We start from the raw sequence: 57,671 nt of genomic DNA, 5'->3' as shown, positions 1-57,671 counted from the left end.
TTGGCCATATCGCCCCTAACGCTGCTCACCGACGATGCCTTGACTGCACAGGTTATCGAGGTAAAATCCGACGAACTTACCAGCCACGAACTCGAAACGCTACGCCTGACGGTGGAGAAACAACAGTTTGAACTGGACAAACTTCGCCTGGAAGCCGACTATTGGAAGCGTAAATACGACGACCGGATTGCGATGGAAGTCCTTCGCTCGATGGGCATGGAGCAAAAACGGGAGCGGATCGGGTTTTGATTTTTTATCTTTGATTTACCTTTGAATAAACAAATGAGCCAGACTACACCGATAAAAAATCATTATTAATTACTTCATTTGTCACCTACACGATTGTACAATAATAGATTACATAATGAACGAACACAGTAAGAACTTCCTGTATCAGTATCTCAACAATGCCTCCCCTACGGGCTTTGAATCGTCGGGACAGCAGATTTGGCTCGATTACCTAAAGCCCTATACCGATGAATACATTGTCGACACCTATGGCACCGCCGTTGGGGTGATTGGGCCGGGCAAAGATTATAAAGTCGTTATTGAAGCCCACTCCGACGAGATTTCGTGGTTTGTCAATTACATTTCCGACGATGGCTATCTGTTTGTCCGGCGTAATGGTGGGTCCGATGCGCTCATCGCTCCGTCGATGCGGGTAAACCTCCACACCAAGAAGGGCGTCGTTGAGGGTGTTTTTGGCTGGCCTGCCATTCACGTTCGTGATCTGGCTAAAGATACAGCCCCTAAAGTAACCGACCTGTTCATTGATGTAGGTGCAGCCACCAAGCAGGAAGTACTGGATATGGGCATTCATGTCGGCACGGTTTGCACGTTTGTCGATGGTCTGATGGAGTTGAACGAACGGTTTTATGTCGGTCGGGCGCTGGACAACCGTATGGGTGGTTTCATGATTGCCGAAGTAGCCCGCCTTTTGAAAGAGAACAACATTACGCTGCCCTTTACGCTGTACATCGTCAACGCCGTGCAGGAAGAAATTGGCCTGCGCGGAGCCGAAATGATTGCCCGCCGACTCAAGCCAGACCTCGCCATTTGCACCGATGTAACGCACGATACGCAATCGCCGAAGTACGACAAAAAAGAACAGGGCGATCTGAAATGTGGCGATGGACCAGTATTGTGTTATGGACCAGCCGTTCAGAACAATGTACTCGACTTTCTGATTGGTGTGGCTGAGCAGCAGAATATCGCGTTCCAGCGCCAGGCAGTTAGCCGCTCAACAGGTACCGATACCGATGCATTCGCCTACGCCACCGAAGGGATTGCATCAGCCCTGATTTCGCTTCCGCTCAAATACATGCACACAACGGTGGAGACAGTTCACATGAATGATGTGCAGAACGTTATTAAACTTATGTACGAAACACTGCTGGCGCTGAAGGGTGGCGAGGATTTCCGATACATCAAGTAGCGTTTAGCACATCTGTTTGCTTACAGTTACGGCCAGGCCGTACGTTCACAACCCGACTCAAATTGCCAGCTTCATTGGGTGCCCGTTTTAAAAAAACAGGCACCCATTTTTTTAGTAGCAAGGCCCGTACAAGTAACAAAATACTTACAAATACTTGGCTAGTAAATTTACTCAGCAATTAAACAATGGCAATAATTTTATCTTACTCAGCTACAGATTGTTAAAATAAAAACAGTCAGAATTAAGTTGAAATCAAGTCAAAACTGCTACTTATTTTCTACTAAAGTTCTTTTATTTACACTAAGTACATACAACTACATACCTCATATAAGATCAAGATTATCAAACAGTTATATTATAAATTTTTAAATCTTTTTTTAATTTTTATACTAGTTATCTCTATTACTTTAGCGCATTAGGCTCAGTAGAATTATCCTTTTTTATAAAGCCGGATCAACATAGCCTTCTCCATTAAACCCATCCTCTAAAATTTTTACTCAACGTTTCGTATGAAATTAATAAGCTACCTATCCGGGCTGCTATTGCTGTTCTTTCTAATCTCCTGTAGCACAAGCCACACTACCCAAAACAACCAAAAACAATCGTTAACGGATGAAACCAAAGTTGATTTGCCGCTATCGGAGGGTATAAATAATAATTATAGGGATTTCAATAAAATTGGCTACCAGAAGGGTGATAAAATAAAGGACATTACGCTGCGATCAATCGATGGACAAACCGTCAGTTTCGCCAGTGTCATGGCCAATAATAAGCCGTTGCTGTTGATATCAGGCAGCTATACATGCGATATAAGCCGCCGTAATGTTCCAGATATGAATGCGTTGACAGCCCGCTACAAAGACAGAGCTACTATATATCTTGTTTACACCATCGATGCACATCCATCGGATGTCGTTAGCCCCTATTCAAAAAACAACCGGATAGAGATTGCTTCGGCCAACATCAGAGATCAGATCGAAGCGAAGCAGCCTAAAACGTATGGTGAGCGGAAGTTACTGGCCAGAAAGTGGCAGCAACGAAACAGTCTGCTTGCTCCCGTTTTGATCGACAACCCAACGAATGATTTTTGGTTGGCCTTTGGTCAGGCGCCCAACATGGCCTGTCTGATCAATCCAGACGGAACGGTTTACTACAAACAGGCCTGGTTCAAGTTTGTCGATCTGGATTCGTCAATGAAAGACTGGTTTATCAATCAACATAAAAACACCACCAGTCCTTAACGGTCCTCTTTGTTAGCCGTTTCGACGGAAGCCGCCCTGCCCCCGCTGTCCGCCCCCATTTCGCTGTTGGAATGGATCTCGTGGCGCCGTGATGCCCGCACTGAAACTGCGTAAATTATAGACGAAACTAATCATGAAGTACCGGTTCAGGACGCGGCTCCGTACTTCCTCGGTGTACGTGTCGGTTACGTTCCGCACAATGCTCTGGTTCTGGTTCAGCAGATCGAACACCTGAAAGCGCAATTCCCCCTGCTTTTGCTTAAACAACTGCCTGGCCAATGTGGCATTCCAGAGCGTATAGGACTGGTCATAATTAGCCGAACTGCCGCCATAATGATTGAAGTAAACGTTCGTGGAGAAGGTGAAGTTGAGCGGAAGTTGATAATAGACATCGAGCGTAACCGTCTGATTCAGAAAGGTCGTGTTCTGCTGCGGTTGCAGCGAGTATTTCGCCGACTGCCAGTTGATATTTCCCGATAGATTCAAATCCAGCTTCTCCGTAAAATTAGAACTCAATCCAACGCCCTGACCAATCAGCCAGTTTTTTGCCTGATTGGATTGGTTATTGATGAAGCTTGTTCCCTGGTTAAAGGTCATGTTGGTCGATAAATTCAGGTTCGTTTTTTGCGCGCCCAATTTAAGCGGTCGACCGAAGACCAGCGAGCCGTTCACCGTATAATAGCCATTGGTATTTATGGGCTTGGTTGTCTGCGCGCCCGACCGGTCGAATACTGTTGAATTGACGATTTTATTATCCGTTCGGCTAGCGTTCAGAAAGACGAACATATTGCGGAAAGTTGCCGCATCGAACTGGTTATAATTCAGGGATAACGTATGGCTATATTCTGGTTGCAGATCGGCGTTACCAACCTGAATGTTCAGCGGATTGGTGTTGTTGAGCACCGGCTGCAACTGGTTCACCGACGGCGCGTTGATCCGTGTGCGGTAGTTGAACCGAAGCCTTCGGTTTTTGGCAAAATTATAGGTTAGTAACGCATTGGGCAACAAATTCGAAAACGTTCGGCTCAGGTTCGTTTCCCGAGTTAGGTTATCGGAGTTAAGGCTTGCCTGCTGGGCGTCCAGCCCCAATGCATACGTATATTTCAACCGCTTTGTTTGCCAGGTCAATCCTCCCCGATTCGTTACGTAGTCGTTCACAAAGTTGTTGCTCAACTGGCCATTCAGCAGATCATACTGGTTCGTCAGTCCGTTGAAATCATTTACGGCCCGGTTCGATGTATTATGATTGTTGGACAGATTATAGTGAAACTCAAGCGTTTGACGCATTGACAGCGGTTCCGTATAACTCACATTGACCGTGTTGGTCATGGCGTTCGTCTGCTGGTTGTTACGCTGATTGATGGTCTGCGTAACAACGCCCGTTACGGTATCTTTTGTAATGACCCCCGACGTCAGGCTGGTCGATGAGCCGTTAAACTGGTTGACCGACTTATTGATACCTTCATTATCCTGATCATTCAGCGCGATGTTCCAGTTAACCGAAAAGCTCCGTCCTTTTTTCTGAAATTTACGCAAGAGCAGCAGGGAGTTGTTGCCCGTAAAGCCATTCCCGTCTGAGTTATAGTTCGTCTGGCTCGAATTGGCCAGCACCCCCTCATTGGTAATCGTTCGGGCTTCGCTCTGATTGCTATACGTTGAATTTTGCCACGACAAACTCGGAATGACCCGAATCGTCGTCATTGAATCGAGTCGATAATCGAGTCGTAAATTAACCCGCTGATTCGTATTGGTATTGTCGGACCCATTGGTTTGATCGCGGATAAATCCAGCATCCGGCCGTGTGATGACCGTGCCTGCGGTACCACTGGGAATTACGTTTTCCCGGTGGCTTTGCTGGTTGGTGAGGGTATTGGTATTACTGGCATTGTAGCTACTGACCACGTCGATCTTTTTGCCCCAGCCATCGCGATAGTTGATCCCAGCCGCCCAGGACTGCGTAATGGCGTTGCTTCCCACCTGACCAGCGCCATTGCCACTGCCGCCACCGGCTCCACCCCGAACCACGTTGCTGCCACCACCGCCACCCTGCCCCTGCCCGGCTCCACCAAAGTTATTACCAAGGCCCAAATCCGACGCCGTAAACCCCTGTTGATTAACGTTATTCGCCATGCCCAGCATTGAAATTTGCTGACCATTATTGAACCGGTTCAAACTTACCCGGCCTGAATATCTCGCATCATCACCAGGCTTCGGTCCAGCACCAATACTCTGCTGACCAAAGGAGCCTTTCCGTTTATCTTTCTTGGTGGTTATGTTAATTGTCTTCTCCCGGTCGCCATCGTCCACGCCCGAAAACGCCGACTGTTCCGATGCCTGATCGAAAAGTTGTACTTTGTCGATGATGTCGGCGGGTAGGTTACGGGTCGCCATTTTCGGGTCATTGCCGAAAAATGGTTTCCCATCGACCAGCACTTTGGTAATGGCCTGGCCCTGTGCTTTTACGTTCCCATCGCGATCAACTTCCACACCGGGTAGCTTCTTCAACAGATCTTCGACCTGCGCATTGGGCCGCGTTTTGAATGAACCCGCATTGAATTCCAGCGTATCGCCTTTCACGGCAATGGGCGCGCGTTCACCCTGAACCGATACTTCCGTCAGCGTTTGCGATTGCGCCACAAGATCGATGGCACCCATGTCGGGCGCCGGGGCTTCGTTCGTCACTGCAACGCGTTTGGTACGACTACGGTAACCCACATACGACACAAGCACCCGGTATTGCCCCTCGCCAACTTTAGGAAATGAAAATCGGCCCTCGCCATCGGTAATGCCAAACGAAACCAGCGACGAATCGCGGGCCAGCAGCAAGGACACCGACGCTTCGAGCAGCGGCTTTCGGGTAAGCGAATCCACCACCTGTCCGCGAAGCGTCCCCGGCGACTGAGCCAATGACCTGTTTATGAATACAGTGCAATGTAAAATACATACAATGATCCAGAACAAGCACACTGGAATAGTTTGTCTTTTCATACTGAATGGAGGGCCATACGGTCCGTTTTTCATTGCCCGTTAGTTAGAGGCTACGTCTGTTTCTGCGGTTTGTGTGGTCGGCGATCCCATCTCCACGGATCACAGAAACAGCTTTAATCAACCTTATGACGGAGAAACTACGCATTCGTTTAATTGCGCATTGGCATGTTCTGCATCATTCTCTGGCGGAAATCAGCCATTCCTTTCCGGCGCATCTGTTCCATTTCTTCAGCCGATACACTTTTGGCCGCTTTGGGTGGCTGCACAGCAGTCTCCGTTACGGCTTCCATCGAGACACCCGTTGCCTTATACGATTCGTTGTCTGATTCAATCTGCATCACAACGCCTTTGGGGGGTGTCAGGTCGGCAATGGGCGAGTAGGTAAAGGGCAGATCGGTGGTGTACCAGACGGTATAAGTCTGTTTCCGGCGTGTAGCGGTTCCCTTATGACAGAGATAGCCCGCTATTTTCTTGGTTTTATCGCTCGGCGTCCAATCGGCTGCGGTGGGCATGGGCTTTTCGGAGCGGTACATATCCGTAACCGTCGAATCCTTTTTCACAACCAACACGTCGATACGCTGTCGGTTGGCCAGATCCAGATACGTCTGCTGTTCAAACGGAGGTGCCATACGGGCCGTTTGCGGCCTTCCCTCTCGTGAACCGCCACCTCCATCACCCATGGTCCGGCGCATCATCATCCCCTGCGGACGGTCGCGTTCTTCCTTCGCCATAGTCCCCGAAAACACCAGTTTCTGCGTGAATGACATCACTTCCGGCATTCCTTCGGGTGCATCGGGCGCTCCAGGGCTACCCGGCTGTACCTCCTGTCCATTAATGACCATCCGCATTTGTGAGCGGTCGATCTGGCGCATACCCTCGTAGGTGATCTTACCCGATGCGGGTGTCTGCCCATACAGCGTTGTGACACAAAGTCCGGCCGCGAGCAAGGTGATGATGTGTTTTTTCATGTTTCTGAAAAGTCAGTAATCGGTGGCTTATTTATGCTGGATGCCTTTACGGTTCACGTTGAATGAAGGATTCCAGCAGTAAACGTTGCATTAATTTAAGAACTCGCCACCAAAAGTTTCTTAAAGGTTGTTAAATAGGTTCTGAGTCGCCTTTTTTACCGGCTGAATGTCTGTCTATGCATCCAAAACGTATTATTTCGCTGGTGCCCTCGCAAACCGAATTGCTCTTTGACCTTGGGCTGGATGAGGAGATTGTAGGCATTACAAAATTCTGTATTCACCCGGCCGAAAAAGTTAAGCACAAGGTACTTATAGGAGGTACCAAGACCCTTCACCTAGACCGGATTCGGGAGCTTTCTCCTGATCTGATCATCGCCAATAAAGAAGAAAACACCCGCGAACAGATCGAGGCACTTCAGCGTCAGTATCCCGTACATGTTACGGATATGGCGACCCTACCCGATGCCTTGGGAATGATTCGGGAAGTGGGTTCATTAGTTGGCAAAAGCCGGGAAGCGAACGCGATGGCCGCTCAAATCGAACGAGATCTTACGCCCATATACGCGGCATCCCGGCCAACCGTTGCTTACCTGATCTGGCGAAAACCGTACATGGTAGCCGCAAGCAACACCTTTATTGATGCCATGCTGACGGTAGCCGGTTTCCAGAATGCATTTGCCAATCAAACTCGCTACCCCGAAGTCACGCCTGATGACTTGCAGAAAGCGCAGCCAGATCTCCTTTTATTATCATCGGAGCCCTACCCGTTCGGCGAGAAACACACAGCCGAACTACAGCAACTTTGCCCGTCGGCGCAGGTGTTGCTGGTGGATGGCGAAGTGTTTTCGTGGTACGGCAGCCGGTTGTTGCGAGCGTCCGACTATTTTAGGAACTTGCATTATCAACTTGGCCAGGATACTGTATGATCACCGACATTTCGCAACTTGACCCCAACGGCACCTACACCTATGCTGATTATCTGAAATGGCAGTTTGACGAAAGCGTCGAACTGATCAAGGGGAAACTGTACCTTATGTCGCCTGCGCCCAGACGAGTGCATCAACTGGCTGTTAGTCATTTGTTGATTGACATTGGCAGTTATTTAGGTGATCAAGGCTGCCAGATCTACACCGCCCCCTTCGATGTACGGCTACCGATCCGGAATGAGCGCAAGCCCGACCAGTTGCATACCGTTGTCCAACCCGATCTTTGCATCATTTGTGATCCAGCTAAATTAGATGACAGCGGCTGCTTAGGGGCACCCGACTGGGTCATTGAAATAACGTCGCCCCGCACCATCAAAAAGGACTTTAATGAAAAATATAACCTCTATGAGCAGTCGGGCGTGCAGGAATACTGGATTGTTGTTCCGAAAGAAAATATCGTACATGTCTATGTACTGGAGAACGGAGAATACGAGTTGGTAGATATTTACGAATCAGGCGATATTCCCAGCCGAACCTTCCCTGGACTAACCATTCGTTACGAACGAATCTTTCCCTAAATGACCCGACCACTAACCGACGACACCCTTTCCGTTGCGTCCATCAACCTGCTTTTATTTGTGGCCAAACAACAGGGAGCCGATGCCGATGCGCTGGCGCACGCCGTTGGCATCAGCCCGGAACAGCGACAAGACCCCGACGGGCGCGTACTGATTCGGCAGATACAGGCGCTCTGGCGTGAAGTAATCGCAGCCACCGGCGATCCTGACCTGGCCTTGCGACTTGGCGAACTCATCAATCCGGTAGCCATTGGTGTGCTGGCCTACGTAATGATGCACAGCCCCACGCTGGGAAAAGCGTTTGACAAACTCTGTCATTATCAGGATATTGCCTGTGAAGGTATCCGAACAACGGGCAAGTTAGTATCGTCTGCCACATCGGAGCCGCAATTCATGTTATCGCTCCAGATAACCAGCGCCGATATTATTTATCCACAGCACGCGCTCAACTCCGAACTGTCGATTTACCTGGCAGCCATGCGCGCCCTGACTGGCCAGCACATTGCGGCTACCGAAATTCGGTTTGCCTATCCAAGACCCGTCAATACAACCGTACACGAACGCGTCTTTGCGCCCGCTCGCCTGTTGTTCGACGCGCCGGAAACAGCCATGATTCTAAACGCGACATTGCTCGATCTGCCGATTCTGAACGCCAGCCCAACGCTGTCAATTCTGTTTGAAAAGCACGCCAACGACATTCTTGACAAACTCAGAACACCGTCGCTCAGCCGCCGGGTAAAATCAGAAATTATCGCTCTCATGAAAGGCGAAGAACCCACGCTGGCCGCTGTTGCCGAGCGCCTGGCAATGGGTGTCCGAACGCTCCAGCTTCATTTGAAAGAAGCCGGAACGTCCTACCAGCAGTTACTCGACGAAACCCGTAAAGAACTCGCCATCGGGCACTTGCGCGAGCCAGCTATGAGCACAACCGACATTGCTTTTCTGCTGGGATTTGCCGAACCGAGTGTCTTTTTTCGGTCGTTCAAAAAATGGACTGGCCAGACACCCGGTGCTTATCGGCAGGCGCAAGCCTAGTAACGCGGACTTCCAGTCCGCAAGTATGTACAGGTAGAGGTCAGAGTTTCGAGGGAGGACTCGTTAGCCTTCGGCTATGCGGACTGGAAATCCGCGTTACTGCGCCGGGCAAACCAGGCCAGTGTTTCCGTTAGCGCCTGTTTCATAGGCGTTGGCTGGAAATCGGGGAAGAGTGATTTTACCTTCTGGTCATCGAGTACAATCGTATTTTCGTAGAGATAGAGCATTTCTTTAACCTCCCGCATCACAGGCATCACCAAGCCCAGGGCGCTCAGTAAAAAACGACTATATATTTGAATCTTTGCAGGCTGGCCCGCTATCGCGCTGATCTGATCGAACCACGCCCGCATTGAGGATAAAGTAGTTCCCCCATAATTCCAGACCTCGTACGACACAGCCACCGATTGTGACCGCCTGTTCCACTCCCGCAGGAGGAGCCGAACGATAAGTTCGGCGGCATCGGGCGTATAAACCAATTGATGGGGAATATCGGCGTTCACAAGCCAGGGGAGCGCTTTACCCTTGAGCGCGTTTTCAAAAATAGGCCTGATGCCATCGTTCAGGACGTTGGGTCCCCAAAAATCCGGCAATCGAACAGTCATGACGCGGCATTTACCCGCGTTGGCAGCCTGCTCCAGGCTGGCTTCGATCTCGACGCGTAATTTCCCTTTTCGGGTGCATGGATTAGGGAGGCTGTCCTCCCGAATAGGCTCCGTTGTCTGGCCAAAATTGTAGACATTACCCGGAAAAATAATCACCGAATGGGCCTGCTGAGCCACGTCGATCACGTTGTTCGTCGCCGTATCCATATTCCCAAACCACTTGTTGTACGGGTAATTGATCCCATGAAAAATGAAATCCTTATCGACAGCAATACGGCTTAGCAAGGCAGCATCCTGTACATCGCCTTCAACAATGGTAAGTGTGGCTTGCTGTTGAAACAGTGCTTCCGCTTTGGCCCGATTACGGACCAGGATGGTAACGGGCAGATTGTGGGCGAGCAGGCTGGCCGTTACGGCATAACCGATGCTTCCGGTTGCGCCCAGAACAAGCGTATTTGGTGATTCATTCATGCTTTTCGTGCGTCAATTTGTATAGAACAAAGGTCCGGGGAATGCGCCGGACGGTCGCTGACGTACCACGCAAATCGACTGACCAATCGCGAAAATCTGAGTATAAAGGGCAGTGCTTATTTACCGTTATTTGCCGAACCAAGCGTTTTTTTTCGTTCCTTCAAAAAATGGATCAGCCAAGCGTCAGGCGCTTACTAGCTGGCACAAGCCTAATTATATACGAATTGATCAATGAAAAAACAGTTTACCTATCTGGCTTTCACGCTATTCACCTTCATTGCAGCCCCAGTACTTGCCCAGCAGCATACTGAACAGAAACACGATAAATACATCTGGCCTACCGATTCGCAGGTCAAACAGAAGCTGGACAACTGGCAGGACATCAAGTTTGGCTTGCTGATGCACTGGGGCACCTACAGCGAATGGGGCGTAGTGGAATCTTGGTCGCTTTGCCCGGAAGATGAAGGCTGGTGCGAACGGAAAGGGCCGCATTCGGCCAATTGGTATGACTATAAAAAGGCGTACGAAAACCTTCAGACAACGTTCAACCCGGTCAAGTTCAACCCCGAACGCTGGGCCAATGCGGCCAAAGGAGCGGGCATGAAATACATGGTCTTCACGACCAAACACCACGACGGGTTCTGTATGTTCGACACGAAACAGACCGATTATAAGATTACCGATACTAAAACCCCTTTCTCATCAAATCCGCGCAGTAACGTCACGAAGGAGATTCTGGGTGCTTTTCGGCAGCAGGGTTTTATGGTCGGAACGTACTTTTCCAAACCCGACTGGCATACTGAAAATTACTGGTGGCCTTACTTTCCTCCGAAAGATCGGAATGTGAGCTACGATCCCAAAAAACGCCCCGATCTCTGGAAAAAATTCAGCGATTTCACCTACAACCAGATCGAAGAGCTGATGAGCGATTACGGAAAAGTAGATATCCTATGGCTCGATGGCGGCTGGGTTCGTCCGTTCAGCAGCATCGACTCGACCATCAGCTGGCAGCGCACGATTCCGTATAATCAGGATATCGATATGGCACGCATCGCGGGCATGGCCCGCAAGCATCAGCCGGGCCTGCTGGTCGTCGACCGGACGGTACCGGGTGAATTTGAGAATTACGTAACCCCCGAACAGTCGATCCCTGACCACTACATGCCTATTCCCTGGGAAAGTTGTATGACCATGGGCAACAGTTGGTCGTACGTTCCTAAAGAGAACTTCAAATCGGCCCGAAAGCTGGTACAAACCCTGGTGGACATCGTCGCCAAGAACGGGAACTTGCTGCTCAACATTGCGCCCGGTCCCGATGGCGAGTGGCATGAGGAAGCCTATGAGCGCTTGCAGGAAATTGGCAAATGGATAGCCGTAAATGGCGAATCTATTTACGGAACCAAACCCCTGGCGCCCTATCGGCAGGGACAATGGGCCTTTACCTCGACCAGCAAAGCGGTGTATGCCTCTTACTTGCCAACCGATTCGGAGAAGCAACTGCCGGCCAGCGTCGCCTTGCCAGTGCTTCCGGTTGCTCCAACGGCCAAAGTAACGGTTCTGGGTGCTAGTCAGTCGCTAAAGATGACCAAAACAAAGGATGGACATAGCGTTGTTATTCCCGACAAAGTTCGGCAGCAACTAGCCGGGCAACCCGTTTGGGTACTAAAAATCGGGTAGCAGACCTTTGTCCAGCTGTTTACAACGTTCCCAGGCTCGTATGTTTGAAGTTGTCGAAATACTTTAGCCCGTAGCCAAACATCCGATCCATACTCGAATGCGCGAAGAGGAGGATGCCCGCCAGCATCAGGGTTTGGTTACCCGTCATCAGGCCCAGTAGCCCGATCACAATGCCCAGGCCCTTGTGATGGGCGACATTATACAAAACGGCCCCAACGGCCGGATTGACCAGATAACCAATCATGCTGACATCGGGAATCAGAATCAGGGCGGGAAACCACCACCAGGCAAAATTTAGTTGGGAGAACAGGTAAATAGCGGCAAGGAACTGGATTACTTCTTCGGACTTCAGGAGCGTTTTCATGTGTTTGTTCGTGATTAGTACCTGACAAAGGTCCGACACGATGGCCGTCTGGTCGCTGACGAAGCATGCAAATCGAGTGACCAATTGCGAAAATCTGCATAAACAACAACGGCCGCTAATCACATGACTAGCGGCCGTTGTTGTTTATGCAGCGAAAGGTCTAGACTCATTTACTCCTTCAGGCTTTTCAGGTACGCAATGCTTTTCGGCATTTGCTCATATTCCTTGTTACTCTCATCCTCGATATAATAATGCTTCACGCCCGCCTTTTTCGCTAAACGAATAATTTCAGGAATGTTCACCTGACCGTCACCCAGCGTGACATCGTTTTCGGGGGGCGTGCCACCGGTAAGATCCCCTTTAACGCCTTTTTTGAGATCTTTCAGGTGCATAAGCTTGTAACGATTTCCGTACTTTTTCAGTAACGCAACCGGGTCAGCGCCACCGTGTTGCGCCCACAGAATGTCCATTTCAAAGGAGACGTACTTAGGATCGGTATTTTTGACGATGTAGTCATACAAGGTCCCATCTTCATACGGATGAAACTCGTAGCCGTGGTTGTGGTAGCAGAAGGTCAGCCCGTTTTCTTTCAGAATCTTGCCCACCCGGTTAAAATCCTCTACAGCTTTTTTGGCATTATCGAGGTTAAAATTAGCCTTTTGGTGAGGAATCCAGGCAACCATAACAAACGAAGCGCCCAGTTCCTTCGCCTTATTGACCGCATCCATCGGGTCTTTTACGATCTGCTCGTAACCCGATCCTGTAGCCGAAATTTTGATACCTCGCTCATCACACAGTTTTTTGAATTCCACGCCCGTCATCCCTTTAGGCGCACCACCTTCCATATCCGTAATGCCCAGCGCTTTGATGGTATCTAAAGTAGCAATGACACTCTTGGGAAAACTAGCCCGGTAGGTATACGACTCAACGCCAATCGGGAAGGTATACAAGGGTTTGCCTTTCTGGGCAAAACTATCGGTAATGCTCAGAGCTATTGTTGTGGCTAAACACAACGAGAAAACGGTTTTTTTCATGATTATAGGCTTTTCTTTCTTACTCCCGGTCGCTTCCTGGGTATGCCGAAAAATGCTGGCTTCATCCTATAAGGCAGCCTTACCTTAAGTTTTACTTATTGTTACTGATTGGTGCTCGGTTCATAAGTAGATCGCCCCATCGATAGGCTCTTTTTACCATGCAACGAAGGACGTTTATTCAGAACACGGGCTTGCTTACGGCAGCCCTAAGCACAACCGGGCCGGAGCTGTTGGCGACATCACCACAACCAGCGGTGGGCAAAAACAAATTGCCCAAATGGAAAGGCTTCAACCTGCTGGACTTTTTCTCGCCTGACCCATCCAAAAGTCGGCGGGCAACGCAGGAAGATCATTTGAAATGGATGCAGGACTGGGGCTTCGACTTTATCCGGCTCCCTATGGCGTATCCGTATTACCTCAAGTTCGACCGGAGCCGAAACATCACCCCCGACGAGGTTTACCAGATTGATCAGAAAGCCGTTGATCAGATCGATCAGTTGGTTTCGCTGGCCCATAAGCATAACCTGCACGTCAGCTTAAACCTCCACCGGGCACCCGGTTACTGCATCAATGCGGGGTTTAATGAACCCTATAACCTCTGGACCGACAAGGCTGCCCTCGACGCCTTCTGCTTCCACTGGAACATGTGGGCCAAACGATATAAAAATGAATCGTCGAAGAAAATCAGCTTCGACCTGCTGAACGAACCCAGTCTGCGTGCCGACATGAACGATCAGCATTCCAAACGGGGTAGCGTGCCGGGCGAGGTGTATCGTAAAGTTGCACTGGCCGCATCGGAAGCCATTTGGAAAGAAAACAAAACCCACCTGATCATTGCCGATGGCAATGATACGGGTTCGTCCGTGATCCCGTCCATTGCTGACCTTAATATTGCCCAAAGCTGCCGGGGCTACAATCCGGGCATCATTTCCCACTACAAAGCGCCCTGGGCCAACAAAGACCCCGAGCATCTGCCCGACCCCAAATGGCCGGGACAAGTGGGCGATAAATACCTGAGTCGGGCCATGCTGGAAACCTTCTATCAACCCTGGATCGAGCTGGTCAATAAAGGGGTAGGTGTTCACTGTGGCGAATGCGGTTGCTGGAACAAAACACCCCATGCTGTTTTTCTGGCCTGGTTTGGCGACGTATTGGACATCCTGTCGACCAACGGCATTGGGTTCGCGTTGTGGGAGTTCATCGGTGACTTCGGCATTTTAAACTCGGGCCGCACCGACGTAGCTTATGAGGATTGGCATGGATACAAGCTGGACCGAAAACTATTGGATTTAATCAGAAAGGTGTAAGAACAGGCAACGGGCGGGCCTGCTCTAAGTTATTTGTAGTAGACCGCCTGTTCCTTAATTAACCGGATTCTATTATCGTATCGAGTACCAAAAAAAGGCGTTTTCTAACCAGAAGACGCCTTTTTTGTGCGCCACAAATCACTCAAGTAAATTTTAACAGCTATATAAACTATAAAATAATATATATTATAAATATTTTGGATACATTACTGGTTATAATTCTCCAACTATTCTCTATTGTCAACATGAAAAGGCGTACAAATCAATTACTGGGTGCATTGATACTATTCATAGGCTTAACCAACTGTGGCCGCTCGCTTTACAGGGCGTCAACTAATACAGTCTTTATCAGCTCAGATAATGGCATTTTACACGCGCTGAATGCCCATACTGGGAAAGAAAAATGGCAATACCAGTTAGGAAAGGTACAGATTAACGCAGCCCCTATTGTAGCAGACGGGCTCGTGATCGTGACAACTTCCGCTGAGTCAGCCATCCTGGCGTTCGACGCATCATCAGGAATCCTCAAATGGAAGAAAATGCTTCCGGACGGTCTTATCTTCTCGGCTAGAATAACCGACAAAACCATCTATGTGTTAGCCAGCAACAGAGCGTTCTGGGATTACTCAGACAAGAACTTTACAACCTTATACGCACTGGATATCAACACGGGCAATCTGAAATGGTCTTTCCAGACTGGAAGCCAGCCAACCTGGTCCGCCTTGTCAAACACAGATGAAAATTGTCCTTTAGTCTGCAAAGGCACCGTGTACTTTGGCGGGAACGATGGGTTGTTTTATGCCATCAACGCTGACAAGGGGACTGTAAAATGGACTCACTCATCCGGGGTTTCGTTTTATTCAAGTCCGGTATGCGTCGATGATGTTGTGTATATTGGCGATGCCAATGGCTCGCTTTTGGCCCTCGATGATTCGACAGGCAACGTAAAATGGCAAGTTCATGACTCCTACACGATCCATGCGGGTATCGCCACCGATAACAAACACTTGTTCGTGCCATACGATGGCCCTGCTTCTTTGGCCGCATATTCCCTGAAGGACGGCTCGAAATGCTGGTTATTTATGCCCAGTACCTATATTTCTTCCTCACCGTCGGTTGCAAACGGGCTTCTGTATATGAGCTCTGAAGATGGTACCTTCTATGCCATTGATACTCAGACTGGTCAGCCGAAATGGAAGACCCGTTTACTGGCATCGCAACTCACTGTGCCAACAGTTGTCAACGATATGATCTACATAGGGGGAGGCAAGACGATGTACGCGCTGGATGTCAGCACGGGCAAGCAAAAGTGGGCGTTTTCCGCAGGTGGACATGTAGTTAAGAGCGCATGCATACAGACCCAGAACGGGGACGTTTTCCGCGGTCTTGGCGCGATACAACCTCAGTAACCGATGTCTAAACCGTTGACTAATCAAACAAAAGCAGGAAATTAACGAAATAGTTATCGGGCACAAACATAACTAGCTGACTAATTGTCAGCTAGTTATGTTTGTGCCCGGCTCATTTCAGCAAAATAAATAGATCCGGTCTGTAATGTTTGTTCCACATAGTCGTCTTTGTCATTGAAATGGATCTACACGCCTTCAAACAACGAATACTGCCTGTTCAGGGACGCCTTTTTCGGCTGGCTCAGTTGTTTCTACGCAACCGCGAAGAAGCCGAGGATACGTTGCAGGATGTGTTGCTGCGGCTGTGGACGAATCGGCAACAGTTGGACACCTACCATAGCGTTGAAGCGCTGGCCGTGCAAATGACCAAAAACATTTGTCTGGATAAATTGAAAGCCCATGCCCGGCAGAAAACCACCGACGGCCCCGACTTGCCCGATGTGCAAACGGATACGGCTTCGCCCTACCAGCAGGTGGAATTTGCCGACAGTGCCGGGCTTATGCATCGGCTGATCGACGACTTGCCGGATCAGCAGAAGTTGATTCTTCACCTGCGCGATGTCGAAGAATACTCGTTCGACGAAATTGAACAGGTTACCGGACTTAGCATTAACAATATTCGTGTGATTTTATCGCGGGCTCGTCAACGTCTGCGCGACAATTACCTAAAAACCAATGAGTATGAAGCAGGACATTGAAAAGCTGCTGGAGCGCTATTACGACGGAGAAACATCATTGGCCGAAGAAAAGCAGTTACGCCAGTTTTTCCAGCAGGATAACCTTCCGGCCCATCTGGAGACCCACGCCCACCAGTTCCGCTACTTCGTCGATGCCCGGAATCAGCACCCATCTCTGGCGTTTACCAACCAGTTAGCGGCTAAATTGAACCCACCTAAAGTCAGCCAATTCAGTCATTTAACGACCTGGGGGCTGCGGTTAGCGGCTAGTGTGACACTGCTTATGCTGGGGTTCGCCGGAGGTATTGTTTACAACAACTGGCGTGCGGATCAGGTCAGTACTCAACTGGCCGATTCAGCGCCCGCCCAGGAAATGAAGAAAGTTTTGGCATTCGAACAACTGCCCAAAACCTCGGCCAGCGAACGCATTCAGGCAGTTAATCAGAGCTACGAACTCAGCCAGGCCGATCAGGCCATTACGCAGCTACTGGTTAATACACTGAACTTCGACGCCAATGTAAACGTACGACTGGCGGCCTGTCAGGCCCTGGCCCGTTTCGAAAACGAGCCCGATGTGCGCGACGCTCTCATTCAATCCCTAAGGATTCAGACAGACCCCAATATTCAGATAACGCTGATCGAGATACTGGTCGCCATCAAAGAGAAGCGGGCGGTCAATGAAATGAAACGGCTGGCCCAGAATCAGCAGCTACTCGACGTGGTGCGGCTAAAAGCCAAAGAAGGCATTAACCGACTGAACCGAACACAAACCTCACCTTCATAAATCGGCCTCTCGTACCAAACAGCTTCCATCCGTTTGCGGAGCCGTTGAATAGCCATCTCAAACAGCTGGAAGCTATTTGGTAAAACTCATAATTTACTAATCAAACCAACAAATCATGAACAGGATTATTCTGTTGAGCGCCAGCTTATTATGGGGCCTAACTACCCTTCAGGCTCAGGAATACAAAACCAAATTGGCGAATGCCAAAGACCGGAAAGTAACCATCGAAATGGACGCGACCTCACTCAAAATTGAAGGCCACAACAGCGACGATGTCATTATTCTGGCATCATCGGGCTACGAAGCACCACCCGAACGCGCCAAGGGGTTGAAACCAATCTATAATACGAACGTCGACAATTCGGGCATTGGCCTGGCTGTAACGACCGAGAATGGTGGCCTGCGAATTGAAAAGGCAACCCGTAAACAAATCAAGTACACGATTAAACTGCCCCGCAAAGTGGCACTGCTCTATCAGGAAGTGAACTGGCAGGGGTCGAATGTCAGCATTACGAACATGGATGGCGACCTGGAAATCAAAACCAACAACGCATCCATTGATCTTAATAACGTGACCGGGCCCATCGTCGCCAATACGATCAACGGGGAAGTCAAAATCGTTTACTCGACCTTGAGTCAGGAGAAACCAACGGCCATCTCAACGATAAACGGCCCGGTCGATATCACGCTGCCCGCCAATGCCAAAGCCAATCTGAAACTCCGGTCAATTAACGGAGAAATGTATACGGACTTCGATCTGGGCGTGAAAACATCGAAAGATGGCATGTCGAAAGTTGGGGGCGGTCACGACATCGACGGCACCACAAACGGCGGTGGTGTTGAGATGCAGCTTAAGACAATTTCCAGCAACATCTATATCCGAAAACAAAAGTGATTCACGACTCCCCTCTTCACGCTCATGAACAAAAGCCTACTCCTGATCCTGCTTGGATTGCTCATCCGGCCCGCCTTCGGGCAGAAGATCATTGAAAAAACGTTGCCCGTCACCAGCGGCCAACTCGTGAATCTCAACCTGAAATTTGCCGATAGCATTCGGGTGCGCTACTGGGACAAACCGACGGCCCTGGTCCGAATCACCGTTACGATCAATGGCGGCAAACTAAATGACGCGCTGCTGGTCACCTCCGGTTCGACGGCCGGGGAAGTGACCCTCAAAACCGACTTTGATCAGGAGCTAATCAAGCAGGGCAAACCGGAAGACTGCCCTGGTGAGCATCATTCCTGGAACAGCGGCCGCGATGGCACCCGGTACATGGTATGCAGCGACCTCAACTATCAGGTGTTTTTACCCCGGCAGGCCCAGTTGAAACTTGAAACCATCAACGGCAACATCGATGTCCAGGGAGCCACGGCTCCCGTGTTTGCCAAAACCATCAGTGGTTATATCGACATGGGCTGGCCGAAAGCGAAAGGGGCTAACGTATCGATGAAAACCATTACGGGCGAAGTTTATTCAAACTTGTCCATTGAGTTTAAAAACAAGAAAGAAAAGAACCCCATTGTCGGCTACCTGCTCGAAGGGACGTTAAACGGCGGAGGTCCGGCGGTTCGGCTGGAGTCGATCAGCAACAACGTTTACCTGCGGGAGAACGATTAGCCGCCATAAAAGCCATTTTCCGATAAGAGGGCTGTGTACGCACAGCCCTCTTTTTTCGTTATTCAGGCTTACGTTCTACCTAGGTGATTGGTTGGAGTTGAATAAGTACCGAGTCGAACTTAATCACCCCGCTGAAACGAAAGTCCTGATTATAAAAACCTCAATGCCTACTTTCAGTAGCAAAGCCCCTACTGCGTATGTATTTCCCTGGTATCTCCTGCTGTTTAGGCCTACTTCTGTTTGTCACGTCTTATTTACACGGGCAATCGACGGAAAAAGGGGACCGGATAACGGGCCCTAACTTTGCCACGCGCAGCCCTGTGCTGGCTCGTCATGGCATGGCTGCGACCAGCCACCCGCTGGCAACGCAGATTGCGCTCGATATTCTGAAGCAGGGCGGTACGGCCGTCGATGCGGCTATTGCGGCCAATGCGGCCCTTGGCGTTATCGAGCCCAATAATGGCGGCATTGGTGGCGACTTATTCGCCATTGTGTGGTCGGCTAAAGAGCATAAACTACATGGTTTGAATGCCAGTGGCCGCTCGCCAAAAGGGTTGTCGTATGATGCCCTGAAGGCTGTACTGGGAAAACGGTCACAAATTCCGCTCTATGGTCCCCTATCCGTATCGGTGCCGGGCGCAGTAGATGGCTGGTTTACGCTGCACCAGCGTTTCGGCAAGTTACCCATGCGTACCCTGCTGGCACCAGGCATTCGATATGCCCGCGAAGGCGTACCCGTTCCGCAGGTGATTGCCTACTCGTGGCAGGTAGCCGCTGGCCGGTTAGCTGCCAGTGAAGCCATCGTCCAGGAGTTCGACAATTTTCGCCACACGTTTTTGTTAAACGGGAAAGCGCCCACCGAAGGACAGATTTTCCGAAATCCAGATTTGGCTGACACGTACGAAAAAATAGCCAAAGGGGGGCAGGATGTTTTCTATAAAGGAGCCGTGGCCGATGTCATGGATCGCTACGCCCGCCGGGTGGGCATCTATCTGCGAAAGGCCGATCTGGTTGCTCACCAAAGTACCTGGATTGATCCCATTTCAATAAATTATCGGGGATACGATGTCCATGAATTGCCCCCAAATGGGCAAGGAATTGCCGTTCTGCAAATGCTCAACATTGTGGAAGGCTACGATTTGAAGAGCATGGGACATAATAGCGCCGATTATTTACACCTGCTCGTCGAAGCCAAGAAGCTTGCCTTTGAAGACCGGGCCAAATACTATGCCGATCCTGATTTTGCCAAACCTTCCATCAACTGGCTACTTACTAAAGACTATGCCGCTACCCGCCGAAAATTGATCGACCTCAACAAAGCCTCCAGCCGACTCGATGCCGGAGACCCGGCCCTGCGGGCTGGTGACACTGTTTACCTGACCGTAGCCGATGACCAGGGGAATATGGTATCGCTGATTCAAAGCAATATGCTGGAATTTGGGAGCGGCATGGTGCCCGACGGGCTGGGATTTGTCTTTCACAATCGGGGTACCAGTTTCAACATGCAGCCGAACCATGCCAATGCCTACGTACCGGGGAAACGGCCCTTCTCCACCATCATTCCCGGTTTTGTCACTAAAAATGGGGAGCCTTTCCTCAGCTTTGGGGTCATGGGCGGGGCAATGCAGCCTCAGGGACACCTACAGGTGCTTTGCAACATCATCGACTTCGGCATGAATATCCAGGAAGCAGGTGATGCCGCCCGCTTTAGTCATTCGGGCAGTAGCGAACCTATTGGCACGCTCATGACCGACGGTGGCCGACTGGCGCTGGAAAGCGGCATTTCGCCACAAGTCCGCCTTGACCTGGAAAAACGAGGGCATCAGCTGACGCCAACTGATTTCTTTGGTGGGTATCAGGCCATTCAATGGGATGCCGTTAATCGCATTTATTGGGGTGCCAGCGAGATGCGGAAAGATGGGCAGGCGGCTGGCTACTGACCCTACTCTTTAGAACAAAAACAAGACTTTATAAGAATCCTATGATATGACTAAATAGGGTCAAAGACGAACGATAGCCTCCGTTTTTTTCGAAACACTATGCAGGAAGCATACCACTCAGTAAGTAATAAATTTAATGGTGTCAGAACCGTAAATTCTGGCATAGATTTGGCCACTCGTTCGTTTAATAAGCAATTTACATTAACTCAATGAAACGTTATGGCATCTCTTGCAGATAGGATCGCGAGTTTTTTTAGTGGCAATGACTCTACTACAGACGAAGGGTTACGGGACTTGTTTATCAGCGAATTAAAAAGCGTTTATTACAGTGAAAAGCGGGCCGTCGACGCACTCGGCGACCAGGCCGAAGCCAGTACAACGGACGAAGTAGGGAATGCTTTTTTAGCGCATCAGGAACAAAGTCGCATTCAAGTAGAGCGATTGGAAGAAATATTCAAAATTATTGGCATCAAAACCGAGACACGCACAGCCGATGCCATCGATGGACTCATTAGTGATGCCAAGCGTGTGGTGGCAGATACGGAATCGGGTTCGCTAACGCGGGATGCAGCGTTGATTATTGCGGCACAGAAGATTGAGCATTACGAAATTGCGGCCTATGGCTCATTACTTACACTAGCCAAAATGCTCGACTTCAACCAATCGACCGAGTTGCTGGCCAAAACGCTCGAAGAAGAAAAAGAAACGGACAGAAAACTGACCATTCTGGCCGAGTCATTCGTCAACACACGGTCAAAAGAAGAAGAAGAAATGCACCCCGGAAGTCATCATGCGAGCCGCCACGTAGCCCACAGTACGGATTCAGACGTTACGCTGGGCGGACCGCTGGGTATATAATCGACGACCTATCTTTCTAACCAGAAGAGCCCGGCAATTGCCGGGCTCTTCTGGTTAGAAAGATAGAAAAAACGCCACTATTGTATCCCCGCGCTCTTATGCTTTTTCTTCGCCAGCACGGGTGTGCTTTCGGGTGGCTGCCGGTGGTGCGTTGCCTGCTCGTAGGCATACACGAATTTAATAAGCGTTGGTTCGCTATACGGTCGGCCGAAGAACTGCAAACCAGCAGGCAGGCTACCGTAGGTGAAGCCCATCGGCACTGAAAAAGCAGGGAATCCTGTTGGTGGCGACAGTGCATTGTTATTTGTGCCGGAGGGCGTATTCAAATCTCCGATCAGCCGGGGCGGGTAGCTAAAGGACGGATAAACCAGCACATCGACTTGCGTCGAATCCATAGCCCGCAGTAATAATTGCCGCAGCCGTTCGCGCAGGGCCAGGTTCTTTCCCCACCCTTTATGGGCTTCGGGTGCCAGGGTATCGGCCTGGGCATCCAGCAGCGATTTTTCAAGATAAGGGTGAAATTGCTTCGACTTAATAATAGAGCCCAGTGTTTTGTGCGGAGCGTTAGGCCCCAGACTCGCCAGATACAGGTTGAAATCGCGCCTTAACTGCGGGATGGTATCAAACGACTTGTTGATCGTATCCAGTTCAGGCACCCGAACCGAGTCGATTACGATAGCACCAGCCGCCCGAAGTTCCTCCAATGCCTTATTGAACAGGGCGTATACCTGGGGGTCTGAATTTTTGGGCATAATCATCTGCCGAAATACACCAATACGAGCGCCTTTCAGCCCATTTTTATCCAGAAATTGCCGGTACGTCCGGGGAATTTTCCCCTGGCTTTGCCTGGTCACGGTATCAGCTTTATCGTATCCCACAATCACATCGAGCACACGCACGGCGTCTTCCACCGTTCGGCAAATGGGTCCGCCGGTATCGTTGGTCATCGCCAGCGGAGCAATGCCGTCGCGGCTAACGAGACCCAATGTTGGGCGAAACCCAACCAGGCTCTGGTGAGAGGCTGGCCCCCGAATGGAGCTTCCGGTATCGGTACCCAGCCCGATCGTACCAAAATTAGCCGTCACGGCGGCTGCCGTTCCGCCACTCGACCCCGCCGTTGTGCGTTTGGTATCGTACGGATTGCGCGAATAGCCCGGCAAAATGGAACTGACCGAGAACTGCCCCGACATAGCAAACTCAGCCAGATTCGACTTGGCAATGATGATTGCGCCCGCTTCCCGAATTCGCCTGACGACATAGGCATCATCGGGCGGGATCGATTTTTTCATGGCCAGCGTCCCATTGGTGGTCGGCATGTCGTAGGTGTCATAATTATCTTTCACAATAATGGGAATGCCATGCAGCGGGCCTACCAGTTTCCCAGTTGCTTTGTAGAGCGAGTCGAGCCGTCGGGCTTCGGTCAGCGCTTTTGGATTCACCATAATGATGGCGTTCAGATACGGCCCCTGTTTATCATAAGCCTCGATCCGGTCCAGATACAGCTGAACCAGTTGTTCGGCGGTTACTTTACCCGCCTGCATGGCTTCGTGTAAACTAGTGATGGTCGCTTCCTGAAGGTGCTTAGTCTTAAACGACTGGGCTCCAGACGGAGCCACACCAAACCTATAAATGACAAAAAGACAAAGTAAGTATTTCTTCATTTAGCCGAATAAAGGATAACTTTACCCCCGTTACGATGATTATTTGCCATAATAATAACCTTTTATGCCAAATAAAGTCGCATCATCTCCGAATAGTATCATTTCCTATTTCTTTCAACACGTTTTACGGCTTACCACCTCTTTATGAATCGAAAACTTACCCTGCTCACGTTAACGTTCATCGCAACTTACGCCCTAATTCCACCCCTCCGGGCTCAACAGACCAACCCAAAAACTCCGCCAGTTGCTAGAGTCGATAAGCGATATATCGACGAAGTAAAAGCCCTGAGCGACCAACCTGCCGTGAAGAAAGCGTTTCAGATTTTCATCGATCTGGAACCGCAAACGAAACAGGATCACCTCAACCTGACCGAAACACCCGCCCCGCCGTTTAAAGAAGGCGTACGGGCCAAAAAATATGCCGCCATGCTGAAAGAAGCGGGTGCCGATTCCGTCTGGATCGACGAAGTAAGCAATGTGATCGCCAAACGAAAAGGGCGCTCCGGTAAACGCACCATCGTAGTCGAATCGCACCTGGACACCGTTTTCCCGGAAGGCACGGATGTAAAAGTAAAGTATCGAGGTGATACGCTTTACGCACCCGGCATTGGTGACGATACCCGCGGGCTGACCGCCATTCTGGCCGTGTTGAAAGGCATGGAGAAAGCGGCCATCGAAACCGAGGCCGACGTGTTATTTGTCGGTGCCGTGGGCGAGGAAGGCCTCGGCGATCTTCGTGGTGTCAAACATTTACTGCGGCAGGGAAGCCAGAAAGTCGATTCGTACATTGCCGTCGATGGCGATGGGATCAGTTCGATTGTTCACCGCGGGTTGGGCTCGCACCGCTATCGGGTTACGTTTAAAGGACCCGGCGGCCACTCATATGGATCATTTGGCATCGTCAATCCCCACAGTGCGCTGGGCAAAGCCATTCATTACTTTACGACAGAGGCTGACAAAGTGACCCGGCAGGGCGTGAAAACCACCTACAGCGTCAGCGTTGTTGGTGGTGGCACCTCCGTGAATGCCATTCCCTACGAATCGTGGATGGAAATAGATATGCGTTCCGAAAGTCCCGAAAAGCTCAATGAAGTTGATCAGTTATTGCAAACGGCTGTTCAACGGGCCTTAACAGAAGAAAACGGCATGAAACGGCAAGGCCCCGACCTGACCGTCGACGTTAAAAAAATTGGCGACCGGCCATCGGGCAAAACGGAACAGACAGCCGCCATTGTGCAGCGGGCAATGGCCGTAACATCCTACATGAACGCGACCCCTCAGTTGGAGGTGGCCTCCACAAACGCCAACACGCCTATTGCACTGGGTATTCCGGCCGTAACCATCGGTAGCGGAGGCATTGGCGGAGGAGAACATTCACTGAACGAATGGTGGCTGAATGACAAAGGGTATCTGGGTATGCAACGGATTCTATTGCTGCTGCTGGCCGAAGCCGGTCTGAATAAAGGTGTTACCGCATCGGGGTCAAAATCAGGCGTCAAACGTTGAAAAGTTCTCTGAATGAATCGCCTGGTTTACAGGTGATTCATTCAGAGAACTTCCAGATTTTCCGTTTGTTGCACAGGTAAGTACACAAAGAAGGTGGATCCTAACCCTAATTGGCTACTCGCCCAGATTAGCCCCTCGTGGTTAGCCGCCACTTTCTCGCAGATAGCCAGACCAATACCGGTACCAGCGTATTCGCGCCGACCATGAAGCCGTTGGAAAACCTGGAAAATGCGATCCAGGTACTTTTCATCGAAGCCAATGCCATTATCAACCACATCGATGCGATGGTAAGCCGGAGCCGTCCGGGAAGGTTTCACCGTTGTAGGTAAGTCAAACGCAGGTATGAGGTGGGCGTTTATCTGAATCTGGGGTGCAATCAGCCTGCCTGACTCATCTGCCCGGCGAAATTTCAACGCATTACTCACTAAATTCTGAAAAAGCCGTCTAAGCTGGGCATGATCACCGCTAAACGTCGGCAACGAGCCCACCTGTACGGTTGCTCCGGTTTCCTGCATCACCAGGTCCAAATCGAGCAGGGCCATTTTGACGGTTTCATTGAGCGAAATAGCGACGCGCGCATCGCGCCGGGTCGAGATTCGGGAAAGGCTCAGCAAATCCCGGATCAGGGTCGACATTCGACTGGCTGCCGACTGCATCCGCTCCAGATAAACCAGTTCCAGCTCCGATGGCGCAACAAACTGGCTTTTCAACAAATCACCGAACTGTTGAATTTTACGCAGAGGCTCCTGCAAATCATGACTAGCCACGTAGGCAAACTGCTGTAAGTTCTCATTCGACCGACTTAGCAACGTATTTGCTTCACTAAGGGCCTCATTGGCTGCGGTTAGTTCTTTTGTTCTGTGTTGCACCTGCAGATCCAATTCAGACGAAAGCGTTCGGTAGCGTTCCTCGCTCTCTTTTAAAGCAGCATTCGCTTTTCGCAGTTCGAGCAGTTTTACAACCTGCTGGGCCAAGGCTTTTAAGGCATCTAACTGTGTCTGGTCTAGCGTTCTGATTTTTCTATCGATAACACACAGGGATCCCAGTGCGTGACCACTTGGATCAACTAAGGGCATTCCAGCGTAAAAAACAATATGCGGATCTCCCGTTACCAGCGGATTGCTGGCAAAACGGGCATCCTGGCGCGAGTCTTTAACGATCAGTGGGGTACTGGGGTCAATGATATTATGCGCACAAAAGGCGAACTCCCGTGGGGTTTCTTTCTTATCCAGCCCATGGGCCGATTTGAACCACTGTCTTTTGTCGTCAACAAGACTGATTAAGGAAATGGGTGTTTGACATATGGCGGCTGCCACCTGTGTAATAGCATCGTAATCGGCCTCTGGAAGCGAATCCAGTATATCGTAACTTTTCAAGGTTGCTAACCGACTACCTTCCTCGACTGGGGTGGGCGGGTTACCCATAACGTAAGCTAATGTAGTAGTGGTGGTAACGAGTGCTTTTCTTTTTGTGTCCCAACACTCATCAACGGATTAGCTTATAAGCAACATACTTACCTATTTGTTCATAATTAGCCAAAATAAGGTAGACACGGACGGTGCGGCCACCATTTAAATCAAGGCAAATGGGATAATCCATCAGCTTCTTTAGCAGAAATACCGCCTGGTTTCCGGCTTTTTTGTAGCTTGCAGCAACTCGTCCATCCGATAAATCCCATTTAAAAACGTGATCAGAGCCCTTGTCCTTGTTTTGTTTATATGTTTATCTGCGGGATTGGTCCAGGCCCAGGAATTATATATGCCGCGCAACATTAAAAAAGCCTACCAGAAAGGAACCCGATCCATGGATGGCAGACCCGGCAAAAATTACTGGCAGAATTTTTCCCGATATGCCATCAACATTACCGTCGCCCCGCCCAGCCGAACCATTCGTGGGACGGAAGAGATCACATACATCAACAACAGCCCCGATACCTTAAAAACGCTCGTTTTCAAGCTAATTCTGAATAGCCATAAGCCCGGTGCCGTTCGGCAGGGGCCCGCGTCAGCCGATTACATGACGTCCGGCATTCACATCGACAAATACACCGAAGGCACGAGTACCCGGCAGTTTCCGGATGCGGGTACAACGACCGGGCATCGTATGCAATTAACCAAAGCGGTTGTCCCCCATGACTCGGTGAAACTTACGTTCGACTGGCATTATGATGTGTCGGTAGAGAGCGGACGGGAAGGGGCGCTGGACTCGACAACGTTCTTTCTGGCTTATTTCTACCCCCGCGTAGCCGTTCTGGACGATTATTATGGCTGGGATGTGACGCAGTTCACCGAAGCGCAGGAATTTTATAACGACTTCAATGACTACACGCTGACGGTCAATGTGCCCAAAGATTACATCGTCTGGGCAACGGGTGAGTTGCAAAATGCCAGCGAAGTCCTGCAACCCGCTTACGCCAAACGCCTGAACGAGTCCATGCAGACCGATTCGCTCGTTCACGTGGCAACGCTGGCGGAGTTGATGGCCAAAAATGTAACGGCTCAACAGCCCGTCAATGTCTGGAAATGGAAAGCCAGCTACGTACCCGATATGGCGTTGTGCATCAGCAATCATTACGTATGGGACGCGTCGAGTGTGATTGTCGACAAGAAAACAAACCGCCGATCCAGCGTACAGGCGGCTTTTTTGGACACAGCCAAAGACTTCCACCAAATGGTTAGTTTCGGTCGGCATGCCCTGGATTGGTTTTCCAATAACCTGCCGGGTGTTCCTTACCCATACCCTAAAACGACGATTGTGCAGGGATTTGCCGATATGGAATACCCGATGATGGTGAACGATGCCACCACATCGGACCTGAACTTTTCCCGTTTTGTGGCCGAGCATGAGCTTGCCCACACGTGGTTCCCGTTCTATATGGGCATCAACGAAACCCGTTACGGATTTATGGACGAAGGCTGGGTAACGGCCTTTGAATACCTGATCAGCCAGGCCGATCTGGGTACGGAACAGGCGACGAAAAACTTCCAGCAGTTTCGGGTGTCATACTGGAGTAAAGACCCTTCGGCCGAAGAAGATCTACCGATCATTACGCCCGCCAACGTCCTGAGCGGAGCGGCTATGGGCAATAACGAGTATGGAAAAGCCGCCATTGGCTACCTGGCCTTAAAAGAGTTACTAGGCGATGAGCTGTTCCGCAAAAGCTTGCATGAGTTTATGAACCGGTGGCATGGAAAACACCCCACCCCCTGGGATATGTTTTACAGCTTCAACAGCGCTTCGGGCAAAAACCTGAACTGGTTCTGGAGCAACTGGTTTTTCAGCAATAATTACATCGATTTTGCCATTCAGAAGGTTGTTCCAGCGTCGGCACAAACAGCAATCACGATTCAGAACATTGGCGGGTATGTAGCCCCGGTCGACGTGGTCGTGACGTTTGCGGATGGCACCTCTGAAACATTTCACCAGACACCAGCCATTTGGCAAACGAACCAGAAACAGGCAACCGTTAACGTGCCAACCAAAAAGAAAGCTCGGTCGATTACCCTTAAAGGGGGAATTTATATGGATGCCGACGAAAGCAATAATAGCTGGACAGCGCGATAAGCGTAGTTCGCTGTCAGGCGTTCACACGCCAACGCCGTTCCTCAATTCGCACGGGCTTAGGGAACAATCGTTTACGCCGGTACGTCTATAAAGAAGTACTTCATTCTGAGTTTATGACTCGCCGACAGCATTTTGTTATTATCCTGATTTTAGGAACACTCTCGACAATCAGTCCTTTTTCCATTGACATGTATTTGCCGGGTTTTCCGGCAATCGCCAGTGACCTGCACACGTCGATCTCGCAGGTTCAATTATCGTTAACGGCCTACCTGATCGGCATTTCAGCGGGGCAACTGCTCTATGGCCCCTTGCTGGATCGGTTTGGCCGGAAACTCCCGCTGTATGCAGGTCTGAGTCTTTACATAGCGGCTTCTGTGGGTTGTGCGCTGAGCACGTCTATTGACACGCTTATTGCGATGCGGCTCCTGCAGGCATTGGGTGGGTGTGTTGGTCTGGTGGCGGCTCAGGCCCTGGTGCGCGACTTGTTCCCGGTCTCCCAAATTGCCCAGGTCTTCTCTTTGCTTACACTGGTCATTGCGGTTTCGCCCATGATTGCCCCAACCGTTGGCGGCTATGCGTCGGTGGCCTTTGGCTGGCATTCTATTTTTATTATCCTGGCGGCCATAACAACGCTCATTCTTATTGGTGTTTATTTTGTTTTACCCGCCGGCCGACTCCCCGACCCTGCCCTGTCGTTGCATCCAAGGGCGGTGATGGGCAGTTTTTTTACCGTTTTAAAACAGCCCCAGTTCTTAACGTATGCCCTTGTGGGCGGCATTGCCACAGCGGCTCCTTTTGCGTATTTGGCGGGCTCGTCCGACGTGTTCATGAATATCTATCACGTGAGCGCCCAGGAATATGGCTGGATCTTTGCCTTTCTGGCCATCGCCTTAATTGCCCCGACACAATTGAATCAGGTTCTGCTCAAACGATTCACCAACGAACAAATCATTCTGACTACCCTGGTTTACCAATCGGTGGTGGGCTTGCTGCTGGTTTTAGGCACCTGGGCGGGCTGGTATGGGCAGTATGGCCTGATTGGTATGCTCTTTCTGTTTTTGGGCGGTCAGGGACTAACCAACCCCAATGCCTCAGCCCTGTCGCTGGCTCCTTTTACCCGTCATGCAGGCAGTGCTGCCGCCCTGATGGGTAGTTTCCGGATGGGATTTGGCTCCATTATTTCTGCCTCGGTTAGTATTTTGCATAACAACACGGCCATTCCCATGGTCGGTATTATGACAACCTGCGTACTCCTCGGCTTAGCCATTCTTTTGGTCAGCGAGCGGGTTATCCGCTATCGAAGCAGGCAGTCCAGCCTGGATGAGCCACTGGCTGAAGCGATGTTATGAATGAGTACCCTGATCGTAATGAGGCCGCTGGCTACCGGCTCGAATCCATCACCATCCCGACGCTGACCGATAGCCTATTAGCGAAACATAGTGGCGGCTTCGTTTCGTCGTCTGAAGCGTATGGAGACATTGTGCCACAGGTCATTGATCTCAATCACGGCTCCTTTACCAGTGCATCACCCGGTGTGCCTTTCCCACTCGTTGTGGTCAGGCAAACAGAGCAATCCCTGCTACTGGCGTGCTCGTGTACCGAGCCAAACGATAAGCTGTGTGCGCACCAGGTTCAGGTGTTAGCGGCCATTATCCGGCGCACAGAACTACGTCTATTTTTCGATGAAGCCCTGCGGAAAGAAACTATCAGACCCGTTGCCAAAGACTATGGGCTCGAAAACGAAACCTCACTGGATGCCTTTTTCCGGGTAGAGATTGACCAAAAAACGGTTCACATACGCCCCCGGCGTGCGGAGCTTTTACGACTGACCCAAGTCGATAAAGAGTATCTGCAGGCCAGCTTATTACCCGGCCCGGAACGACCATTATCTGCTTTTACGGAACCAGTGCCAACCCACAAACGGATTCTGGTCTTCACAAAGCACCGCTATTCTGATCATTTCTGTCTGGAGCTTTTTGAAGCCGCTACTGCCCGCAACAGTAAACTGAAGAACCCATTAACGCCCGTTCAGCCACTCGACTTACTGACGAAAGCAGATAACTTGGCCGACGTTAAGTTTTATTCGGCAGTAGGCAAATTTCAGAATCAGCGCCGGTCAAAAAAAGAAGAAACCGACCTGGAAAGCCTGCGACTGGTAGCGCAAAACCCATTGAAGCTGGGCGTGTATTACCATTCGGGCCGTGTTTCAGAGAACATAACCGCCCATTCGCTTGTCCCGGTAAAGCTGGAAATCCTGAAGGCAGGCCTCCGCCTGACCGTTCGGTTTGTGGCTGGTTTCTATGAAATCTGGGGTTCATTAACCCTTAGCGGTACGTCGTATCCATTACATAAACTGGCGCTCAGGTACGATTATTTTATCCTGCTCGACGACATACTGTATCTGATCGACCACCCGGCTCATCTGCGCGTTATTCAGTTTTTCAACAAGAAGAACAATACCATTGTCATTCATAAATCCAAATACGATGAGTTTCAGCAAACGGTTCTGGCTAAACTCGAAGAGCAGGTACCGGTCGAATACGCCTCTCTGAAACCAGCAACGCCCGAGCAATTAGCCGAAACTGGGTTTACGCAGGAACGAGAGCGTATTCTTTACCTGTCCGACTCCGAAAATTACGTCCTAATTACGCCCGTCATCAAATACGGTCCTGTTGAGGTGCCGGTTATGTCGAAACGCCAGATTCAGTCGGTCGACAGCAAAGGCAAACCGTTTAGGGTACCTCGTGATGAGGACGCCGAGATTCACTTTACAATGGCCGTGCTGAACCAGCACCCGGATTTTTATGATCAGGTAAATCAATCCTGCTTCTATCTTCACAAAAAACACATGCTCGATGAGAGCTGGTTTCTGCCCGCTTTCGATACCTGGCGTAGCCAGGGCATTCGTATCCTCGGCTTCAACACGCTCAAAAGCAACAGGCTTAACCCCAACAAAGCGAAGGTTTCGGTTACAGTCAGCAGTGGCATAAACTGGTTCGAAACGTCGCTGGGGCTGACCTATGGTAAGCAGCAGGTATCGCTCAAACACCTGCAAAAAGCGCTTAAAAACAAGAGCCGGTTTGTTTCACTCGACGATGGAACGCTGGGCATCTTGCCTAGTGAGTGGCTCGATCGTTTCACCGCCTACGTTCAGGCAGGCGAAGTCGTTGATGAGCACATTCGAACACCCAGGGTCAGCTTCTCCAGCATTCAGGAGTTGTACGCCGAAGAAGAACTGATGAACGACGTGAAAGATCAGTTGGCGTTGTTCACGCGAAACTTCAATGACTTCCAGTCGATCCGCCCGGTTGCGGTGCCAGATGGGTTGCAGACATCGCTTCGGACCTATCAGAAAGAAGGCTTGAACTGGTTGAACTTTCTGGACGAATTCGAGCTGGGCGGGTGCCTGGCCGATGACATGGGACTGGGTAAAACGATTCAGATTATCGCCTTTATTCTGTTGCAACGGACCAAAAACCGACCTAACACCAATTTGATTGTTGTGCCGACTTCCCTCCTGTTCAACTGGCAGGCCGAAGTAGCCAGGTTTGCGCCCGACCTCCGCATTCAGACGTTTTACGGAGCAAACCGCAGCCTGAAAAAGAAAGCATTCGATCAGTATGAGGTCATTCTCACCTCCTATGGCACTCTCCTGTCCGACATTCGATTTTTGAAAGAGTACTCGTTCAACTATGTTTTTCTGGATGAATCGCAGGCCATTAAAAATCCCGAATCACAGCGTTACCAGGCGGCCCGACTGTTGCAGTCCCGTAACCGGATTGTGCTGACCGGCACGCCCATCGAAAACCACACGTTCGATTTATATGGGCAGCTTTCCTTTGCCTGTCCGGGCCTGTTGGGCAGTTACAACCATTTCAAAGCACACTATTCGACGCCGATCGACAAGTTCGATGACCGGCAACGGGCCCGCGAGCTGCAGGCCAAAATCAAACCCTTTATTCTCCGTCGAACCAAAGCCCAGGTGGCCACCGAGCTTCCCGACAAAACGGAGATGATTCTGCATTGCGAAATGGGGCTGGAACAACGCCGGGTCTATGATGCCTATGAACAGGAGTTTCGTAATTTTCTCTTGACAACCAAAGAAGGCGATATTCCCAGAGAACGCTTGCATGTGTTACAGGGACTCACCAAGCTACGCCAGATTTGCAACAGCCCGGCGCTGCTCAATGACGAAGCGTTTTATGGTAACTCGTCGGCAAAGATTGATCTGCTGCTGGAACAGATCGAGAACAAATCGCCGAACCATAAAATCCTCGTGTTCTCCCAATTTGTAACCATGCTCGATCTGATTCGAACCGAGTTGGAATCCCGACAGATTGGCTTCGAATACCTCACGGGCCAAACCAGTGACCGGGCGGCTAGCGTCAATCGGTTTCAAAGCGACGACACGGTTCGGGTGTTTTTGATTAGCCTGAAAGCCGGTGGCACAGGCCTGAACCTGACTCAGGCCGATTATGTGTATCTGGTCGATCCGTGGTGGAATCCCGCCGTTGAGAATCAGGCCATCGACCGGAGTTACCGGATTGGCCAAAAGAAAAATGTAGTGGCCGTTCGGCTAATATGCCCCAACACTATTGAGGAAAAGATCCTGGAGCTTCAGGAGGCTAAACGAGAACTGGCCGACAATCTGGTCAAAACCGATACGGCTATGTTAAAAACGCTGTCAAAGGCTGACCTGTTGGCTTTGCTCCGGCGAGCCGTTTAACCACCGGCTTCCGGCCCTTCATTTTTGGCTACTCAACTTGTGACTCTTCTCCGATCAATGCGTCTTATGGGCTTTACGGATGTATTTCAGGATAAGTATTACCAGGAAAGGCTATTTTGTTAGCAATAAATTAACAGGGACATCAACTTGAATCACTAGTAGTTTGCAGCAAACTCCCTTAATTTTCGCATGCAGCCATCTCAAACCTACCGTATCCATGACTAAGTTAGATCTTGAACTTAATGCCGTCAACAATCTTTCCTTTGTGGCCGATGCTTATCCCTACAAAGACACTGAAACGATTATTGTTGTCCTTAAATCTCCACTTCGAACGAGTCTGCCACCCGATCGCTCGATCTTGTCCTTTCAGGCCGCGAACTTCACGGTTCCAGCTGTCATAGAAGCGTACGAACAGGAAGTTATCCTATTTCTGGCCGAGACGTTACGTGTTGCGGAAGATCTACTGGCCAAATCGACCGTTTATAAAATAGCTCATCTCAACCCGCTCTTCCTGAACTAGATAACGTGAATAAGGCCCTGATTTAATCACCTAGCGATTTGATATCTGTAGAAGGTATAGGGTGTCGGTAGCCAGGCGTGCCGTAGGCACACGATAAAGCTAATGGGTTGCGTGCCTATAGCACACCTGGCTACCGACACCCTATACCTTCTACAGATATGTCGTACCGACGGCACTTAACACATTGTATATCAATAACTCAATACTACTGATTACAGTAAAATAGCGCTAGCGCTCATCGCAGCGCTACCTTAGGATCATCTTCATAAGCGGAGCCAATCCGGCAAAGCTGCTGAAGAATTTCAGCAAAGAGTTCGTAAAGCCATTTTAGCTGCTCAACGTCTTTGATGACGCCAACCACGTTAAACACCAGTTGGTCCACTTCTTCTGGAAATTGGGTTGACCGCCAGCCATCATCATCTTTAACCTCCAGGTTAATAGCTGGTTGAGCGTCGATCAATTGCTGAATCCTTAGGGGCTGGAACAAAAGCCGCAGTTTGGTCTCATCATTTCCCTGAATAACGAAGTTGTCATCAAATTCGGGAAAGCCGATCTCAACATCCTGCATACCAAGCATTTTACCCAGGCCGCTAAAGACGCCTTTCCGGTATATTTTGAAGCGAAACCCATCCTTGTTTACATATGGCGCCCTGATTCGGGTACAGGTAATGTGTGATTTCCCCGTCGACACAGTGTAGGTATCCAGAGTCACTGTCCATTCGTGAACACTCGCTTCAACCTTACTCCCTTTCCAGAAGCCACCTTCCACATAGTCAGCGTGCAACTCTGCAGCCAGTTGCTGCCAAACTTCATCCTTGAAAGGACCAAACAATTGTCGGAGTATGCTCATGTAATTTGCTCTAAAAAGGGTAAATACCGTTATGTGTCGTTAAGTACAGGATAAGCTTCTCTTTTTGGGATCGGTAAATTATATACTTTTAAAGAAATTAATAAACTTTTTATTTACCAAAATACAATTAGACCTATATTAGCAGAATCAAACCAACCGTACTTATGTCTAATCTGATTCGTGAAATTGCTGCTGTTACGCAACTTCCCTTTGTAGCTGATGCGTATCCCTACAAGGATGCTCAAACGATCGTCGTTGTTCTAAAGCCAGAGTTACGGGAAGGTCTACCCTTAAACCGGTCCATGCTAACGTTTCAGGCAGATAGCTTTACGGTAGATGCCGTCATACAAGCCTACCAGCAGGATGTCGTTCTTTTTCTGGCAAAAACTTTGCACAAAGCTGAGCTTCTTCTGGCCAAATCGACAAAGACTGAAATGACATACCTTGTGCCACTCTGCCTGAATTAGCCATTATGGCAAACCCATTGAATTTAGCACTGCCAGACGATCTTATAAGTTCCGTTGCCAGCTTTCCCGCAGTTGAACCTGCGCGGGTGTTGCCTGCGGATCGACCTGAAAAATGTATTTCTTAACCAATTCTTTTTCGGCAACTGTACTTTTCACGGTGATCTCCTGCCCGTCTCGTCTAACGGTCATTGAATAAACGTCTCCCACGGCCTGTTTCTTAAGTTCATTCTGAATGGCAGGCATCGTCTCCAGCGAAACGGGTTGCCCATTATAGGCGATCCATTCGTCTTTTTCCTGCAGGCCTGCTTTCCGCAACGAGTCGCCCAAAGTAGTCAGAACAATCTTATTGTCGATTAAACCCGCTCCCATTCCCATAGAAGGCGCTTTTTGGCCGGTGGGAACGGATGGTGTATAAGTGATACCCAGTTTGCCATAATACTCACTGAAAGGTAACGGCTCGGTGGCTTTGATATACCGATTGAAAAAGTCGGCAATTTCAGGATACGTTTTTTGGGTAAAAATGGTAAAAAATTCTTTTTCCGGAAATGCCTGATTGGGTCCGTAGGTCGTTGCCAGTTCGTTAACAACCTCGCGCAGTCCCCGCTTTCCCTTCGACAGCTCGAGCAGACGGATGTCCAGCAAACCGGCTACCAGCGCACCACGGGCATATATATTTCCGTATTGCCGCTGGCCTTCGTCGGTGTAGCAAGTTAACCCCAACTTGCTCAGACTATAGGTTGTATCGACACTTTTATCGTACGCAATTTTCTGGCTCAGTTCATTGAAATAGGTGGGCAGATCCATGATCTGACCGCGCAATTGCATGGCATCACTCGCCCATTCCGTTACGCCTTCATACAACCACAAGTGCTCCGATGGCGTGGGCGTAACAAAGTTGAACTGCTGAATTATTTCGCTGTGGATGTTCAGCGGAGTCACTACATGAAAAAACTCGTGCGCGGCAATCGACGTCATATTATCAGCCAGCTTTTTCGAAAATTCATCTTCCCGAATCACATATTCCGAGCTGTAGGAGTGCTCCCAGGCACCCCAATCCTGGTCTTCGAAATGATAAAGAAAGGTATAACGCTTAACGGGTAACTGTTTCAAAAACTGACCAGCCGCGTTGAGCATCGACTGCATGTTAGTCAATAACTGATCGGACTTGATCTTGTCCGTTTTCGAATACGTGTACACATCGATCTGCGCCCCGGCAACCGTCGTGGTGGCTTTGGTCAGACGACCCAGTAAAATGGGCGAGTCCACGATACGATCATAATTGGCAGCGGTAAAATAGCCTTTCTCATTTTTCTCCAAAGCCGTGCCAACCGACCACTCGGCAGGATAATCGAGTTTCACATTAATAGGGGACGCCTGCATACCGGTTGGAAACCCAAATACACCCTGCCCGTTGATCAGGACATGGTCTTTTTCGATGGATGTCCCACACATGTTGTACGGCTTATGCTCGTTTACGGGCGTATCCCAGGTTTCGAGAATGCTGTACTGAATGGTACGTACGTTTTGAGGCTGGTCCAATTGCCACTGATTAGTGGCTATCTGTTTTGTTTTCAGCTCGCGTCCTTTCCCATCAAATGCTTTGAACGACCGAACATAACGGCCAATGTCCATGATCTGGTAGGTACCGGGGGCGGTAGACGCAAACTGATAAATGGCATTATCGGCCGTTAGCCCAGCCACGTGCAACGTTACCTTGAATTGGTCGTCAGCCCGGTCATTGAGGTTCACTTCATAGACCAGTGGCGTAGTAGGCTTTGCAAAACTATGTTGAGCAATCAGAATGGCGGAGGCCAGAAGCAGAAGGCGTAAGGACTTCATATACGGTCGTTATTCAGAAAAGATGGGCAATATAAATAAGTCTTCAACCCGAATAAACGCCCCTTTTTTTTGCGGAAGTATTTAAGGATGAATGGCGGTTATATAGGTCCGTGTCTTGTTCCCACTATCCATGACGACACGGTTTATGAGGACAAGACACTTACTCAAAGGTCGCTGAACTGCTGTCTGACTACATCGATGCCTTGCTTCACCTCGGTATCGAAGTCAGTCCAGTTACATTCCAATGACAGGCCACCGCTGTACTTGATCTTTTTCAGGGCTCTAAAATAAGGCTTAAAATCATCGCCCGCGATGCCGGGGGCTGTCCGTTTTTGCTTCTCGGCCAGATGGCAATGCACAATGTACTCTTTGTACTTGATGATTTCCTCCGGTTTTTCATCGTCCTTGAGCATATGGTAGATATCGCACTGCAACCTGAACCACGGATTGTTAACCGCCTGAATAATCTCAACGCCCTCGGCCAGACTGTTAATGAAGTTGGTTTCGCTTCGGTTAAGCGGTTCAACGGCCAGCGTAACCCCATATTTTTCGGCTAGAGGAGCCATTTTCCGGCAAAGCTCGATGTGTTGGGCCTTTGCTTTGTCGCGGTCGAAGCCATCAGGTATGGCCCGCGAACCACCACTACCAAACACGATGTTTTTTGAGCCACATTCCTTCGCTCGCTTCAGAGCCAGGTCAGCGCGCTCCAAAATAGCCTCGTGGTGTAAGGTCGGCCCCACCGACTTCAAGCTGCCGGGAAAGAAATAGATATACGACCGAACGGGCATGCCCACCGTTTTTAACTGCTGCAGGTTTCGGGCGTATGCCTCCTCGCCCCCATCAGGCAGTAAAAAACGGCCAACGCTTTCTTCAACAAAAGAATACCCCAGCTCTTTCAGCATGGCGGCTTTCTCATAAGGCGCACACACGCCTAATGGAGGCAGAAACGAGGCCTTATCAGCGGAAAATGTCAATGCTCCGGCGAGTGGATTAATCCCGATAGTGCCCACCAGAGCAGCTGCCGATGTTTTCAGAAAGCGTCTCCTCGACGGGTCGTTGTTGACTTGGATCATGTGTTTAGAAAATCTATTTACCCGAATGCCCCGCTGGCTTTTCCCGCGATTGATCGACACAACTTGTCAGGGCCCGATACGTATGATAGGCGGCTTTCCAGATGTGGCCCTTCTGGCCAGTACGGCGCTGGGGATCTTTGTCGAGACCTTCTTCGTACCAGTCCCCGTGTTCATGATCGATCAAATAGGTCTGACAATACTGCCAAAGCAATTTATAGTTATTAAAATACTGCATGGGATCGTTGGGGTATTTTTTGGCCATGAGCAGCAGGGTATTGAGCCCTTCTGCCTGTGACCACCAGTTTTTACTTTCCCGAATAATGGACATACCGGGTTTATCCTTAAAATAATACCCCTGGTCGTAGAAGCCCCCCACCGATTTGTCGAAGCCCGTCGTCAGGGCGTGATCCACCATTCGCTTGCCTACGTTGAGCGTCGTTTCATCGTTTTTCAATCCCAGCGCATGAGACGCTTCGAGCATCAGGTAAGCCGTTTCGACATCGTGCCCGAACGAAACGTGATCCAGATTACGGTGCTTGAGGATAACCGCTTCCGACGAATCCCGAAACGACACGGGCGTCCAGTCGGGTAGGAAAAATAAGACCAGATTACCTTTGGGCGTCGTGATTTTATCCCGAATCAGGAGGAGCATTTCATTCAGGCGCTCCCGAACCAGTGGATCAGGCCAAACGGAGTAGAGTTCGGTCAGGGCTTCGAGCAGGTGTATCGAGCTGTTCTGGTCTTTGTAGCCAAGATCGGAGGTCGACGGCACGGTGGCATCCCGTTTAATGGGCGTACCATTCCGTTGCAGGTGTTGAAAGTACCCTTTATAAACCGGGTCGTGGCTGTGCTGTTCCAGCCAGTTGAATGTCTTTTTTGCCAGGTTCAGGGCGGCTGTGTCCTTCGACATGTGATAATAGGCACTCAGGGCATAGAGGCCAAAGGCGTTTCCGTAGGCTTCTTTGTTGCCGACCCCTTTGACCGTTCCTTTTCGATCGACCAGCGTATAAAACCCGCCGTATTCCTTGTCCCACATTTTATCCCGCAGGAACTGAAAACCATGTTGAGAATTGGGCTTGTAATGGGCAACCGACGGGTACCGCTCGGCGGCTTTGGCGGTTGTCCACACGTGGCGGGCCTGGGTCACGATCATCTTGTCCTGTGGTCCCGTTGGCTTAAAGTCATAGGTAAACGCGCTCAGAAACCCGCCAAACTCCTTATCGACCGCTAGCGGATACCAGTAATTAAGCATTTCCGTACGGACAGATTTTTCCATTTCGGCGTCAATTCGGGATCGTTCGGCGTTGGTTTTCTGGGCGAGACCAACCTGCGTCAGCCCGACGGTCAGCAAGCCAAGACAGAGCGTAACTACACTGTTTTTCATAAGGTTATGTTTAGGAGTCGGTTCATCTCGGCATCACCGAGATCGATACGGGTTCTCGGCAGTAAATCCTGCACGTTCGGCATCCATAGACAAAGGCTAAATCGTATCCGAATTTAACTACTCGCCCGGCGCGCAGTATACTTAAAACGAGCAAGGTCAACTTTTCAAAAGTAAGTTCAGGCTGGCGGGTTAGCCAATAGGGTAATCCCTACATTTTTTACTCAACTCGCAGTATGGCTCGTTGACAGGTAAATGCCTGAGCTGACAGGGAGCACGTATGCCGGTAATGCATGCTGGTATTCGGTATAGTCGGGGATTATGCTCGACATCAGTGATTGTACTTAACAACAAATAACGCCTGAGCGCAGTCTACGACTATGCTCAGGCGTTATAATGATTGAATTCCTTAACCTATATGTTTAGGCAACGCTAACTTCGGTCTGCTCCTGCTGAATGGCACTGGAGTCCATGTACATAATTTCCCAGAGGTGGCCGTCCAGATCCTGAATTCCATGACCGTACATGAAACCCTGATCCTGTGGCTCATTGGGTGTCGTTGCTCCGGCCGATACGGCTTTACTCACCCACTCATCGACAGCGGCCCGGCTGTCGGTCGATAGGCAGATGATCGCTTCGTTGCTTTTTGTGGTATCAACGATTTCTTTTTTGGTGAAGCTCTTAAAAAACTCCTCGACCAATAGCATCACATAGATATCCTCGCTGATAATCATGCAGGTAGCCTTCTCATTCGTAAACTGAGGATTAAAGCTGTAGCCTATTTTCGCAAAAAACTCGATCGACTTATTCAGGTTTTTAACGGGCAGGTTTACAAAAATTTTGGTTGCCATAAGTATGTTGTTTTGTTTTTGAGTTTACCATACAAAAATACGGGCGAACCCGTTTTTGACTGGTGCGTCAATGCGACAATAGCAGGGGCGAATCCGTCAATTACGGGCCTACCTAAACCGACACATTTCATGCTTCGATTCGTTTATTTACTCATGTTTATGACCGTAGCCGTTGGGCTATCTGCCGGATTCAAACCAAGCCCAAAAACCAAAGCAATTGTGCTGGCCTACGTTGGCGGCTTCCGTGGCCTGGTCAATACCGACAACATTGCCGCCGAAAAACTGACGCACATCAATTACGCCTTCGTTGATGTCAGAAAGAACAGGGCCTGGCTGCACAACCTCGCTACCGACTCGACCAATTTCAAGCACCTCAACCAGCTTAAACTCCGCAACCCCGACCTCAAAATCCTGATTTCGATTGGCGGCTGGGCGTGGAGCGAAAACTTTTCCGATGCGGTTGTGAGTGATACGGGACGCGTAGCCTTTGCAGCATCAGCAGTGGATATTGTTCGGGAATACCAGCTCGACGGCATCGACATTGACTGGGAATACCCCGGCATGAAAGGCGAAGACAACGTTTTCCGGCCCGAAGACCGGGAAAACTTCACCCTTTTGTTTAAAGCGCTGCGGGAACAACTCAACGGACTGAAGCAACAAACGGGAAAGGATTATCTGGTAACGACGGCACTGCCCGGCTTTGACGCCATTTTCACCCATACCGACATGGGAAAGGCGCAGCAATATCTTAATTACATCAACGTCATGTCGTACGATTTTTTCACCGAAGGGCCATTGGCTGGCCATCACACGAACTTATACCCATCGGGCAAAGTCGATAACGAAACCTCGGGCGACAAAGCCGTGAAGCTGTACGAAAAAGCAGGTATTCCCGCCGAAAAGCTCGTGTTGGGAATCGCCTTTTATGGTCGGGCCTGGCAGTTGCAAACGGGCAACCCGAAGGCCCATCCACGAACCATCACGAAAGTGGAACGGGGCGGTGGCTATACCTTTATCAAAGACAGTTTGCTCACGAACCCGGCTTATAAACGCTATTGGGATCGGAAGGCAAAAGCGCCCTATCTGTACAATGCCGACCTGAAACAGTTTGTCTCCTACGATGACGAGGAATCCGTAAAAGCCAAGTGTCGTTATGTAAAAAAACATGGGCTGGCGGGCGTCATGTTCTGGGAGTATTTCAGCGACCCCAAGGATTATTTACTGAGCGAGATCAACCGGCAATTGTAGCGAATCACTCGGATGACAAACTTTTTTTGTTGTTCATGCCCCCTCGTTACAACCCTTTTTGCGGTGCTGGTATCCTCATAAAAAAACAAATTACCAGTACTATGCTAAAGTCAGTAAAACAACTTTCTGGTTTACTCATCCTTGGAGCGCTTCTTTTTTCAGCCTGCAAATCATCCGAAACAACCCCATCCGACTCTGTTTCAATCGGTTTGCACCAATCGGGCCGATTGGGTTCGGATGTTGTCGTTCGGGCCGATTCCATTCAGGATAGCCGCTGTCCGTTGAATGCCACGTGTGTCTGGGCGGGACAGGCCAAGGTTAAATTGCTCGTATCAAAAAATTCAGATTCAACCGCTGTTCGGCTGTCATTAGGCGCTGATCCGGGAAGTACGAACAAACGGCCAGACTCAACGACTGTTTCACTGAAAAACGAAACCTACAAAGTGATCCTGCGCGAAGTGAATCCTTTTCCAGGTTCAGCCTCTACCACACAACCGCAAACGGCTGTGGTACAGGTAACAAAATTATAAGCGTTCTTCAACGGCTTTTTGTAATTTGAGGGCTGCAACATATCGTTGCGGCCTTTTTTTGTACCCAACTAACTTCTTTTATGAGAAAATTGTATTTACTGGCAGGCTTGTCGCTGCTGGCAGCTCCTCTTTTTGCCCAACGGACGCTAATTCACTGCGGCAATCTCTTCGACGGTGTCAGCAATGGTTTGCAGCCGCAAATGACCATCGTCGTTGAAGGAAATAAAATCACGGCTGTTCAGAAAGGTTATGCCAGTCCAGCGGGTCAGGATCGGGTGCTGGACATGAAGTCAAAAACCGTCTTACCCGGCCTGATCGACATGCACGTTCACCTGGAAAGCCAGACTCGCCGGGGCGGAGCCATTGACGGCTTCACTAAGAACCCATCCGACATTGCCTATCAGGCGGCTCAATACGCGAAAACGACATTGCTGGCCGGATTTACAACCGTCCGCGACTTGGGCGGCTCCGGAGTAAACGTATCGCTTCGTAACGCCATCAATGCCGGTCTGGTCGATGGCCCGCGGGTGCTGACGGTTGGTAAATCCATTGCCACAACGGGCGGCCACGCCGATCCGACCAATGGCTACCGCAAAGACCTGATGGGTGATCCAGGCCCGGAAGATGGCGTCATCAACGGCCCCGAAGATGCCCGCAAAGCCGTTCGGCAGCGGTATAAAGATGGGTCTGACCTGATCAAAATTACGGCTACCGGCGGTGTACTGAGCAACGCGAAAGACGGTTCGGGGGCGCAGTTTACGGAAGAAGAAGTCAAAGCGGTGGTCGATGCGGCCAAGGATTATGGGTTTGCCGTAGCGGCCCACGCTCACGGCGCCGAAGGCATGAAGCGCGCCATCCGGGCAGGGGTGCAGACCATCGAACACGGCACACTGATGGACGATGAAGCCATTGAACTCTTCAAAAAATATGGCACTTACTACGTGCCAACGATCATTGCCGGGAAAACAGCCGCCGATTCAGCCCGGCATTTTGGCTATTATCCGCCCCTGGTTACCCCAAAGGCGCTGGCAATTGGCCCGAAAATTCAGGCTACGTTTGCCAAGGCGTATAAAGCGGGCGTTAAAATTGCGTTTGGCACCGATGCAGGCGTTTACATTCATGGCTTCAACGCCAAGGAGTTCGAATATATGGTTGAAGCGGGCATGCCACCTGTCGAAGCGATCAAGGCGGCTCTGATGACCAACGCGACGTTACTGGGCATGAATGCACAAATCGGCTCGGTTGAAACGGGAAAATTGGCTGACATCATCGCGGTGGATGAAAACCCAATCCAGAACATCAAAACCCTGCAAGCTGTGCGGTTTGTGATGAAGGACGGAAAGGTCTACAAGCAGTAATGCGGCAAATGAACTAGTGGGCTAACCTGAATGCGTTAGCCCACTAGTATCAATTCATTGACGCGTTTGGCTTCTTCATGCTGCACCCAATGGGTTGCATCGTCGAAAAACACGACTCGGCCATTATCACACAGATCCATACTGAGCTGCGCCATTTCACGCTTCAGAAACTGATCGCGGACACCCCAGATCAGTAACGTCGGTACGGCGACCCGAATAGACGGGCGTTTCGCCGGTGGTATCCGGAGTGCGGCCCGATACCAGTTGATCATCGCCTTGATAGCTCCCGGCTGCAACCAGGCAGCTTTGTACTGCAGGAGATCCGTCCGCCTGAATGTCCCGGGGCGGCTGCTTCCCAATAGTGTTTTTACCAGGGCCGTCGCGTTCCCTAACCGAGTGACAAATTCAGGAAGTACCGGTAACTGAAAAAAGCCGATATACCAGCTGCGCAGCATCTGACCAACATCACGACTGGCAAATTTCTTCATGGCAATCGGATGCGGCACATTTAAGACAACCAGCCGTTCGACCCGCTCCGGAAACGAAACAGCTGTCCACCAGGCCACAGCCGCCCCCCAATCATGGCCCACGACCACGGCCTTCTGTCGTCCGGCGGCATCAATGAGGCCAATCACATCGGCCACCAATATATCCAGCGCATAGGCCTTTACGTCAGCTGGCTTGTCGCTTAAGTTATAACCGCGCTGATCGGGTGCCCACACCCAGAAACCGGCCTCCGCCAACGCATCGATCTGATGTTTCCAGCCGTACCAGAACTCCGGAAAACCATGCAGCAGAATGAGTAGCGGCCCTTCCGTCGGTCCGGCCTGAACAACATGCAACCGTACGGGTGGCTCACCAGCAGCCTGGCCAATTATGTCGACAAAGGTGTGCGTCATAGACTGGACTAGAAACCAAAATACTGTTCTGCATTCCGATAACAAATGTCCTGGACAATTTGCCCCACCCAGTCAATATCGTTCGGTAACTCGCCGTTTTCGATGTCGTTTCCGAAAAGGTTGCAGAGAATTCGCCGGAAATATTCGTGGCGACTGTAGGACACAAAACTGCGCGAGTCGGTGAGCATCCCCACAAAAGCACTCAGCAGCCCCATGTTCGAGAGGGCGTTGATCTGCTTCTCCATCCCGTCTTTCTGATCCAGGAACCACCAGCCGGAGCCAAACTGCACTTTTCCCCGCACGGAGCCATCGTTGAAGTTGCCAACCATAGTGGCCATCACTTCATTATCGGCCGGATTGAGGTTGTACAGAATCGTTTTGGCCAGTTTATTCCGGTCGTCCAACCCACCCAGAAAGCGGGACAGTAAAGCCGCCTGCGGGAAATCGCCAATGCTGTCCCAACCCGTATCGGGACCAAGGTCGCGCAGTCGGCGGATGTTGTTGTTCCGAAGGGCGCCCAGGTGAAACTGCTGGGTCCAGCCTTTTTCGTGATCCCACTCGGCAAACTGCACCAGCATGAAGGATTTAAACTTCAGCACATCCACCGGCGAAACGTCAACGCCCCGGTGCAAATGGTCGAATATCCGTTGTACATCGCCCTCTTTATACGGTTCGGCATAAATCATTTCCAGACCATGATCGGACAGGCGGCAACCCATTTCGGCAAAATAATCGTGCCTGGATTTCAGCGCGTCGAGGTAGTGCGTTAACGTCAGAATTTCCCGGTTCGTCACCTCGCCCAGCTTGTGCATATACGCCCGCAGGGCCGCTGGATCCTCGGCCGCCATGGCCTTATCGGGCCGGAAAGTCGGCAGCACTTTTGTACTGAACGCGGTGTTACCAGCCGATCTCTCCTGAGCTACTTTACGGTGGTGTTCGAGTGAATCCAGCGGATCATCGGTCGTGCACACAACCCGCACATCGAAATGGGTGAGCAAAGCCCGCGTGGACCAATGCGGCAGTTGTTCGTTGCACGCATCATAAATTGACCGCGCCGTCGACGGCTTGAGCACGTCCGTAATCCCGAATGGATTCTTCAGTTCCAAATGCGACCAGTGATAAAGTGGGTTTCGGAGGGTGTAGGGAATGGTTTCAGCCCATTTTTCGAACTTCTCCCAATCGCTCGCATTACCCGTGCAATACTGCTCAGGAATACCATGCGTACGCATAGCCCGCCATTTGTAATGATCGCCATGAAGCCAAAGCTGCGTCATAGTCTCAAATTGCCGGTCGGCGGCAATCTGGTCGGGAGGCAAATGGCAGTGGTAATCAATGATCGGCATCTGCCGGGCATAGTCATGATAGAGCCGACGAGCCGTTTCGGTTTGCAACAGAAAGTCGTCGGATAAGAACGTGGAAGCGGGAGCAAGTGTGTGCATGCGGATTAAAGCAGATGCCGGTTCAATTCTCCCGGCTTTGGGGGTATTTTTTTACAGGCTACTAAATACTCAGGTAAGGTAAAAAAGCACCCGTGGTGACTTTTCTCCCAAAAAATCTTAGTTGATTTGCAAATGCCCATCCCCACTGGTCGTTTTCGCTGGCGTATTGTTACGTTGCTCTTTCTGGCAACGTCCATCAATTATATAGATCGGCAAGTGTTGTCGTTCACCATGACGGATGAGTTGTTTCGGAAAGAAATGCTTGATGTGGCTCCCGATGCCATGCTGACCAGAGAAGCAACCGACCGATTCAAGGTACTCTATGGCGATGTCGATGCGGCTTTCAAATTTGCCTACGCCATCGGGTTCCTGCTCGTTGGCTGGCTCATCGACAAGATAGGCACCAGACGAGGCTTCTCACTGGGGATTCTGGTCTGGAGTGTTGCGGCCGTACTGACGGCCTTCGTGAATACCATTGCCGGGTTGCGCTGGATGCGGGCGCTGCTGGGCCTGGGCGAAGCGGCCAATTTCCCGTCGTCCATAAAAACCATTGCCGAGTGGTTTCCCCGGCGCGAACGATCGTTTGCCAATGGCCTCTTCAATGCGGGCGCCAACGTAGGCATCATTCTGACGGCGCTGTCCGTGCCTTACCTGATTTTAGCCTTTGGCTGGCGTAGTTCCTTTTTGATTACGGGCGTGCTGGGTTTTGCCCTGCTTATGTTCTGGTGGTTTACCTACAGCAAACCCGAACGAAACCCGCACGTATCGGCCGAAGAGCTGGCATATATTCGGAAAGACGACGAGAAATTACCGCCCCTGAAAGTTTCCTGGGGTCAGTTGCTGGGGTATAAACAAACATGGGCGTTTGCTATCGGAAAGTTCATGGCCGACCCAATCTGGTGGTTCTATATGTCGTGGCTCCCCGACTTTTTCAATTCCAACGATGCCCTCAATGAACGGCTCGATCTGAAAAGTTTTGGCATTCCGTTTCTCATCATCTACGCTGTTTCCGATGCGGGCAGCGTCTTTTTTGGCTGGCTCAGCACACAGTTCATGCGCTGGGGCTGGTCGGCCAACCGCGCCCGAAAATCAACGATGCTCATTTGCGCGCTGTGCGTAGTCCCGATTTTCTTTGCGGCTCAAACCAATAGTCTGACGGTTGCTATCGGGCTGATTGCCCTGGCAACAGCCGCTCATCAGGGCTGGTCGGCCAATATGTATACCTTTGCGTCGGATCTGTTTCCCCGAAATGTAGTGGCTTCTGTTACGGGTATTGGTGGTATGTTTGGCGCGGTGGGCGGTATCTTGCTGGCCTTGTTGTCTGGACGAATTATTACGGCCTTTGGCTATCTGCCCATGTTTATTATTGCCAGTTGCTCGTATTTGATCGCGCTCGTTATTATTCATCTGGTCTTACCGAAATTAGAGCCGGTACGAACAGAAGAGCTTCTGAACGAGTATAGTATCAACGGGAGGTCGTAATGCGGCTTCCCGTCAAGTTACATTTATACCCCATCTCACGCATGAAAATTGTCACCTTTGGCGAAGTGATGCTTCGACTAAGTCCGCCCGGCGTCGAACGTTTTGCCCAGACCGATACGCTGGCGATGCACTTCGGCGGCACAGAAGCCAATGTGGCCGTATCGCTCGCGCAGTTTGGCCTGCAGGCTGCCCACGTCACCCGCTTTCCGGATCATGCGCTGGGCCGCGCGGCTTCTGGTTATCTTCGTAAATACGCCGTTAGTACCGAATACATTCGTCACGGTGACGGACGATTAGGTCTTTATTTTTTGGAAACGGGGGCCGGTAGCCGGGCCAGCCAGATTATTTACGATCGGGCAGATTCCGCGTTTGCCCGCATTCGCCCGGACGAGATCGACTGGGAAACCGTTCTACAGGGCGCTTCCTGGTTTCACTGGACGGGCATCACGCCCGCCCTCTCGCAGGGCGCGGCCGACTGTTTGCTGGCAGGCATACAAACCGCCAACCGGCTGGGCGTTCCGGTCTCTGCGGACATTGTTTACCGAAGTAATCTATGGCAATATGGGCGAACTCCCCAGGACATCATGCCCGCCCTAACCGAAGGATGTACCCTTGTGCTGGGCAGTAAAAACCTGTTCTCCGACCTGTATGGGGTAGTTGGGAGCACCTTTCAAGAGTCGGGACGAGCCCTGATGAAACGATTCCCCAATGTGCGCTACATCACCGATACCAAACGGCGATCGATCAGTGCATCGCACAACCAGTTATCGGCCAAGCTCTTCGACGGGGAAGATGTTTATAAATCCCGGACCTATGATATCAACCCCATTACGGATCGAATCGGCACGGGCGATGCGTACATGGCGGGCCTGATCTATGGTCTATTGACATTCAACGACTTGCAGCGAGCCGTTGAATTTGGTACAGCCGCGTCGGCCTTAAAGCACACCATTCCGGGCGATGTAAACCTGGCCACCGTTGCCGAAGTAAACACGCTGGCCAACGGCGATAGTTCGGGCAAGCTGAAGCGGTAAGTGTTTATGATAACCCTTGCGAATGGCGCTTTTGATAAGATTGCCGTTTAGGATAACGATGTAGTTCGTATTATTGCTGAATTATGACCAATTAAGGCAAAACGTCAAGTATAGTTAATAGTAAATCCATCTGACTGATGACCGAAGGCCCGCTTACCGCACACCCAACCATGGCTAAATTAACCCGTTCGACCCACCCCGCTCCCGTTTTTCCCGAAAAGATTCTGCAATTCGGCACGGGTGTCCTTCTGCGCGGCTTACCCGATTATCTAGTACAAAAAGCCAATAGCGAAGGGCGATTTGAAGGCTCTATCGTTGTCGTCAAATCGACCGATAGCCAGACCGACGAATTTTCGGAGCAGGACAACCTCTATACGGTTGCCGTTCGGGGGCTGCAACAGGGCAAAGAAGTATCCGAAAATACCGTTGTTTCGGCCATCAGCCGGGTATTGGCGGCTCAGACTCAGTGGAATGATGTGCTGGTGCTGGCCCGGAATCCAAAACTACAGATCATTATCTCCAACACAACCGAGATCGGGTTGAACTACGTTGAAGAGAGCATTTTCCAACACCCTCCGCAGTCTTTCCCAGCCAAGCTAACGGCCTTTCTTTATGAGCGGTTTAGGAGCGTTGGCGGCTCCAAAGCAAAAGGTCTCGTTGTTATTCCTACCGAGCTGGTCACCGACAATGGACTGAAACTGCGGGATGCGGTTGAGAAGCTTGCGCAATTCAATGAACTAGGCAAGCTCTTTACGAAATGGCTTAAGTTCCACGTCCGGTTCTGCAATTCGCTCGTTGACCGCATTGTTACGCGCCCCACCGAAAGCGCCCAGCAACTCGTACAGCAGGAAACCGGTTACCAGGATGACCTGCTTACGTTTACCGAGCCGTATCATCTGTGGGCCATCGAAGGCGACGACCGCGTGCGACAAACGCTGTCGTTTGCGGGGCCATCTACCCCCCAGATCATCATTGATGAGGATATAAATTTTTACAAAGAGCGCAAGCTGCGGGTACTCAATGGCACTCATACGCTTACCATGCCGCTGGGTTATCTGCTAGGACTGGAAACGGTTGCTGATGAAATGCTCCACCCGTCAATGAGTCAGTTTATTGAATCGCTGATGTTGAAAGAAATTGTCCCGACCGTGCCCGATTATGGCATTCCGGGTATGGATAAAGCCGCCGTTGAGCAGTTTGCCAACGATGTGCTGGATCGGTTCAGAAATCCGCATCTCGACCATTTGCTGCTCAACATTTCACTTCAGCAAACGGCAAAAATGCAGGCCCGTAACGTAGCAACGCTGCAACGATACTACGAACAGTTCCACAAGGTGCCTACCCTGATGGCACTCGGCTTTGCCGCCTACCTGCTGTTTATGAAAGCGGTTCGGGAAGAAAAGGGACAGTTTTTTGGCGAGATCGCACTGCCCAGCGGTGGCAAGCTCAACTACCCCATCCGGGACGACAAAGCCGGGTACTTTTATGGCGACTGGAAAACCGTAAAAGAGCGCACGCCAGCCACCGTGCAGGCGTTTGTCAAAAGCGTTTTGTCCGATACGAAACTCTGGCAAGTCGATCTGACCACCCTCCCCAGTTTCAGCGAAGCCGTTGCTCAATACCTAAATTCACTCCTTACCCTGGGCATCGTCAAGACGCTGGAAGGCGCCATCGAATAAATGTAATCCAGACATTGGGGGTACAAAATCATCAAAACAAGAAGGCCCGACAGAGTTAAACTGTCGGGCCTTCTTGTTTGCACTGTGATGTCAGTTTTAAGATGGCACCGGCCACCCGACCCAACATCACAAAAAAATTACAGAAAGCTTCTGATATTCTCGGCGGTTGCCGCCAGTTCCTCTTGACTCGGCTTCATTTTGTTATGAAAATTCATATCGGCCATGGAGTTCATCGGTATCAGATGAACGTGGGCATGGGGCACTTCCAGGCCAACCACCGCGACACCAATGCGCAGGCAAGGCACCGCTTTTTCGATGGCCGGGGCCACTTTTTTAGCGAAAGCCATCAAGCCCAAATAGAGTTCGTCATCCAGATCGAACAGATAGTCTACCTCTTTTTTAGGGATAACGAGCGTATGCCCGGTCGTCGTGGGCATGACGTCCAGGAAAGCCAGATAGTCGTTTGTTTCGGCGATTTTATGGGCTGGAATTTCGCCAGCAACGATTCGGGAGAAGATGGAAGCCATAAATAAAGTGAAGGGTGAAGTGTTTAGCGTGACGAATAGGTTTGCGCAGTTCTTTAGTTTACATTCTTCACGCTAAACTCTTCATTAAAACTACCGGGCAATTTCGATTACTTCAAACTCCAGCACGCCCGCCGGTACTTTAATCTCGGCCGTCTCGCCAACGCGTTTGCCGAGTAGCCCCTTGCCAATGGGCGAACCCACCGAAATACGACCTGCTTTCAGATCGGCCTCTTCTTCCGAAACCAACGTATAGAGCATTTCGGCCCCACTTTTCACGTTCTTGATTTTCACTTTCGACAAGACCGATACCAGCGAGGTATCGATAGTCGATTCATCCAGAACACGGGCGTTCGACAAGACTTCTTCGAGTTTCGATATTTTCAATTCGTGTAAGCCCTGCGCATCTTTTGCCGCATCGTACTCAGCGTTTTCGCTAAGATCCCCCTTGTCACGCGCTTCAGCAATCTGATGGGCAATAGCCGTCCGTCCTTTGGTCTTTAACTCCACTAATTCAGCTTTCAGCCGGTTGAGTCCTTCTTCGGTGTAATATGAAATCTTTGCCATAATATAATAGTACTAACTCGTTATTCTTTTTGGTTCGGTGTGCTCCTTAAAAACAAAAAGAACGGTACGCCGACCGTTCTGCAACCAAATTGGTTTTCTTTGCAGACGCGTCAGAGTCGCCGTCGGGTTTCCGAAGCGCTCGGTTTAGGAACATAATAACTTATTCGTCGCATTGGTTAAGCCATTTATTGGCCGGTCACATTCTTTTACAAGGCGTTCGGAGCAACGCGTCTTGTGATACAAAAGTAAAAATACTTCCCGGCTATATCAACATATAGTCGCGGGCCTACGTAAAAAACGATTTACTGATTCATGCCACAGTCCCTTCGCATTGTATTTATGGGCACGCCCGATTTCGCCGTCGCCAGCCTCCAGCGACTTCTTGGTGCCGGTTGCCAGGTTGTGGCCGTTGTTACGGCACCTGACCGGCCCTCCGGACGCGGGCTTCAGCTTACGCCTTCGCCCGTTAAGAAAGCCGCCGAAGCCGCTAATTTACCGGTCCTGCAACCCGAAAAACTCCGCGATCCGGCGTTTCTGGAACAACTGTCCAGCTATAAACCAGATCTGCAGGTCGTTGTTGCGTTTCGGATGCTTCCCGAAGTGGTCTGGAGCATGCCTACTATAGGAACGTTTAACCTGCATGGATCATTGCTGCCACAGTACCGGGGGGCAGCCCCCATTAACTGGGCCATCATCAATGGGGAAACGGAAACGGGCGTCACCACTTTTTTTATCGAAAAAGAGATCGACACGGGGCAGATGATTTTTCAGGATTACGAACCGATCTATCCCGATGATACGGCCGGAACGGTTCATGATCGGCTGATGGAGCGAGGAGCCAATTTGGTCTTGAAAACCGTTCATGCCCTTGAAGCGGGCGAGTATCCGCGCACACCACAGCCCGAGTCCCACGACCTCAAACCAGCGCCTAAGCTGAGTCGGGAAACCACCGAAATCAACTGGAATCAACCAGCCATCACGATTCGTAATTTTGTGCGGGGCCTGTCCCCTTATCCAACGGCCTGGACAAAAATTAACGGAAAGGTGTTCAAGATTTATGCGGTATCGCTGGCCAACGAGTCCCCATTTGCGGCAGAACCCGCCGAAGCGTATTCGGACAATAAGAAAGTCATTCTGGTTCGGGCGGCCGATGGCTGGCTTCAGATCGACGCCCTGCAAGCCGAAGGTAAACGGCGCATGACGGCTGAAGAGTTTTTGCGGGGGAATCGTTTGAATCAGGATTTATAAGATTAATTGGCTTCCGTAGCCTCAGCCGCATGGACCACGGAGACAATGAGCAAACGAGTGCCAAGCCTGCGCCCTCTTTTGCTCACTCATTCTTTTACTCTTTACCTTATGAAAATTAGTCTCATTGCTGCGGTTGCCCAAAATGGCGTTATTGGTCGCGAAAACGATATGCCCTGGCACTTGCCCGACGACTTCGCTTTTTTTAAGCGCAAAACCAGCCATCACCCCATCATTATGGGCCGAAAATCGCTGGAAGCCCTGGGAAAGCCATTACCCAATCGCACGAATATCGTGATTACCCGCAACCCGGATTTTGCGGCAAACGGTGTAACCGTGGTGCATACGATCAATGATGCCCTTGCGGAAGCGAAAAAAGCAGATAGCGCCACCGACGAGATTTTCGTGATTGGCGGAGCCGAAATTTATACCCTGGCGTTGCCCATAGCGACCACGCTTTACCTGACCGAAATCCAACAGACGTACGAAGGAGATGCCTATTTCCCGGCCTTCGATAAAAGCGAGTGGACCGAAGTAAGCCGACGCCCCCACCCTACCGACGAACGCCACGCTGCGGCCTTCGACTTTGTGGAATACGAGCGAAAAGGATAGTCGTACGCTGCCTTACGCCAGTTCGCCGACCGCTTGTGTTGCCCTGATCGAATAGACGGGTGTTTCTTCATAGCGAGAAGCCACAATCACTTCGGTCGTATCCCGGTGAAGATCAAACAGGGCCTTGGATAACTCCGGGCAGTTATTGTCTTTCGATAAGTGCGACAACAATACATGACTCATGAAAGCAGGCTTGTGGGTTCGGAAAAGATCCAGGGCCTGCTGATTGGACAGGTGTCCTTTGCCCCCTCGGATTCTGTTCTTGAGGAAATACGGGTACCGGCCTCTCTCCAGCATCTCCTCATCGTAGTTCGCTTCCAGAAAGGCGGCATGGCATTGACTGAAATGGTGAATGAGGTGCTCGCAGGGGGCACCAATATCCGTAAAGACGCCTACTTTGGTATGTCGGCCCGCCACCACAAAGCTGTGCGGGTCGGAGGCATCATGGTGCTTCGGAAAAGCCGTAATGCACAACTCCCCAATCCAGACGGGTTCATAGCCGCGCAGCGCTTTCAGCGGAAAACCGGTCTGCGGCAAGCCCGAATTTTGCAGGGTGCCGGGCGTAATGAAAACGGGCAACTGGTATTTTTTGGCCAGTTGAGGAATGCCCCGAATGTGGTCGCCATGTTCGTGCGAAACAAAAATGGCTTTGACCGTCTGGAGTGATAACCCAAGCCGCTCCATCCGCCGTTCGGTTTCGCGGCAGGAGATACCCGCATCGATCAGAACAGCTTCCTGCTCATTTCCAACATAATAGCAATTACCGTTGCTGCCCGAATTCAGCGAGGTGATGAACAATTCCATAAGCGTACAAAGTACGGGTAAAATTCGACACAAAACGCCTTGTATCGTCTGAAGTAGGGATACAATCAGCCATCAGGGTATGTACGTCGATCAGGAGTTTATTCTTACCGTCACGGGGCTCACGAAATCATTTTCGGGGGTAAAGGCGCTGGATAATGTCCAGCTGGCCGTCAGGAAAGGCGAAGTTCACGCACTGATGGGCGAAAACGGGGCGGGAAAATCCACCTTCATGAAGCTGTTAATCGGCCTCTTGACACCCGATTCGGGCGAAATCATTCTGGACGGCGACCCTTTAACGACCAGCAACGTCAACGACATACTGAAAAAAGGGATTTCCATGATTCATCAGGAAATTCTGATGGTTCCTGAACTAACCGTTGCCCAGAACATTTTTCTGGGCCGCGAAACGAACCGTGGCCTGTTTCGCTGGCTGGACGACCGAAAGCTGACCCACCAGGCGGACGAACTGCTGAATCAGCTGGGTGTCACTATACCGCCCACCGCCAAAATGAAACAACTGAGTGTGGCTGAACGGCAAATGGTCGAAATTGCCAAAGCCCTGTCGAACGATGCGAAGGTGATCATCATGGACGAACCGACCTCAGCCCTGGCCGATAGCGAGGTGGCGACCCTCTTCCGGCTTATCCGGGAGTTGACGGCGAAAGGCGTCGCGGTCATTTACATCTCGCACAAGATGGACGAGATTTTCACCATTGCCGATACCATTACGGTGCTGCGCGATGGCAACTATATCGTAACGAAACCCGCTTCGGAGCTGAATCAGCAGGCATTGATCACGCTGATGGTTGGCCGGGAGATCGACACGTTGTTTCCAGCCAACAACATCCCCAAAGGGGACGAGATTCTATCGGTAAAGAACCTCAGCCGACGAGGTAAGTTTTCGGATATCAGCTTCGCCGTTCGTGCTGGCGAAGTTCTGGGCATAGCCGGTCTGATGGGTGCCGGACGAACGGAGATAGCTCGTGCCATTTTTGGGATGGACCCTATTAGCAGCGGGCAAATTTACCTTCATGGAAAGCCTGTAACCATTAAATCTCCGCACGACGCGATCCGGCAAGGCGTCGGTTACGTGAGTGAAGATCGGAAAGCGTTCGGCATTATCCCCCGCTTATCGGTCAGGCACAACATCACCTTATCGAGCCTGTCGACCCATGTAAACGGGGGCTTGATCCATACCCGGCGCGAAGCCGAAACCGCTAATACAATGATAGCTGACTTACGGATAAAAGCGGCCAGCCCTACCCAGCAGGTGACCTACCTGAGCGGAGGAAATCAGCAAAAAGTAATTATCAGCAAAGTGCTGCTTTCTAAACCGGCCCTCATCATCCTGGACGAACCAACCCGAGGCATTGACATTGGCGCTAAAGCAGAAATCTATAAACTGATCCATCAATTGACGGCGGACGGCCTGGCGGTCATTCTTATTTCATCGGAGCTTCCCGAAATTCTGGGCCTGAGCGATCGGATACTGGTCTTGTCGCAGGGAAAGCAAACCGCCATGCTTCCCCGAACGGAGGCTACGCAAGAGACGATTATGCACTATGCCATGCATCCCTAAGCGCCACCTTCTTATTCCCATTCATGAAAAACGACATAAGTACCCTCTTCTCGCAAACCAATAAGTTGCCCACACAGATACCCGGCAGAGGCATTCGGCAATATGGACTTGGGATCGCCTTTGTGGCGGTTTGCCTGATACTCTCGTTCATAACACCCAAATTCCTGACGGTTCAGAACCTGATGATTATTCTGACGCAGGTATCCATCAATGCCTTACTGGCCTTTGGTGTCACATTTGTCATCATTACGGGCGGTATCGACCTGTCTATTGGCTCCATGGTGGCGGTGACGGGCGTGGTGGCAGCCACCTTCGCTCACCCGGATACCTACCCGGTGGCCGTTCCCGTGCTGGCTGGGCTGGGGGCGGGCCTACTCTTCGGTGCCGTCAATGGATTCATCATCACCCGCAGCCACGTGCCGCCCTTTATTGTCACCCTGGGCACCATGACCATTGGCCGGGGGCTCGCCCTTATTCTCAGCAAAGGGCGTCCGATCTCCAACCTGTCCGACTCGTTCAACTTCTTGGGCGGAGGAAAAATCCTGGGCATACCGACGCTCATCATCGTTCTGATTGCACTCTTCATTGCCTGCTCCATCGTGTTGAAACGAACGGTGCTGGGCCGCTACATGTATGCCGTTGGGGGCAATGAGCAGGCGGCCAACGCATCGGGCATCCAGTTGACGAAGGTAAAAATGGTCGTTTACACACTCTGCGGGGGCCTGGCGGCTCTGGCGGGTATTCTGCTGACGTCCCGCATCACAACGGGACAACCCAATGCCGGAACGGGCTTCGAGCTCGATGCCATTGCTGCCGCCATCATTGGCGGCACCAGCACCTCGGGCGGCACCGGCACCATGACGGGCACCCTGATCGGGGCGCTATTGATCGGCGTCATCAGCAACGGCCTTGATCTGCTTAACGTAACGTCTTATTATCAGCAGGTTGTCATGGGGGCCATCATCATCGGGGCCGTGGTGCTCGATAGCATGAATCAATCCAATAATGGGTAACCTGCCCATCCAGAACCATAAACTACAAACCAAATGAACCGTTTTTCCGCACTGGTCGCCACCCTTTCGTTCACGCTCTTACTGGCAGGCTGCAATCAGTCCGCTACAACCGATACCAGCCAGAGCGATGGCAGCAAGAAACTCGTGATGGGCGTGTCCATGCTGAGCATGCAGAACGAGTTTATCGTCAACGTGAATGACGAAATGACAAAAAAGGCACAGGAGGCCGGTGTCGAGCTGATTACCGTTGATGCCGAGCGGTCGGCGCTGAAACAGGTGGAGCAGATTGAGAGCTTTATCGCCCAAAAGGTAGACGCCATCATCATGAATCCGTGCGAAGTGGAAGCCAGTTCGCCAGCCGTCGCCAAGGCGTTGGCCGCTAACATTCCGATCATCAACGTAAACTCAGAAACCAGTGCCAAACCATCGGCCTTTGTCGGTTCCGATGATGTGGAGTCAGCGCGTATCGCCATGAAATTCATTGCCGATAAATTGGGCGGCAAAGGCAATGTGGTGATGATGCACGGCTACATGGGTCAGGCCGCCCAACTGAAACGGGAACAGGGTGCCCGGGAAGTCCTGAAACAGTACCCTAATTTGAAACTCCTTGCCCATCAGACCGGCGAATGGGACCGGGCCAAGGCGATGGCCTTGATGGAAAACTGGATTCAGTCCTTTGGCCCACAAATCAACGCCGTTTTTGCCCAAAACGATGAAATGGGCCTGGGTGCCGTTAAAGCCCTGACCGATGCGGGCTTGAAAGACAAAGTCGTTGTTGTGAGCATCGATGCCATTCCCGACGCCCTGCAGGCCGTAAAGAAGGGAACGCTGGACGCCACTGTTTTCCAGAACGCCGAGCAGCAGGGGGCTAAAGCCATCGACACCGCGATCAAAGCAGCAAAAAAGCAACCCTATGATAAGCAGACGCTTATCCCCTTTCAGCTGGTTACGAAGGCCAATTTGAGTACGTTTTTAAAGTGAGTATATTCGTATCGCTTATGTGATTTCGGGACAGGGTAATCGGAGCAGATTTCGGACAATAAGTCGCCAGCCATGCAAATAACCACAAGCTCGATCAGAGCGCTTTATCGCGGTATCCGGCTCGTGACAGCCGTCGGTGGTCTCGGCATCGTCCTGGGTTTACAAAGCTGTGGGGTCGATAAACCCGCGGAGATTGTTGAGGTGGCCACGACGCTCCCCGAAACGATTGACTATAATCTGCATGTGAAGCCCATTCTCTCCGATAAGTGTTTCTTCTGCCACGGGCCGGACAAGAATAGCCAGAAAGCGGGCCTGGAACTGGCCACG

At 50.7% G+C, this 57,671-nt stretch carries 50 protein-coding genes (2 of these 50 cut by a window edge); 33 read left to right on the top strand and 17 right to left on the bottom strand.

The features are described 5' to 3' along the window. The 3 genes from ACYVAM_RS17740 to ACYVAM_RS17730 all read left to right on the top strand — a co-directional run. Positions 1-249, top strand: the 3' portion of a protein-coding gene (locus ACYVAM_RS17740) for a helix-turn-helix domain-containing protein (protein WP_461069354.1). It extends 177 nt beyond the left edge of the window; 249 of the gene's 426 nt are visible here — the last part of the coding sequence; its start codon lies beyond the left edge, outside the window; it ends in the stop codon at positions 247-249. Positions 250-364: 115 nt separating this feature from the next. After that, a complete protein-coding gene (locus tag ACYVAM_RS17735) occupies positions 365-1,435 on the top strand; it encodes a M42 family metallopeptidase (RefSeq protein ID WP_461069352.1) in 1,071 nt (356 codons plus the stop codon). Between the two features lie 509 nt (positions 1,436-1,944). Further along, complete coding sequence (locus ACYVAM_RS17730) at positions 1,945-2,676, top strand: deiodinase-like protein (RefSeq protein ID WP_461069351.1); 732 nt, start codon at positions 1,945-1,947, stop codon at positions 2,674-2,676. A gap of 12 nt (positions 2,677-2,688) precedes the next feature. On the opposite strand, the gene ACYVAM_RS17725 is transcribed toward ACYVAM_RS17730, so the two are convergent. Together ACYVAM_RS17725 and ACYVAM_RS17720 are read right to left on the bottom strand one after the other, a co-directional pair. Further along, on the bottom strand, positions 2,689-5,664 hold the full coding sequence (locus tag ACYVAM_RS17725) for an outer membrane beta-barrel protein (RefSeq protein ID WP_461069349.1): 2,976 nt from the start codon (positions 5,662-5,664) through the stop codon (positions 2,689-2,691). A gap of 149 nt (positions 5,665-5,813) precedes the next feature. Next, positions 5,814-6,632 carry a GLPGLI family protein gene (locus ACYVAM_RS17720; RefSeq protein WP_461069347.1) on the bottom strand — a complete coding sequence of 273 codons (819 nt, stop codon included), beginning with the start codon at positions 6,630-6,632 and terminating at the stop codon, positions 5,814-5,816. A 176-nt stretch (positions 6,633-6,808) separates the two neighbouring features. Here ACYVAM_RS17720 and ACYVAM_RS17715 point away from each other — a divergent pair, with 176 nt between their 5' ends. Genes ACYVAM_RS17715 through ACYVAM_RS17705 form a run of 3 tightly spaced genes read left to right on the top strand, consistent with a single transcriptional unit; the run spans position 6,809 to position 9,171 of the window. Next, positions 6,809-7,558 carry a helical backbone metal receptor gene (locus tag ACYVAM_RS17715; protein WP_461069345.1) on the top strand — a complete coding sequence of 250 codons (750 nt, stop codon included), beginning with the start codon at positions 6,809-6,811 and terminating at the stop codon, positions 7,556-7,558. Beyond that, on the top strand, positions 7,555-8,136 hold the full coding sequence (locus ACYVAM_RS17710) for a Uma2 family endonuclease (protein ID WP_461069343.1): 582 nt from the start codon (positions 7,555-7,557) through the stop codon (positions 8,134-8,136). The genes ACYVAM_RS17715 and ACYVAM_RS17710 overlap by 4 nt, the downstream gene beginning before the upstream one ends. Next, positions 8,137-9,171, top strand: a complete 1,035-nt coding sequence (locus ACYVAM_RS17705) for an AraC family transcriptional regulator (RefSeq protein WP_461069341.1) — start codon at positions 8,137-8,139, stop codon at positions 9,169-9,171. 74 nt (positions 9,172-9,245) lie between these two features. Here the strand turns inward: ACYVAM_RS17705 and ACYVAM_RS17700 are convergent, their stop codons facing one another. Then, positions 9,246-10,244 carry an NAD(P)H-binding protein gene (locus tag ACYVAM_RS17700; RefSeq protein WP_461069339.1) on the bottom strand — a complete coding sequence of 333 codons (999 nt, stop codon included), beginning with the start codon at positions 10,242-10,244 and terminating at the stop codon, positions 9,246-9,248. 231 nt (positions 10,245-10,475) lie between these two features. Here ACYVAM_RS17700 and ACYVAM_RS17695 point away from each other — a divergent pair, with 231 nt between their 5' ends. After that, entirely contained in the window at positions 10,476-11,921 is a 1,446-nt protein-coding gene (locus ACYVAM_RS17695; RefSeq protein ID WP_461069337.1) for an alpha-L-fucosidase, read from the top strand. A 19-nt stretch (positions 11,922-11,940) separates the two neighbouring features. Here the strand turns inward: ACYVAM_RS17695 and ACYVAM_RS17690 are convergent, their stop codons facing one another. Together ACYVAM_RS17690 and ACYVAM_RS17685 are read right to left on the bottom strand one after the other, a co-directional pair. Further along, positions 11,941-12,285 carry a DUF4260 domain-containing protein gene (locus ACYVAM_RS17690; RefSeq protein ID WP_461069335.1) on the bottom strand — a complete coding sequence of 115 codons (345 nt, stop codon included), beginning with the start codon at positions 12,283-12,285 and terminating at the stop codon, positions 11,941-11,943. Positions 12,286-12,455: 170 nt separating this feature from the next. Beyond that, on the bottom strand, positions 12,456-13,319 hold the full coding sequence (locus ACYVAM_RS17685) for a sugar phosphate isomerase/epimerase family protein (RefSeq protein WP_461069333.1): 864 nt from the start codon (positions 13,317-13,319) through the stop codon (positions 12,456-12,458). Between the two features lie 158 nt (positions 13,320-13,477). Between ACYVAM_RS17685 and ACYVAM_RS17680 the strand changes: the two genes are divergently transcribed. The 8 genes from ACYVAM_RS17680 to ACYVAM_RS17645 all read left to right on the top strand — a co-directional run bounded on the left by ACYVAM_RS17680 (position 13,478) and on the right by ACYVAM_RS17645 (position 21,912). Next, positions 13,478-14,626, top strand: coding sequence for a glycoside hydrolase family 5 protein (locus ACYVAM_RS17680; protein ID WP_461069331.1), 1,149 nt, complete (start codon positions 13,478-13,480; stop codon positions 14,624-14,626). Positions 14,627-14,871: 245 nt separating this feature from the next. Beyond that, complete coding sequence (locus ACYVAM_RS17675) at positions 14,872-16,035, top strand: outer membrane protein assembly factor BamB family protein (RefSeq protein WP_461069329.1); 1,164 nt, start codon at positions 14,872-14,874, stop codon at positions 16,033-16,035. A 179-nt stretch (positions 16,036-16,214) separates the two neighbouring features. Next, positions 16,215-16,733: an RNA polymerase sigma factor gene (locus ACYVAM_RS17670; protein WP_461069327.1), complete on the top strand. Its 519-nt coding sequence runs from the start codon at positions 16,215-16,217 to the stop codon at positions 16,731-16,733. Then, positions 16,717-17,496: a HEAT repeat domain-containing protein gene (locus ACYVAM_RS17665; RefSeq protein WP_461069325.1), complete on the top strand. Its 780-nt coding sequence runs from the start codon at positions 16,717-16,719 to the stop codon at positions 17,494-17,496. The genes ACYVAM_RS17670 and ACYVAM_RS17665 overlap by 17 nt, the downstream gene beginning before the upstream one ends. 115 nt (positions 17,497-17,611) lie before the next feature. After that, a complete protein-coding gene (locus ACYVAM_RS17660) occupies positions 17,612-18,391 on the top strand; it encodes a DUF4097 family beta strand repeat-containing protein (RefSeq protein ID WP_461069323.1) in 780 nt (259 codons plus the stop codon). Between the two features lie 24 nt (positions 18,392-18,415). Next, positions 18,416-19,114, top strand: coding sequence for a DUF4097 family beta strand repeat-containing protein (locus ACYVAM_RS17655; RefSeq protein WP_461069321.1), 699 nt, complete (start codon positions 18,416-18,418; stop codon positions 19,112-19,114). 197 nt (positions 19,115-19,311) lie between these two features. Continuing rightward, positions 19,312-21,054, top strand: a complete 1,743-nt coding sequence (ggt, locus tag ACYVAM_RS17650; RefSeq protein WP_461069319.1) for a gamma-glutamyltransferase — start codon at positions 19,312-19,314, stop codon at positions 21,052-21,054. Positions 21,055-21,273: 219 nt separating this feature from the next. Beyond that, positions 21,274-21,912, top strand: coding sequence for a YciE/YciF ferroxidase family protein (locus ACYVAM_RS17645; RefSeq protein ID WP_461069317.1), 639 nt, complete (start codon positions 21,274-21,276; stop codon positions 21,910-21,912). A 77-nt stretch (positions 21,913-21,989) separates the two neighbouring features. Here ACYVAM_RS17645 and ACYVAM_RS17640 read toward each other — a convergent pair whose 3' ends face one another. Next, the gene (locus tag ACYVAM_RS17640) at positions 21,990-23,573 is read right to left on the bottom strand and encodes an amidase family protein (RefSeq protein WP_461069315.1); all 1,584 of its coding nucleotides are present in this window, start codon (positions 23,571-23,573) and stop codon (positions 21,990-21,992) included. Positions 23,574-23,717: 144 nt separating this feature from the next. Between ACYVAM_RS17640 and ACYVAM_RS17635 the strand changes: the two genes are divergently transcribed. Further along, complete coding sequence (locus ACYVAM_RS17635) at positions 23,718-25,079, top strand: M20/M25/M40 family metallo-hydrolase (protein ID WP_461069313.1); 1,362 nt, start codon at positions 23,718-23,720, stop codon at positions 25,077-25,079. A gap of 41 nt (positions 25,080-25,120) precedes the next feature. Here the strand turns inward: ACYVAM_RS17635 and ACYVAM_RS17630 are convergent, their stop codons facing one another. Continuing rightward, complete coding sequence (locus ACYVAM_RS17630; protein WP_461069311.1) at positions 25,121-26,503, bottom strand: GAF domain-containing sensor histidine kinase; 1,383 nt, start codon at positions 26,501-26,503, stop codon at positions 25,121-25,123. Positions 26,504-26,837: 334 nt separating this feature from the next. On the opposite strand from ACYVAM_RS17630, the gene ACYVAM_RS17625 reads away from it, so the two are divergent. The 4 genes from ACYVAM_RS17625 to ACYVAM_RS17610 all read left to right on the top strand — a co-directional run bounded on the left by ACYVAM_RS17625 (position 26,838) and on the right by ACYVAM_RS17610 (position 33,889). Next, positions 26,838-28,643, top strand: coding sequence for a M1 family metallopeptidase (locus ACYVAM_RS17625; RefSeq protein WP_461069309.1), 1,806 nt, complete (start codon positions 26,838-26,840; stop codon positions 28,641-28,643). A 113-nt stretch (positions 28,644-28,756) separates the two neighbouring features. Next, on the top strand, positions 28,757-29,992 hold the full coding sequence (locus ACYVAM_RS17620) for a multidrug effflux MFS transporter (protein WP_461069307.1): 1,236 nt from the start codon (positions 28,757-28,759) through the stop codon (positions 29,990-29,992). After that, positions 29,989-33,369, top strand: a complete 3,381-nt coding sequence (locus ACYVAM_RS17615) for a DEAD/DEAH box helicase (RefSeq protein WP_461069305.1) — start codon at positions 29,989-29,991, stop codon at positions 33,367-33,369. Before ACYVAM_RS17620 ends, ACYVAM_RS17615 begins: the two co-directional genes overlap by 4 nt. Before the next feature lie 217 nt (positions 33,370-33,586). Next, entirely contained in the window at positions 33,587-33,889 is a 303-nt protein-coding gene (locus tag ACYVAM_RS17610) for a hypothetical protein (RefSeq protein WP_461069303.1), read from the top strand. A gap of 235 nt (positions 33,890-34,124) precedes the next feature. Here the strand turns inward: ACYVAM_RS17610 and ACYVAM_RS17605 are convergent, their stop codons facing one another. Beyond that, positions 34,125-34,739 carry a DUF3137 domain-containing protein gene (locus ACYVAM_RS17605; protein WP_461069301.1) on the bottom strand — a complete coding sequence of 205 codons (615 nt, stop codon included), beginning with the start codon at positions 34,737-34,739 and terminating at the stop codon, positions 34,125-34,127. A gap of 164 nt (positions 34,740-34,903) precedes the next feature. Between ACYVAM_RS17605 and ACYVAM_RS17600 the strand changes: the two genes are divergently transcribed. Further along, positions 34,904-35,206, top strand: a complete 303-nt coding sequence (locus ACYVAM_RS17600) for a hypothetical protein (protein WP_461069299.1) — start codon at positions 34,904-34,906, stop codon at positions 35,204-35,206. A gap of 42 nt (positions 35,207-35,248) precedes the next feature. Here the strand turns inward: ACYVAM_RS17600 and ACYVAM_RS17595 are convergent, their stop codons facing one another. The 4 genes from ACYVAM_RS17595 to ACYVAM_RS17580 all read right to left on the bottom strand — a co-directional run bounded on the left by ACYVAM_RS17595 (position 35,249) and on the right by ACYVAM_RS17580 (position 40,350). Next, on the bottom strand, positions 35,249-37,045 hold the full coding sequence (locus ACYVAM_RS17595) for a M61 family metallopeptidase (RefSeq protein ID WP_461069297.1): 1,797 nt from the start codon (positions 37,043-37,045) through the stop codon (positions 35,249-35,251). A 164-nt stretch (positions 37,046-37,209) separates the two neighbouring features. After that, positions 37,210-38,118 (bottom strand): sugar phosphate isomerase/epimerase family protein, encoded by a 909-nt coding sequence (locus ACYVAM_RS17590; protein ID WP_461069295.1) that lies wholly within the window; start codon positions 38,116-38,118, stop codon positions 37,210-37,212. 13 nt (positions 38,119-38,131) lie between these two features. Continuing rightward, positions 38,132-39,502 carry an AGE family epimerase/isomerase gene (locus ACYVAM_RS17585; protein WP_461069293.1) on the bottom strand — a complete coding sequence of 457 codons (1,371 nt, stop codon included), beginning with the start codon at positions 39,500-39,502 and terminating at the stop codon, positions 38,132-38,134. A gap of 419 nt (positions 39,503-39,921) precedes the next feature. Continuing rightward, on the bottom strand, positions 39,922-40,350 hold the full coding sequence (locus ACYVAM_RS17580) for a VOC family protein (RefSeq protein WP_461069291.1): 429 nt from the start codon (positions 40,348-40,350) through the stop codon (positions 39,922-39,924). A 129-nt stretch (positions 40,351-40,479) separates the two neighbouring features. Here ACYVAM_RS17580 and ACYVAM_RS17575 point away from each other — a divergent pair, with 129 nt between their 5' ends. The 3 genes from ACYVAM_RS17575 to ACYVAM_RS17565 all read left to right on the top strand — a co-directional run bounded on the left by ACYVAM_RS17575 (position 40,480) and on the right by ACYVAM_RS17565 (position 43,486). After that, positions 40,480-41,598 carry a glycoside hydrolase family 18 protein gene (locus ACYVAM_RS17575; protein ID WP_461069289.1) on the top strand — a complete coding sequence of 373 codons (1,119 nt, stop codon included), beginning with the start codon at positions 40,480-40,482 and terminating at the stop codon, positions 41,596-41,598. A gap of 101 nt (positions 41,599-41,699) precedes the next feature. Beyond that, positions 41,700-42,128, top strand: a complete 429-nt coding sequence (locus tag ACYVAM_RS17570; protein ID WP_461069287.1) for a hypothetical protein — start codon at positions 41,700-41,702, stop codon at positions 42,126-42,128. Positions 42,129-42,208: 80 nt separating this feature from the next. Continuing rightward, positions 42,209-43,486 carry a metal-dependent hydrolase family protein gene (locus tag ACYVAM_RS17565; protein ID WP_461069285.1) on the top strand — a complete coding sequence of 426 codons (1,278 nt, stop codon included), beginning with the start codon at positions 42,209-42,211 and terminating at the stop codon, positions 43,484-43,486. 35 nt (positions 43,487-43,521) lie between these two features. Here ACYVAM_RS17565 and ACYVAM_RS17560 read toward each other — a convergent pair whose 3' ends face one another. After that, positions 43,522-44,385, bottom strand: a complete 864-nt coding sequence (locus ACYVAM_RS17560; RefSeq protein WP_461069283.1) for an alpha/beta fold hydrolase — start codon at positions 44,383-44,385, stop codon at positions 43,522-43,524. An 8-nt stretch (positions 44,386-44,393) separates the two neighbouring features. Continuing rightward, the gene (uxaC, locus tag ACYVAM_RS17555) at positions 44,394-45,824 is read right to left on the bottom strand and encodes a glucuronate isomerase (RefSeq protein WP_461069281.1); all 1,431 of its coding nucleotides are present in this window, start codon (positions 45,822-45,824) and stop codon (positions 44,394-44,396) included. A 132-nt stretch (positions 45,825-45,956) separates the two neighbouring features. Between uxaC and ACYVAM_RS17550 the strand changes: the two genes are divergently transcribed. From ACYVAM_RS17550 to ACYVAM_RS17540, 3 genes are all read left to right on the top strand, one after another. After that, on the top strand, positions 45,957-47,306 hold the full coding sequence (locus ACYVAM_RS17550) for an MFS transporter (RefSeq protein ID WP_461069279.1): 1,350 nt from the start codon (positions 45,957-45,959) through the stop codon (positions 47,304-47,306). 41 nt (positions 47,307-47,347) lie between these two features. After that, entirely contained in the window at positions 47,348-48,340 is a 993-nt protein-coding gene (locus ACYVAM_RS17545) for a PfkB family carbohydrate kinase (RefSeq protein WP_461069277.1), read from the top strand. 170 nt (positions 48,341-48,510) lie between these two features. Beyond that, the gene (locus tag ACYVAM_RS17540) at positions 48,511-50,019 is read left to right on the top strand and encodes a tagaturonate reductase (RefSeq protein WP_461069275.1); all 1,509 of its coding nucleotides are present in this window, start codon (positions 48,511-48,513) and stop codon (positions 50,017-50,019) included. 137 nt (positions 50,020-50,156) lie between these two features. Here ACYVAM_RS17540 and ACYVAM_RS17535 read toward each other — a convergent pair whose 3' ends face one another. Together ACYVAM_RS17535 and greA are read right to left on the bottom strand one after the other, a co-directional pair. Then, positions 50,157-50,546 carry an HIT family protein gene (locus ACYVAM_RS17535; protein ID WP_461069273.1) on the bottom strand — a complete coding sequence of 130 codons (390 nt, stop codon included), beginning with the start codon at positions 50,544-50,546 and terminating at the stop codon, positions 50,157-50,159. A 90-nt stretch (positions 50,547-50,636) separates the two neighbouring features. Next, a complete protein-coding gene (gene greA / locus ACYVAM_RS17530) occupies positions 50,637-51,110 on the bottom strand; it encodes a transcription elongation factor GreA (protein WP_461069271.1) in 474 nt (157 codons plus the stop codon). Between the two features lie 312 nt (positions 51,111-51,422). On the opposite strand from greA, the gene fmt reads away from it, so the two are divergent. Together fmt and ACYVAM_RS17520 are read left to right on the top strand one after the other, a co-directional pair. Beyond that, positions 51,423-52,358 carry a methionyl-tRNA formyltransferase gene (fmt, locus tag ACYVAM_RS17525; protein WP_461069269.1) on the top strand — a complete coding sequence of 312 codons (936 nt, stop codon included), beginning with the start codon at positions 51,423-51,425 and terminating at the stop codon, positions 52,356-52,358. A 108-nt stretch (positions 52,359-52,466) separates the two neighbouring features. Then, complete coding sequence (locus tag ACYVAM_RS17520) at positions 52,467-52,967, top strand: dihydrofolate reductase (RefSeq protein WP_461069267.1); 501 nt, start codon at positions 52,467-52,469, stop codon at positions 52,965-52,967. A gap of 12 nt (positions 52,968-52,979) precedes the next feature. Here ACYVAM_RS17520 and ACYVAM_RS17515 read toward each other — a convergent pair whose 3' ends face one another. Continuing rightward, positions 52,980-53,771 (bottom strand): MBL fold metallo-hydrolase, encoded by a 792-nt coding sequence (locus ACYVAM_RS17515; RefSeq protein WP_461069265.1) that lies wholly within the window; start codon positions 53,769-53,771, stop codon positions 52,980-52,982. Positions 53,772-53,850: 79 nt separating this feature from the next. Between ACYVAM_RS17515 and ACYVAM_RS17510 the strand changes: the two genes are divergently transcribed. The 4 genes from ACYVAM_RS17510 to ACYVAM_RS17495 all read left to right on the top strand — a co-directional run. After that, positions 53,851-55,350 (top strand): sugar ABC transporter ATP-binding protein, encoded by a 1,500-nt coding sequence (locus ACYVAM_RS17510; protein ID WP_461069263.1) that lies wholly within the window; start codon positions 53,851-53,853, stop codon positions 55,348-55,350. Positions 55,351-55,373: 23 nt separating this feature from the next. Beyond that, complete coding sequence (locus tag ACYVAM_RS17505; protein WP_461069261.1) at positions 55,374-56,363, top strand: ABC transporter permease; 990 nt, start codon at positions 55,374-55,376, stop codon at positions 56,361-56,363. A 33-nt stretch (positions 56,364-56,396) separates the two neighbouring features. Then, the gene (locus ACYVAM_RS17500) at positions 56,397-57,344 is read left to right on the top strand and encodes a sugar ABC transporter substrate-binding protein (RefSeq protein ID WP_461069259.1); all 948 of its coding nucleotides are present in this window, start codon (positions 56,397-56,399) and stop codon (positions 57,342-57,344) included. A 72-nt stretch (positions 57,345-57,416) separates the two neighbouring features. Beyond that, positions 57,417-57,671, top strand: partial view of a DUF1553 domain-containing protein gene (locus ACYVAM_RS17495; RefSeq protein ID WP_461069258.1) — the 5' portion only. 2,952 nt of this gene lie beyond the right edge of the window; only the first 255 of its 3,207 coding nucleotides appear in the window; its start codon is at positions 57,417-57,419; the stop codon falls past the right edge of the window.

This window comes from Spirosoma horti, assembly GCF_054776595.1.
This window is presented reverse-complemented; position numbering and strand designations above follow the sequence as displayed.

Excerpts from the sequence above, each read along its gene's own strand:
- ACYVAM_RS17730 (WP_461069351.1), top strand. The coding sequence starts at position 1,945 with ATGAAATTAATAAGCTACCTATCCGGGCTGCTATTGCTGTTCTTTCTA.
- ACYVAM_RS17540 (WP_461069275.1), top strand. The coding sequence starts at position 48,511 with ATGGCTAAATTAACCCGTTCGACCCACCCCGCTCCCGTTTTTCCCGAA.
- ACYVAM_RS17570 (WP_461069287.1), top strand. The coding sequence starts at position 41,700 with ATGCTAAAGTCAGTAAAACAACTTTCTGGTTTACTCATCCTTGGAGCG.
- ACYVAM_RS17520 (WP_461069267.1), top strand. The coding sequence starts at position 52,467 with ATGAAAATTAGTCTCATTGCTGCGGTTGCCCAAAATGGCGTTATTGGT.
- ACYVAM_RS17600 (WP_461069299.1), top strand. The coding sequence starts at position 34,904 with ATGTCTAATCTGATTCGTGAAATTGCTGCTGTTACGCAACTTCCCTTT.
- ACYVAM_RS17535 (WP_461069273.1), bottom strand. The coding sequence starts at position 50,546 with ATGGCTTCCATCTTCTCCCGAATCGTTGCTGGCGAAATTCCAGCCCAT.
- ACYVAM_RS17735 (WP_461069352.1), top strand. The coding sequence starts at position 365 with ATGAACGAACACAGTAAGAACTTCCTGTATCAGTATCTCAACAATGCC.
- ACYVAM_RS17550 (WP_461069279.1), top strand. The coding sequence starts at position 45,957 with ATGCCCATCCCCACTGGTCGTTTTCGCTGGCGTATTGTTACGTTGCTC.
- ACYVAM_RS17635 (WP_461069313.1), top strand. The coding sequence starts at position 23,718 with ATGAATCGAAAACTTACCCTGCTCACGTTAACGTTCATCGCAACTTAC.
- ACYVAM_RS17680 (WP_461069331.1), top strand. The coding sequence starts at position 13,478 with ATGCAACGAAGGACGTTTATTCAGAACACGGGCTTGCTTACGGCAGCC.
- ACYVAM_RS17620 (WP_461069307.1), top strand. The coding sequence starts at position 28,757 with ATGACTCGCCGACAGCATTTTGTTATTATCCTGATTTTAGGAACACTC.
- ACYVAM_RS17615 (WP_461069305.1), top strand. The coding sequence starts at position 29,989 with ATGAATGAGTACCCTGATCGTAATGAGGCCGCTGGCTACCGGCTCGAA.
- ACYVAM_RS17590 (WP_461069295.1), bottom strand. The coding sequence starts at position 38,118 with ATGATCCAAGTCAACAACGACCCGTCGAGGAGACGCTTTCTGAAAACA.
- ACYVAM_RS17560 (WP_461069283.1), bottom strand. The coding sequence starts at position 44,385 with ATGACGCACACCTTTGTCGACATAATTGGCCAGGCTGCTGGTGAGCCA.
- ACYVAM_RS17695 (WP_461069337.1), top strand. The coding sequence starts at position 10,476 with ATGAAAAAACAGTTTACCTATCTGGCTTTCACGCTATTCACCTTCATT.
- ACYVAM_RS17575 (WP_461069289.1), top strand. The coding sequence starts at position 40,480 with ATGCTTCGATTCGTTTATTTACTCATGTTTATGACCGTAGCCGTTGGG.
- uxaC (WP_461069281.1), bottom strand. The coding sequence starts at position 45,824 with ATGCACACACTTGCTCCCGCTTCCACGTTCTTATCCGACGACTTTCTG.
- ACYVAM_RS17510 (WP_461069263.1), top strand. The coding sequence starts at position 53,851 with ATGTACGTCGATCAGGAGTTTATTCTTACCGTCACGGGGCTCACGAAA.
- ACYVAM_RS17700 (WP_461069339.1), bottom strand. The coding sequence starts at position 10,244 with ATGAATGAATCACCAAATACGCTTGTTCTGGGCGCAACCGGAAGCATC.
- greA (WP_461069271.1), bottom strand. The coding sequence starts at position 51,110 with ATGGCAAAGATTTCATATTACACCGAAGAAGGACTCAACCGGCTGAAA.
- ACYVAM_RS17660 (WP_461069323.1), top strand. The coding sequence starts at position 17,612 with ATGAACAGGATTATTCTGTTGAGCGCCAGCTTATTATGGGGCCTAACT.
- ACYVAM_RS17640 (WP_461069315.1), bottom strand. The coding sequence starts at position 23,573 with ATGAAGAAATACTTACTTTGTCTTTTTGTCATTTATAGGTTTGGTGTG.
- fmt (WP_461069269.1), top strand. The coding sequence starts at position 51,423 with ATGCCACAGTCCCTTCGCATTGTATTTATGGGCACGCCCGATTTCGCC.
- ACYVAM_RS17665 (WP_461069325.1), top strand. The coding sequence starts at position 16,717 with ATGAAGCAGGACATTGAAAAGCTGCTGGAGCGCTATTACGACGGAGAA.
- ggt (WP_461069319.1), top strand. The coding sequence starts at position 19,312 with ATGTATTTCCCTGGTATCTCCTGCTGTTTAGGCCTACTTCTGTTTGTC.
- ACYVAM_RS17625 (WP_461069309.1), top strand. The coding sequence starts at position 26,838 with ATGCCGCGCAACATTAAAAAAGCCTACCAGAAAGGAACCCGATCCATG.
- ACYVAM_RS17685 (WP_461069333.1), bottom strand. The coding sequence starts at position 13,319 with ATGAAAAAAACCGTTTTCTCGTTGTGTTTAGCCACAACAATAGCTCTG.
- ACYVAM_RS17515 (WP_461069265.1), bottom strand. The coding sequence starts at position 53,771 with ATGGAATTGTTCATCACCTCGCTGAATTCGGGCAGCAACGGTAATTGC.
- ACYVAM_RS17580 (WP_461069291.1), bottom strand. The coding sequence starts at position 40,350 with ATGGCAACCAAAATTTTTGTAAACCTGCCCGTTAAAAACCTGAATAAG.
- ACYVAM_RS17630 (WP_461069311.1), bottom strand. The coding sequence starts at position 26,503 with ATGGGTAACCCGCCCACCCCAGTCGAGGAAGGTAGTCGGTTAGCAACC.
- ACYVAM_RS17610 (WP_461069303.1), top strand. The coding sequence starts at position 33,587 with ATGACTAAGTTAGATCTTGAACTTAATGCCGTCAACAATCTTTCCTTT.
- ACYVAM_RS17670 (WP_461069327.1), top strand. The coding sequence starts at position 16,215 with ATGGATCTACACGCCTTCAAACAACGAATACTGCCTGTTCAGGGACGC.
- ACYVAM_RS17605 (WP_461069301.1), bottom strand. The coding sequence starts at position 34,739 with ATGAGCATACTCCGACAATTGTTTGGTCCTTTCAAGGATGAAGTTTGG.
- ACYVAM_RS17565 (WP_461069285.1), top strand. The coding sequence starts at position 42,209 with ATGAGAAAATTGTATTTACTGGCAGGCTTGTCGCTGCTGGCAGCTCCT.
- ACYVAM_RS17595 (WP_461069297.1), bottom strand. The coding sequence starts at position 37,045 with ATGAAGTCCTTACGCCTTCTGCTTCTGGCCTCCGCCATTCTGATTGCT.
- ACYVAM_RS17645 (WP_461069317.1), top strand. The coding sequence starts at position 21,274 with ATGGCATCTCTTGCAGATAGGATCGCGAGTTTTTTTAGTGGCAATGAC.
- ACYVAM_RS17710 (WP_461069343.1), top strand. The coding sequence starts at position 7,555 with ATGATCACCGACATTTCGCAACTTGACCCCAACGGCACCTACACCTAT.
- ACYVAM_RS17705 (WP_461069341.1), top strand. The coding sequence starts at position 8,137 with ATGACCCGACCACTAACCGACGACACCCTTTCCGTTGCGTCCATCAAC.
- ACYVAM_RS17500 (WP_461069259.1), top strand. The coding sequence starts at position 56,397 with ATGAACCGTTTTTCCGCACTGGTCGCCACCCTTTCGTTCACGCTCTTA.
- ACYVAM_RS17690 (WP_461069335.1), bottom strand. The coding sequence starts at position 12,285 with ATGAAAACGCTCCTGAAGTCCGAAGAAGTAATCCAGTTCCTTGCCGCT.
- ACYVAM_RS17720 (WP_461069347.1), bottom strand. The coding sequence starts at position 6,632 with ATGAAAAAACACATCATCACCTTGCTCGCGGCCGGACTTTGTGTCACA.
- ACYVAM_RS17545 (WP_461069277.1), top strand. The coding sequence starts at position 47,348 with ATGAAAATTGTCACCTTTGGCGAAGTGATGCTTCGACTAAGTCCGCCC.
- ACYVAM_RS17725 (WP_461069349.1), bottom strand. The coding sequence starts at position 5,664 with ATGAAAAGACAAACTATTCCAGTGTGCTTGTTCTGGATCATTGTATGT.
- ACYVAM_RS17675 (WP_461069329.1), top strand. The coding sequence starts at position 14,872 with ATGAAAAGGCGTACAAATCAATTACTGGGTGCATTGATACTATTCATA.
- ACYVAM_RS17715 (WP_461069345.1), top strand. The coding sequence starts at position 6,809 with ATGCATCCAAAACGTATTATTTCGCTGGTGCCCTCGCAAACCGAATTG.
- ACYVAM_RS17585 (WP_461069293.1), bottom strand. The coding sequence starts at position 39,502 with ATGAAAAACAGTGTAGTTACGCTCTGTCTTGGCTTGCTGACCGTCGGG.
- ACYVAM_RS17505 (WP_461069261.1), top strand. The coding sequence starts at position 55,374 with ATGAAAAACGACATAAGTACCCTCTTCTCGCAAACCAATAAGTTGCCC.
- ACYVAM_RS17655 (WP_461069321.1), top strand. The coding sequence starts at position 18,416 with ATGAACAAAAGCCTACTCCTGATCCTGCTTGGATTGCTCATCCGGCCC.